At 73.2% G+C, this 43,115-nt stretch carries 31 protein-coding genes; 16 read left to right on the forward strand and 15 right to left on the reverse strand.

From position 1 onward, the window contains the following. Positions 1 to 452 (reverse strand): FAD-dependent oxidoreductase (locus tag VMN58_05495; protein ID HUF32646.1); only part of this gene is annotated, 452 nt, incomplete at its 3' end. After that, on the reverse strand, positions 449 to 1,501 hold the full coding sequence (gene hemE / locus VMN58_05500; protein ID HUF32647.1) for a uroporphyrinogen decarboxylase: 1,053 nt from the start codon (positions 1,499 to 1,501) through the stop codon (positions 449 to 451). The genes hemE and VMN58_05495, both read right to left, overlap by 4 nt. A gap of 36 nt (positions 1,502 to 1,537) precedes the next feature. On the opposite strand from hemE, the gene VMN58_05505 reads away from it, so the two are divergent. Then, on the forward strand, positions 1,538 to 1,795 hold the full coding sequence (locus VMN58_05505) for a hypothetical protein (GenBank protein HUF32648.1): 258 nt from the start codon (positions 1,538 to 1,540) through the stop codon (positions 1,793 to 1,795). A gap of 167 nt (positions 1,796 to 1,962) precedes the next feature. Here VMN58_05505 and VMN58_05510 read toward each other — a convergent pair whose 3' ends face one another. Beyond that, the gene (locus VMN58_05510) at positions 1,963 to 2,937 is read right to left on the reverse strand and encodes a patatin-like phospholipase family protein (protein HUF32649.1); all 975 of its coding nucleotides are present in this window, start codon (positions 2,935 to 2,937) and stop codon (positions 1,963 to 1,965) included. A 1-nt stretch (position 2,938) separates the two neighbouring features. Next, positions 2,939 to 3,436: a MarR family transcriptional regulator gene (locus tag VMN58_05515; protein ID HUF32650.1), complete on the reverse strand. Its 498-nt coding sequence runs from the start codon at positions 3,434 to 3,436 to the stop codon at positions 2,939 to 2,941. Between the two features lie 104 nt (positions 3,437 to 3,540). Here VMN58_05515 and VMN58_05520 point away from each other — a divergent pair, with 104 nt between their 5' ends. The 3 genes from VMN58_05520 (at position 3,541) to VMN58_05530 (ending at position 7,440) form a co-directional block, all read left to right on the forward strand. Continuing rightward, a complete protein-coding gene (locus VMN58_05520) occupies positions 3,541 to 4,125 on the forward strand; it encodes a YceI family protein (protein ID HUF32651.1) in 585 nt (194 codons plus the stop codon). A gap of 107 nt (positions 4,126 to 4,232) precedes the next feature. Continuing rightward, positions 4,233 to 6,296 carry a hypothetical protein gene (locus VMN58_05525; GenBank protein ID HUF32652.1) on the forward strand — a complete coding sequence of 688 codons (2,064 nt, stop codon included), beginning with the start codon at positions 4,233 to 4,235 and terminating at the stop codon, positions 6,294 to 6,296. A 64-nt stretch (positions 6,297 to 6,360) separates the two neighbouring features. Then, the gene (locus VMN58_05530; protein ID HUF32653.1) at positions 6,361 to 7,440 is read left to right on the forward strand and encodes an ABC transporter ATP-binding protein; all 1,080 of its coding nucleotides are present in this window, start codon (positions 6,361 to 6,363) and stop codon (positions 7,438 to 7,440) included. Positions 7,441 to 7,450: 10 nt separating this feature from the next. Here the strand turns inward: VMN58_05530 and VMN58_05535 are convergent, their stop codons facing one another. The 3 genes from VMN58_05535 to VMN58_05545 all read right to left on the reverse strand — a co-directional run bounded on the left by VMN58_05535 (position 7,451) and on the right by VMN58_05545 (position 11,045). Further along, positions 7,451 to 9,178, reverse strand: coding sequence for an iron ABC transporter permease (locus VMN58_05535; GenBank protein HUF32654.1), 1,728 nt, complete (start codon positions 9,176 to 9,178; stop codon positions 7,451 to 7,453). Between the two features lie 16 nt (positions 9,179 to 9,194). Next, positions 9,195 to 10,247 carry an iron ABC transporter substrate-binding protein gene (locus VMN58_05540; protein ID HUF32655.1) on the reverse strand — a complete coding sequence of 351 codons (1,053 nt, stop codon included), beginning with the start codon at positions 10,245 to 10,247 and terminating at the stop codon, positions 9,195 to 9,197. 123 nt (positions 10,248 to 10,370) lie between these two features. Then, complete coding sequence (locus VMN58_05545) at positions 10,371 to 11,045, reverse strand: metal-dependent transcriptional regulator (GenBank protein ID HUF32656.1); 675 nt, start codon at positions 11,043 to 11,045, stop codon at positions 10,371 to 10,373. A 135-nt stretch (positions 11,046 to 11,180) separates the two neighbouring features. Between VMN58_05545 and VMN58_05550 the strand changes: the two genes are divergently transcribed. Next, on the forward strand, positions 11,181 to 15,758 hold the full coding sequence (locus VMN58_05550; protein HUF32657.1) for a DEAD/DEAH box helicase: 4,578 nt from the start codon (positions 11,181 to 11,183) through the stop codon (positions 15,756 to 15,758). A 107-nt stretch (positions 15,759 to 15,865) separates the two neighbouring features. Here the strand turns inward: VMN58_05550 and VMN58_05555 are convergent, their stop codons facing one another. After that, positions 15,866 to 16,858: an LLM class flavin-dependent oxidoreductase gene (locus tag VMN58_05555; protein HUF32658.1), complete on the reverse strand. Its 993-nt coding sequence runs from the start codon at positions 16,856 to 16,858 to the stop codon at positions 15,866 to 15,868. A 109-nt stretch (positions 16,859 to 16,967) separates the two neighbouring features. Here VMN58_05555 and glgX point away from each other — a divergent pair, with 109 nt between their 5' ends. The 3 genes from glgX (at position 16,968) to treZ (ending at position 23,562) form a co-directional block, all read left to right on the forward strand. After that, positions 16,968 to 19,091: a glycogen debranching protein GlgX gene (gene glgX / locus VMN58_05560; protein ID HUF32659.1), complete on the forward strand. Its 2,124-nt coding sequence runs from the start codon at positions 16,968 to 16,970 to the stop codon at positions 19,089 to 19,091. A 62-nt stretch (positions 19,092 to 19,153) separates the two neighbouring features. After that, a complete protein-coding gene (gene treY / locus VMN58_05565) occupies positions 19,154 to 21,832 on the forward strand; it encodes a malto-oligosyltrehalose synthase (GenBank protein HUF32660.1) in 2,679 nt (892 codons plus the stop codon). Beyond that, on the forward strand, positions 21,829 to 23,562 hold the full coding sequence (gene treZ / locus VMN58_05570) for a malto-oligosyltrehalose trehalohydrolase (protein ID HUF32661.1): 1,734 nt from the start codon (positions 21,829 to 21,831) through the stop codon (positions 23,560 to 23,562). Before treY ends, treZ begins: the two co-directional genes overlap by 4 nt. 59 nt (positions 23,563 to 23,621) lie before the next feature. On the opposite strand, the gene VMN58_05575 is transcribed toward treZ, so the two are convergent. Then, positions 23,622 to 24,845: an AAA family ATPase gene (locus VMN58_05575; GenBank protein ID HUF32662.1), complete on the reverse strand. Its 1,224-nt coding sequence runs from the start codon at positions 24,843 to 24,845 to the stop codon at positions 23,622 to 23,624. A 53-nt stretch (positions 24,846 to 24,898) separates the two neighbouring features. On the opposite strand from VMN58_05575, the gene VMN58_05580 reads away from it, so the two are divergent. The 7 genes from VMN58_05580 (at position 24,899) to VMN58_05610 (ending at position 35,241) form a co-directional block, all read left to right on the forward strand. Further along, the gene (locus tag VMN58_05580; GenBank protein ID HUF32663.1) at positions 24,899 to 25,270 is read left to right on the forward strand and encodes a hypothetical protein; all 372 of its coding nucleotides are present in this window, start codon (positions 24,899 to 24,901) and stop codon (positions 25,268 to 25,270) included. Positions 25,271 to 25,425: 155 nt separating this feature from the next. After that, on the forward strand, positions 25,426 to 26,397 hold the full coding sequence (locus VMN58_05585) for an ABC transporter substrate-binding protein (GenBank protein HUF32664.1): 972 nt from the start codon (positions 25,426 to 25,428) through the stop codon (positions 26,395 to 26,397). Positions 26,398 to 26,513: 116 nt separating this feature from the next. Further along, positions 26,514 to 27,509, forward strand: coding sequence for an iron ABC transporter permease (locus VMN58_05590; GenBank protein HUF32665.1), 996 nt, complete (start codon positions 26,514 to 26,516; stop codon positions 27,507 to 27,509). Then, positions 27,506 to 28,303, forward strand: a complete 798-nt coding sequence (locus tag VMN58_05595; GenBank protein HUF32666.1) for an ABC transporter ATP-binding protein — start codon at positions 27,506 to 27,508, stop codon at positions 28,301 to 28,303. The genes VMN58_05590 and VMN58_05595 overlap by 4 nt, the downstream gene beginning before the upstream one ends. A gap of 56 nt (positions 28,304 to 28,359) precedes the next feature. Beyond that, positions 28,360 to 30,015 carry a CopD family protein gene (locus VMN58_05600; protein ID HUF32667.1) on the forward strand — a complete coding sequence of 552 codons (1,656 nt, stop codon included), beginning with the start codon at positions 28,360 to 28,362 and terminating at the stop codon, positions 30,013 to 30,015. Positions 30,016 to 30,023: 8 nt separating this feature from the next. Next, a complete protein-coding gene (locus VMN58_05605; GenBank protein HUF32668.1) occupies positions 30,024 to 31,607 on the forward strand; it encodes a molybdopterin-dependent oxidoreductase in 1,584 nt (527 codons plus the stop codon). Between the two features lie 94 nt (positions 31,608 to 31,701). Continuing rightward, on the forward strand, positions 31,702 to 35,241 hold the full coding sequence (locus VMN58_05610) for an adenylate/guanylate cyclase domain-containing protein (protein ID HUF32669.1): 3,540 nt from the start codon (positions 31,702 to 31,704) through the stop codon (positions 35,239 to 35,241). Here VMN58_05610 and ligD read toward each other — a convergent pair. The 6 genes from ligD to VMN58_05640 all read right to left on the reverse strand — a co-directional run bounded on the left by ligD (position 35,238) and on the right by VMN58_05640 (position 41,858). After that, positions 35,238 to 36,143, reverse strand: a complete 906-nt coding sequence (gene ligD, locus VMN58_05615; GenBank protein HUF32670.1) for a non-homologous end-joining DNA ligase — start codon at positions 36,141 to 36,143, stop codon at positions 35,238 to 35,240. The genes VMN58_05610 and ligD overlap by 4 nt on opposite strands. A 5-nt stretch (positions 36,144 to 36,148) precedes the next feature. Continuing rightward, positions 36,149 to 37,069: a Ku protein gene (locus tag VMN58_05620; GenBank protein ID HUF32671.1), complete on the reverse strand. Its 921-nt coding sequence runs from the start codon at positions 37,067 to 37,069 to the stop codon at positions 36,149 to 36,151. 120 nt (positions 37,070 to 37,189) lie between these two features. After that, entirely contained in the window at positions 37,190 to 39,250 is a 2,061-nt protein-coding gene (locus VMN58_05625) for an FG-GAP-like repeat-containing protein (GenBank protein ID HUF32672.1), read from the reverse strand. Positions 39,251 to 39,303: 53 nt separating this feature from the next. Then, entirely contained in the window at positions 39,304 to 40,284 is a 981-nt protein-coding gene (locus tag VMN58_05630) for a bifunctional oligoribonuclease/PAP phosphatase NrnA (protein HUF32673.1), read from the reverse strand. Positions 40,285 to 40,391: 107 nt separating this feature from the next. After that, positions 40,392 to 41,261 carry a universal stress protein gene (locus VMN58_05635; protein ID HUF32674.1) on the reverse strand — a complete coding sequence of 290 codons (870 nt, stop codon included), beginning with the start codon at positions 41,259 to 41,261 and terminating at the stop codon, positions 40,392 to 40,394. A gap of 81 nt (positions 41,262 to 41,342) precedes the next feature. Continuing rightward, a complete protein-coding gene (locus VMN58_05640) occupies positions 41,343 to 41,858 on the reverse strand; it encodes a DoxX family protein (GenBank protein HUF32675.1) in 516 nt (171 codons plus the stop codon). A 231-nt stretch (positions 41,859 to 42,089) separates the two neighbouring features. On the opposite strand from VMN58_05640, the gene VMN58_05645 reads away from it, so the two are divergent. Further along, entirely contained in the window at positions 42,090 to 42,830 is a 741-nt protein-coding gene (locus VMN58_05645; GenBank protein HUF32676.1) for an STAS domain-containing protein, read from the forward strand. Positions 42,831 to 43,115 lie beyond the last annotated feature (285 nt).

Below are 43,115 nucleotides of genomic sequence, written 5' to 3' on the forward strand. Positions count from 1 at the left end.
CCCAGCCGCCGGCGCATGACCGAGCCGATGGTGGCGTCGGACCCGAGCGGCGAACCGGGGAGGAGCGGCTCGAGGGAGGCCCGCAGGGCGCCGAGGGGGGAGAGCACGCCGGAGCGGAGCAGGGCGCGCACGTCGGTGGGCACGCCGAGGAGGAGCCCGGCGGGCAGCCGCCGAAGGCGCCCGCGGGTCCACACCCATGCCGAGCCGCTGGCCGGCGCCACCATGCGGTCCTCGAGGCCGAGCTCACGACACAGCTGCACCGCTTCGGGCCGGCGGGCAAGGAAGGCGTCGGGAGCGAGGTCGAGGTCGACCCCGGCGAAGGGGGCGGTGGCCACCTTGCCGCCCAGGCGGTCGCCCGCCTCGAGCACCACCACCTCCACGTCGGGTCGGTCGGCCAGCTCGTGGGCCGCCGCCAACCCGGCGATCCCCCCACCGACGACGGCGACCCTCACGTGGTGGTCTCGGCGTGGACGAGGTCGACGACGCGGCGGAGGCGGTCGGGGTCGATCTCGGGCAGGACACCCCAGCCCAGGTTGAACACGTGGCCGGGGCCAGTGCCGGCGGCGAGGACCCGGCGGACCCGGTCGTCGAGCACGTCGTCGGGGGCGAAGAGCGTGGTGGGGTCGAGGTTGCCCTGCACGGCCCGGTCGGGGCCCACGATCCGGCGGGCCTCGTCCAGCGGTGTGCGCCAGTCGACGCCCACCACGTCGGCGCCGGCCTCGGCCATGAGGCCGAGCAGGTGGCCGGTGCCCACCCCGAAGTGGATGCGGGGCACGCCGAGGTCGGCCAGGCCTTCGAAGATGCGGCGGGAGGCGGGGAGGACGTAGGTGCGGTAGTCGTCGGCGGACAGGGCGCCGACCCACGAGTCGAACACCTGCACGGCCTGGGCACCGGCGGCGACCTGGGCGCGGAGGGTGGCGAGGCTGATGTCGGCCAGCCGGTCGGCCAGCTCGGCCCACACGTCGGGCTGGCCGTACATGAGCGCCTTGGTGTGGCGGTACTCGCGCGACTTGCCCCCCTCGACGAGGTAGCTGGCGACCGTGAAGGGTGCCCCGGCGAAGCCGATGAGCGCCACGGACGGGTCCAGCTCGGCTCGCACCAGGCGCACCGTCTCGAGGACGTAGGGGATGTCGACCTCGGGCTCGAGGGGCCGGAGGCGGTCGAGGTCGGACCGGGTGCGGATGGGCTCCTCGAGCACCGGGCCCCGCCCCGGGAGGATGGCGAGGCCGGGGAGCAGGGCCTGCACCGGCGTCACGATGTCGGAGAAGAGGATGGCGGCGTCGACCCCGAGCCGGCGCACGGGCTGGAGGGTGACCTCGGCGGCGGTGGCCGGGTCGCGCACCATGGCGTCGAAGGTGCCCGCTCGCTCGCGCACGGCGCGGTACTCGGGGAGCGAGCGGCCGGCCTGGCGCATGAACCACACCGGCGTGTGGGGCACCGGCTGCCGCCGGCAGGCGGCGAGGAACGGCGAGGCGTCAGCTGCGACGGGGGGCGGCGGCACGGTCGCCACCGTACCGGTGGCTGTCAGGATGGGCCCATGCGACGATCGATCGACGACGCCGTCGACGCCCACCCCGCGGGGGCGGAGGACGACGACAAGCCCCCGGCCTCCTGGATGGTCCAGCTCCTCGACGACTGCGAGGCCTGCGACGACCTGCGGGTGGCGCTCACCGTGGAGGACGCCGGCGGCGCGGGGACCGGGGTCGTCGCCCACCTCGACCCCATCGGGGCCCGGCGCCTGCGGGGCGCCATCGCCGACGCCCTCCGGGAGGTGGGCGAGGACCCCGGTCGCTGAGGGGCTCACGGGTCCTGTCGCCGACGGGTCCTCCCGCCCTCCGCAGGCTCCGGGCAGGTCCCCCCATCGGCGCCACCCGCTCGCTTCCGGTTGGGCGGTCTCGGCCTTCGGCCGAGGCGTCCTCTGTTGGGCTCACGGGTCCTGTCGCCGACGGGTCATCGCCCCGTTCAACCGAGGGCGCTGAGCTCGTCCCTCAGGCGGTCGGAGCGGAGGCGCCGCAGCGTCGTCTGGCGGGCTCGCTCGGCCACCGCCTTGCGCCTGCTCTCGTCCATGGACCTGGAGGTGGGCCCCATGACGGCGAGGTCGTCGGGCCCGGGCTGGAGGGTGATCACCCGGCTCCGGTCGGTCCGCAACACGGTCACCTCGCGCTGGAGGGCGGCGCGGTGGCCCACCCGCACCATGCGGTCGAGGGCGGGTCGTCGCAGGGCGCTGGAGTCGAGCGACATCGACGACGACACGAGGATGAGGTCGAGGTCGAGGCCGGCGAGGACGTCGGCGTTGGTGGGCGAGTGGACGCCCCCGTCCACGTGGTCGCGGCCGTCGATGGGCACGGGTCGGAAGAAGCCCGGGATGGCGCATGACGCCTCGACGGCGTGGCCGAGGTCGACCGTCCCCTCGTCGCGACCGAAGACCACGCGGTGGCCGTCGTCGAGCCGCACGGCGCACAGCCACAGCGACCGGTCGGGCCACCCCGAGGGGTGGAACGCCCGGGCGGCGTCGCCGATGGCGGTGGTGTCGACGCGGCCGCGGGGCAGGATGCCGGCCATGAGCAGGCCTGGTCGCAACCGCCAGGGGGCGAGGACGGTCCGGGTGGCCAACCCCGGCGACGCCGGCGACCAGCGCGGGCCGGTCGCCGCGTCGGCTCGGGAGAACGAGCGCGGCGGTCCCTTGATGCCGGCCTGGGCCAGCGCGCGCCGGCCCTCGTCGGACAGGCGCCCGCCGGTGGAGCGCGCATAGATGTCGGCGGCGGCGAACCCGCCGCGCAGCAGGGCCCCCACCACCGACCCGGCCGAGGTCCCGACGACGATCTCGGCCGACCGGGGGTCCCACCGCGTGGTCTCCTCGAGGGCGGTGAGCACGCCGGCGTGCCAGGCGTGGCCGACCACACCGCCGGCGCCGAGCACGAGAGCGATGCCTGCCACGTCAGGCGTCGGCGGGGTCGGCGGACCGGGTCGCGTCCCGCAGCCGCTCGAGCAGCGCCGTCAGGGTGGCGAGGCCGCGGGCGCCGAGAGGGTCGACCAGGTGCCGGTCGAGGCTCTCGAGGTGGGCCGGGAGCGCTCGCTCAAGCGCGGCGAGCCCGTCGTCGGTGAGCACAGCGAAGGCCCCGCGCCGGTCATCGGGACACGACTCCCGCCGCACGAGCGCGGCGTGCTCCATGCGGTCGATCAGCCGGGTGAGGCCGCTGGTGCTGAACAGGACCTGGGCGGCGAGCTCGCTCATGCGCATCTGCTTGCCCGGGCTGCGGGCGAGCCGCACCAGTACCTCGAACCAGGCAGGGGAGAGGCCCGATGTCGCCTCGAGCTCGTCGGCGACCGCACTGACCAGAGAGGCCCGCGCCTCCAGCAGCATCCCGTAGGCGGTGATGCGCTCCTGGCCCTCGGCCAGCAGGTCGTCGAGCGCGCCGGGAGCCGGGGGAGCCATGGCCCGAGGATAGGAGCCACCTGCAACTGTTGCAACCGCAACTAGTTGCGGGTAGCATGGCTGTTCCTACAACCATTGCAGCAACAACGAGAAGGAGCGATCCGATGACAGACACCGCGACCACCACCGTCACCCGCAGCGTTCAGGGCGCCGAGGTGCCCACTCCCGGCACGTTCGAGATCGACCCCTCCCACTCGGAGGTGGGCTTCACCGTCCGCCACCTCGGCCTGTCGAAGGTCCGGGGACGCTTCGGCGCCTTCTTCGGCACCGTCGTGGTGGCCGACGACCCGACCGACTCGTCGGTGGAGGCCGAGATCGACCTGGCCAGCGTCGACACCCGCGACGAGGGCCGCGACACCCACCTCCGCTCCGCCGACTTCTTCGACGCGGAGGTTCACCCGGCCATGACGTTCCGTTCGCGCCGGGTCAGCGCAGCGGCGGGGGGCTGGAGGGTGGAGGGCGACCTCACCATCAAGGGCGTCAGCCAGCCGGTGATCCTCGACACCACCTTCGAGGGCGCCATCAGCGCCGACCCGTGGGGCAGCGCCCGGATCGCCTTCACGGCTGAGGCCGAGATCGATCGTGAGGCCTTCGGCCTGACGTGGAACCAGGCCCTCGAGACCGGCGGTGTACTCGTCGGGCGCAAGGTCAAGGTCCAGCTGGAGATCCAGGCCGTCCGCACCGCCTAGGCGGGACGAGACGGCGGCGGCACCCGGGAGGTCGCCGCCGTCTCGTAGGATGGTCCACCCCCTTTCGGGGGCGGGGTTCGCCCCGAGGTCGGACCAGAGGGGCGTGCGTGGCCGGACATCCGGAGCTGGAGGCGGAGCAGGCCTACATCGACCACGCGTACGAGTGCCTCGTCTCGGCCCGGCAGCGGGCCATCGAGCTCCGCCGCCTGACCACGGTCGGTCCAGGCGGCACCCACCAGGCCCGGTACGAGTCGGAGATGGTCGAGGACGCCATCCGCAACCGGCTCGCCCAGCTCCACCTCGGTGACGTCGCGCTCGTCTTCGGTCGGATCGACCCCGACGGCGAGGTCGACGAACGCTTCTACATCGGCCGCCTCGCCGTGGCCGACGACGCCCAGGAGCCGGTGGTCGTCGACTGGCGGGCCCCCATCGCCGAGCCCTTCTACCGGGCGACGGGGCGCGACCCCATGGGTCTGGCCCGTCGGCGGCACTTCGCCACGCGCGGGCCTCGCCTGCTCGACATCGAGGACGAGACCTTCGTCGCCGGTGGCGAGGGCACCGCGGGCGGCGGCCTGGTGGGTCAGAGCGTCCTGCTCACCGCCCTCGAAGGCGCCCGCACCGGTCGGCTGGGCGACATCGTGGCCACGATCCAGGCCGAGCAGGACGAGATCATCCGCTCCGATCTCGGTGGCCTGCTCGTCGTCCAGGGCGGGCCGGGGACCGGCAAGACGGTGGTGGCCCTGCACCGCGCCGCCTACCTGCTCTACACCCACCGCTTCCCCCTCGAGGGCCAGGGCGTGCTGGTGGTCGGCCCCAACCGCCTGTACCTCCGCTACATCGAGCGGGTGCTGCCATCCCTCGGCGAGGCGGGTGTCGAGCTCGCCCTCCTCGCCGACCTCGTGCCCGAGCGCGTTGGCCAGGGTCGCGACAACCCCGTGGCCGACCGGGTCAAGGGCGACCTGCGGATGGTCGCCCTCCTCGCCCACGCCGTGCGCGACCGCCAGCGACCCCTCCGCGAGGACCTGGTGGTGGGCATGGGACTGCTCCGCCTCCGCTGCAGCGTGGAGGCCAGCCGGCGCATCGTTCGCGATGCCCGGCGGCGGGCCCGCAACCACAACGCCGGTCGCCGCTTCGTCGAGGCCGGGCTCTGGGAGGAGCTGGCTGCGAGCGCCCACGCCGAGCTCGAGGCCGACGTCGTGCGCGAACGCCTGCTCGGCGATGCCGACGTGCGGGCCGCCCTGGAGCGCATGTGGCCGGTGCTGACCCCAGTCGACCTGCTCCGCGACCTCTTCGGCTCACGGCCCCTCACCCGCCTGGCGGCCGACGGCCACCTCACCGACGAGGAGCTGGAGTCGCTGCACCACGAGCGTGGCGAGCGCGACGACGACCGCCGCTGGACCACGGCCGACGTGCCCCTCCTCGACGAGGCGCGCTCTCTCCTCGGCGCCCGCAAGGCCAAGGAGGACGCCGAGATGCGGACCTTCGGCCACATCGTCGTGGACGAGGTGCAGGACCTCTCGCCCATGCAGCTGCGCATGCTCGCCCGCCGCTCCCTCGGCGGATCGATGACCATCGTGGGCGACATGGCCCAGGCCACCGGGCCGTGGGCGCCCGACAGCTGGGACGACGTGATCTCCCACCTCCCGTCCCGGCGTCCGGCACGCCGCACCGAGCTCAGCATCGGCTACCGCACCCCGGCCTCGATCATGACGCTGGCCAACCGCGTGCTGGCCGAGGCGGCTCCTGACCTCACCCCGCCCACCGCGGTGCGCGCCGGCGGCGACCTCCCGGTGGTGCTCGCCGTCGAGCCCGACGGGCTGGCGGCCGAGGTGGCCCGCCTCGCCGCGCGCGAGCGCGACGCCGTGGGGGAGGGCAACGTGGCCGTCATCGCCCCCGACTCCCTGTTGGCAGACCTCGCCGAGGCGCTCACCGCCGCCGGTGTCGACCACGGCGAGGCGGCCCGTTCGGGCATCGATGCTCAGGTCAACCTCGTCCCCGTCCGGCTGGTGAAGGGGCTCGAGCTCGACGCCATCATCGTCGTTGAGCCGGCAGCCATCGTCGCCGAGGAGCCCCAGGGCTTGCGGTCGCTGTACGTGGCCCTCACCCGTGCCACCCGCCGCCTCTCGGTGGTCCATGCCCAGCCGCTCCCGCCGGCGCTGGCCGCTGGCTGACGGGGACGGGAGGCCCCCGACGCTTGGAGGTGTTCGGCCCACCGGGCGTAGGCTGTGAGGTGCGATGAACATCTCCCCGTCCCGCCTCGCGAGCACCTCCGACGCCATCGTCGTCGACCGGATCTCGAAGCGCTTCGGATCCGTCCCGGTGCTCCGTGACGTGTCGTTGCGGGTAGCGCCGGGCTCCGTGGTGGCCCTGCTCGGCCCCAGCGGGTGCGGGAAGACGACCCTGCTGCGCACCATCGCCGGCCTCGAGGTGCCCGACTCCGGCACCGTCGCCGTCGGCGAGCGGGTGCTGACCTCGTCGCGGACCGTGGTGCCCCCCGAGCGGCGTCAGATCGGGATGGTCTTCCAGGACTGGGCCCTCTTCCCCCACCTGAGCGTGGGCCGCAACGTGGCATACGGGCTCGACCGGGCCGCCCGCCGCTCGCGCCGCGTCGACGAGACGCTGGCCCTGGTGGGCCTCGCCGGCCTCGCCGACCGGGCGCCGGGAACGCTCTCGGGCGGCCAGCAGCAGCGTGTCGCCCTTGCCCGGGCGCTGGCTCCCCAGCCGTTGGTCCTCCTCCTCGACGAGCCGTTCTCGAACCTCGACACCTCGCTGCGCGTCGAGGTGCGCACCGAGGTCCACCGCCTCCTCGCCGAGCTGGGCGTGACCACCGTCTTCGTGACCCACGACCAGGAGGAGGCCTTCGTCCTCGGAGACGAGGTGGCCGTGATGCGCGACGGCGCCATCGAACAGCAAGCCACGCCGGCCGAGATCTACGCCGCCCCGGCCTCACCGTGGGTCGCCGGCTTCGTGGGCGACGCCAACCTGGTCGTGGGCACGGCCGACGGTGAGGGGGCGGCGACGCCGGTGGGCTGGGTCCCGGTCGCGGGCGACCCGACGGGGCCACGCCTCGAGGTGCTGCTGCGGCCCGAGGACCTCCGAGTCGCACCGGGCGACGCCGCCTCGGTGGAGCTGGTGGAGTTCTACGGCCACGACACCGTCTACGACATCCGCCTCGACGACGGGTCGTCGGTGCGGGCCCGGGTGGGCGCTGCGCCCACCTTCCGTCGTGGCGACCGCGTCGACATCAGCTACCTCGGCCCACCCGCCTCGGCGTGGGGCCGGGAGAGGGCCGACCGGCTCACGGTCTGGTCGTAGCGGGCCACCGTCAGCTGGTGGGGCCGGGCGCGCTGCGCCGCACGGGGTCGTCGAGGGGGAGCCGATCGGCGGATGGGTCGGTGCTCGAGGAGGGCTCTCGCTCGGACTCGCGCAGCACCAAGAGCGCCATGGGCAGCGACGAGAGCAGCACCAGCGCCAGGGCGGGCGCCGCCGCCCGCCCGAAGAACGCCTCGCTCGTCGCGTTCCAGACCTGGGTGGCGAGGGTGGCGTGGCCGGTGGGTGCCAGCAGGAGCGTGGCGGGCAGCTCCTTCATGCAGGTGAGGAACACCAGGGCCAGGCCGGCCAGGACCCCGGGCCGGACGAGTGGGAAGACGACCTGGCGGGTCGTCGCCAGCCGCCGCTTGCCGAGCAGGCGTGACGCCTCCTCGAGCGAGGGTGGCACCTGCAGCAGCGAGGCTCGCAGCGCCCCCACCGCCTGGGGGAGGAACAGCACGACGTAGGCGAAGACCAGCAGGGTCCTGGTCTGGTACACCGCCGGAACGACGCGGGCACCGAAGAACACCAGCGACAGGGCCACCACCACGCCGGGCAGGGCGTAGCCGGTGAACGACGCCCGCTCGATGAGCCCGGACACGCGCCCCGGGTGGCGGGCGGCCAGCACAGCGACTGGCCAGGCAGCTGCCAACGCTGCCACCGCCCCCAACGCCGAGGCGACCACGGAGTTGGCTGCCAACGTCGTGGTGAGGCGCAGTGGCTCCCCGGCAGCGATGCCCCTCGCCAGCCAGTAGCCGATCACCCCGAGGGGCAGGGCCAGGGCGATGGTCACCAGCACGCTGCACGCGGCGAACGCGGGCCAACGCCACCGCCCGAGCGGGGTGGTCACCGACGCCCGAGCCCCGCTGCCGTGGAGGCGGTGGTAGCCGCTACGGCCGCGCGTGCGGGTCTCGGCGGTGAGCACCACGAGGGTGAGGGCCATGAGCATCAGGCCGAGGGTGGCGGCGGCGGAGCGGTCGAGCGAGCCGCGGTACTGGGCGAAGATCACCCGGGTGAACGAGTCGAAGCGAAGGAGGGAGACGGCTCCGAAGTCGCTCAGGGTGTAGAGGGCGACGAGCAGGGCACCGGCGGTGATCGAGGGCCGCAGCTGGGGCAGCGTCACGTGCCAGAAGGTGGCGATCCGGCCCCGACCGAGCGTGCGGCTGGCCTCCTCGAGGGCGGGGTCGATCCGGCGCAGGGCGGCGCGGACCGTGAGGAGCACGTAGGGGTAGGTGAAGAGGGTCAGCGCCAGCCAGGCACCCGGGAAGCCGTAGATGGAGGGGAGCCGGTCGACCCCGAGGGGCGCCAACCACCCCTGCACCAGCCCACGGGGGCCCAGGGCGGCGACGAAGGTGAAGCCGCCGACGTAGGTGGGGATGGCCAGGGGGAGCGCGGTGAGCACGACCCACATCCGCCGCAGCGGCAGGTCGCTGCGGACCGTGAGCCAGGCGAGGGGGACGGCGATGAGGATCGACGCACCGGTGACGGAGACGGCGAGCAGTGCGGTGCGCACCAGCAGCTCCATGGTGCGGCCGGCTGTGGCCACCTCCAGCATCCGGTCGACGCCGGGCTCCGAGGCCCGGATGACCAGGTAGACCGCGGGCAGCACGGCAGCGGCGGCGACGGCGAGGCCGGCGAGCAGCAGGCCGGGTGAGGGGCCCCGGGTGCGAGCGGGGTGGCGCCGGGCGCGCCGCGAGCCGGGGTCGACCTCGTGGTCGAGCACCCGGCTCGTCGCGGCGGACACGCCTAGCGGGGGTCCACTAGATGAGGCCAACCTCGGTCAGCAGGCGCAGGGTGCCGTCGAGGTCCTCGAGCTGGTCGAGGTCGATTGCGGGCTGGCGCAGCGCCTCCAGATCGGGCAGCTCGACCGCCGGCTCGACGCCGTCGACCAGGGGCAGCTCGAAGGTCTCGGCGGCGAAGTACTCCTGGCCCTCGTCGCTCAGGAGGAACTCGATGAAGCGGCTGGCGGCATCAGGGTTGGCGGCGGTGTCGACGATGCCGGCACCGGCGATGTTGATCAGGGCCCCGGGGTCGCCATCGGTGTAGAACTTGTTGGCGGCGGGGAAGTCGGGGTCCTCGGCGAGGAACCGGTACAGGTAGTAGTGGTTCACGAAACCGGCCTCGATCTCGCCGCTCGCCACCGCCTCCACGATGGCGGAGTTCTTCTCGTAGACCTGGACGTCGTTGGCCTGGATCCCCTCGAGCCACGATCGGGCGCCGTCCTCGCCCTCGAGCACCCGCAGGGCGGTCACGAAGGCCTGGAAGGAGCCGTTGGTGGGGGCCCAGCCGAGCCGGCCGCTCCACTCGGGGTCGGTGAAGTCGAGGATGGAGTCGGGCAGGTCGTCCTCGCTCAGCGCGTCGGTGTTGTAGACGACGGTGCGGGCCCGGCCCGAGAGGCCGATCCACTCGCCGTCGGGAGAGCGGAACTGCTCGTCGACCTGGTCGAGCAGGTCGTCGTCGAGGGTCTGGAGGCGCCCGGCGGATGACAGGGCGCCGAGGGCGCCGGCGTCCTGGCCGAAGAACACGTCGGCCGGGGAGTTGCTGCCCTCCTCGAGGATGGTGGCGGCCATCTCGGCGGTGTCGCCGTAGCGCACCTCGACGGTGATGCCGGTCTCCTCCTCGAAGCGCTCGATGATCGGCCCCACGAGCTCCTCGCTGCGGCCGGAGTACACCGTGATGGAGCCGCCGTCGGCGGCGGTGGTCGTGGTGCCGTTGCCGGCGTCGGTGCTGGTGCCGGCGTCGTCGCCGCCGCAGGCCGCCGCCAGGAGGGCGAGGAGGACGGTGAGCACGAGGAAGGGGGATCGTCGCTTCATGGGGGAACGCTCCGTGAGAGGGGCCCTGTGGGCCACGTGTTAGGTGCGCCGAACATAGGGAGGCTGGCGGGTCAGGTCAAACCGGGCAGGGGCCCGGAAGGGAGCGCCCGCTGACGGAGCCACTCAGACGGACGGGACGGCCGCGCCCACCGTGGCGACCAGGACGCGGGTCGCCGCGAAGGCGCCGATGCCGACCGTCTGGTCGTCGACGGTGACGGTGACGGTCCCGTCGGGCGAGGCGGCGACCATCGTCCCGTTGCGCCCGGGCTGGAGCTTGCAGGACTCGAGGAACTCCAGCAGGCCGGGGGTGAACTCGAGCTCCTCCGGGATCCGGGTGACGGTGAAGGCCGACCCCACCGGGATCTGGGCGAGCGGCACCAGGTCGGGCTCGTCGTAGTCGGAGCCGGGGATCGGGTTGCCGTGCGGGCAGGTGGTGGGGCTCCCGAGGAGTCGGTCCATGGCCGCCTCGACGGTGTCGTTGAGCACGTGCTCCCACCGGCCCGCCTCCTGGTGGGCCTCGGCCCAGCTCAGCCCCAGGATGTCGGTGAGGAAGCGCTCGGCCAGCCGGTGACGACGGACGGTCCGCTCGGCCAGGGCGAGGCCCGGCTTGGTGAGCCGGATCCCGTCGTCGAGCGTGACCAGGCCCTCGGCCGCCAGCCGCCGCACCATCTCCGACACGGCAGGCCGGGAGACGCCGAGCCGATCGGCGATGCGGGCCTGGATGACGTCGAGGTCGTCCTCCCGCAATTCGAAGATGGCCTCGCAGTACTCCTCGAAGGCGGCGTGGGGCTCGGTCATGGCGCTCAGGCTACCGACCGCTCCCAGTCGCGCCCAGGCTCGAGGTGGGAGAGGGCGCAAGGCTGGGTGGGGGTCCCCGCCGGTCACCTGACCTGGCACACGGCTCGGCCCGTGCCGGAGCCATAGCGTGGGACCGTGAGCCCGGTGCTGGATGCGTTCACCCCCGCTGCCCGGGCGTGGTTCACCACCTCGTTCCGTGAGCCCACCCCGGCGCAGGCGCAGGGCTGGCCGGCCATCGCCGCGGGCGACCACACGCTCATCCTGGCGCCGACCGGCTCCGGGAAGACCCTGGCTGCCTTCCTCTGGGGCCTCGACCGCTGCAGCGCCGAGCCCCCACCCGAGGATCCCACCCGACGTACCCGCGTGCTCTACATCTCGCCGCTGCGGGCGCTGGCGGTCGACGTGGAGCGGAACCTCCGTGCCCCGCTGCAGGGGATGCGCCTGGCCGCCGAGCGCCTCGGCCTCGACATCCACGTCCCCACCACCGGCATCCGCTCGGGCGACACCCCGGCCGACGAGCGCCGGCGCCTCGTTCGACACCCGCCGGACGTGCTCATCACCACGCCGGAGTCGCTCTTCTTGATGCTGACCTCACGGGCGCGGGAGTCGCTGGCCGGGGTGCGCTGGGTCATCGTCGACGAGATCCACGCCATGGCGGCCACCAAGCGCGGTGCCCACCTGTCGCTGTCGCTCGAGCGCCTCGACGACCTCGTGGTGGGAGCGGCGGGTGCGTCGCCGCAGCGCATCGGCCTGTCGGCGACCCAGCGGCCCCTCGACGAGGTCGCTCGCTTCCTCGGCGGGTTCCGGGTGGTGCCGGGGGCGTCGGAGGCGACGCCGCGTCCGGTCACCGTCGTCGATGCCGGGGTGCGCAAGGCCATGGAGGTCGAGGTCGTCGTCCCCGTGGAGGACATGGGTCGCCTCGGCGAGGTGGTCGACGAGCCCACCAGCGGCCCTGCCGCGGCGGCGCCGGCGCGGGCCAGCATCTGGCCGGCCATGCACCCTCGCCTCCTCGAGCTGATCCGCGAGCACCGCTCGACCCTGATCTTCGTCAACGCCCGTCGCCTGGCCGAGCGCCTGGCCGCCCGCCTCAACGAGCTCGACGCCGCCGACCGCGACGGCACCGGACCTCGCTACGTCGGTGACGAGCAGTCCGGTGGTGGGGGCACCGACCTGGTGCGCGCCCACCACGGGTCGTTGAGCCGGGTGCAGCGACTCGACATCGAGGACCAGCTCAAGGCAGGCCAGCTCAAGGCCCTGGTGGCCACATCGTCGCTCGAGCTCGGGATCGACATGGGCGCCATCGACCTGGTGGTGCAGGTCGAGTCGCCCGGCTCGGTGGCGGCCGGCCTGCAGCGCATCGGCCGCTCGGGCCACCGGGTGGGCGAGGCCAGCAAGGGCAAGGTCTTCCCCAAGCACCGGGCCGACCTGGTGGAGGCGGCAGTGGTCGTGCGCCGCATGCACGAGGGCCTGATCGAGGAGACCCGCTATCCCCGCAACCCCATCGACGTGCTGGCCCAGCAGGTGGTGGCCATGTGCGCCATGGACGACTGGCCCGTGGCGGACCTGGCTGCCCTGGTGCGACGGGCCGCCGGGTTCGCCGAGCTCACCGACGAGGTCCTGGCGTCGGTGCTCGACCTGCTCTCGGGCCGCTACCCGAGCGAGGAGTTCGCCGAGCTGCGGCCCCGCGTGGTGTGGGACCGCGGCATCGAGGGGGCGGCGCTCGGGGGGACCCTGCGGGGGCGGCGAGGAGCCCAGCGGGTGGCGGTCACCAACGCCGGCACCATCCCCGATCGGGGGCTCTTCGGCGTGTTCCTGCCCGACGGCACCCGGGTTGGCGAGCTCGACGAGGAGATGGTCTACGAGAGCCGGCCGGGCGAGACGTTCCTCCTCGGGGCCTCCACCTGGCGGATCGAGGACATCACCCACGATCGGGTGGTGGTGGTGCCCGCCCCCGGCGAGCCCGGGAAGATGCCCTTCTGGCACGGCGACCGGCCCGGGCGCCCGCTGGAGCTGGGCCGGGCCATCGGCGCCTTCTTGCGGGAGGTGCGCCGGCCCGGCGCCCAGGAGCGCCTGGAGGTCACCTACGGGCTCGACCCGTGGGCGGCGGCCAACCTGGTCGCCTACGTGGAGGAGCAGGCCGAGGCCACCGGCCACGTGCCCGACGACCGCACCATCGTGGTCGAGCGCTTCCGCGACGAGATCGGGGACTGGCGCATCTGCATCCTCTCGCCCTTCGGCGCCCGGGTCCACGCCCCCCTCGCCATGGCCATCGAGGCCCGCCTCGCCGAGCGCCACGACATGGTGGTGCAGAGCATCTGGAGCGACGACGGCATCGCGTTGCGCCTGCCCGAGAGCGACGAGTCCATCCCCCTCGACGAGCTGGTGATCGACCCCGACGAGGTCGAGGAGCTGGTGCTGCGGGCCCTGCCCGAGACCGCCCTCTTCGCCGCCCGCTTCCGGGAGAACGCCGCCCGCTCGCTGCTGCTGCCCCGCCGCAAGCCGGGTGCTCGCACGCCGCTGTGGCAGCAGCGCCAGCGCTCGGCCGACCTCCTGCGGGTGGCGTCTCGCTACCCGCAGTTCCCGATCCTGCTGGAGACCACCCGGGAGTGCCTGCGCGACGTCTTCGACGTGCCCGGCTTGAAGGCGGTGCTCACCGACCTGCGCGCCCGGCGCATCCGCATGGTGAGCGTCGACACCCCCAAGGCCTCGCCGTTCGCCGGCTCGCTGCTCTTCGGCTGGATCGCCGTCTACATGTACGAGGGCGACGCCCCCCTCGCCGAGCGCCGGGCAGCCGCGCTGGCCCTCGACCGCGACCTCCTGCGTGAGCTCCTCGGCGCCGAGGAGCTCCGCGAGCTGATCGACCCCGAGGTGCTCGCCCAGCTCGAGCTCGAGCTCCAGTCGCTCGTCGGGCCCCGCGTTGCCCGTGACGCCGACGAGGCTTCTGACCTCCTCCGCCGTCTCGGCGACCTCACCGTCGAGGAGCTCGCCGCCCGCAGCGCCCCCGACGGAGGTGCGGGCGCGCCCGAGCAGCCAGGAGGTGGCCCGGCGCGCGAAAGGGCCGACGTGGTTGAGGGCTGGGTCGAGGAGCTGGTGGCGACTCGCCGGGCGGTGCGGGTGCGGGTTGCGGGAGAGGAGCGGGTGGCGGCGGCCGAGGACGTCGGCCGTCTGCGCGACGCCCTCGGCGTGCCCGTGCCCGTCGGCATGCCCGACGCCTTCCTCGAGCCGGTGGAGCGGCCGCTCGACGAGCTGGTCGGGCGCTACGCCCGCTCCCACGGGCCCTTTCTGGCGGTGGAGGTGGCCCGGCGCCTGGGGGTCGGTGAGGATCGGGTGACGGATGCCCTGCGGCGGCTGGAGGCGGGCGGCAGGGTGGTGCGCGGCGAGTTCCGCCCCGGGGGCGCCGAGCGGGAGTGGTGCGACGAGGAGGTGCTGCGGGTGCTACGGCGTCGCTCGCTGGCGGCGCTGCGACGCGAGGTCGAGCCTGTCGACGCCGCCACCCTCGGGCGGTTCCTCCCGTCGTGGCATGCGATCGGCGACGGGCGCGGCGGCCTCGACGCCGTGGTCGATGCCGTGGGACGGCTCCAGGGTGCGGTGGTCCCGGCGTCGGTGCTGGAGCACGATGTGCTGGCTGCCCGGGTCGAGGGCTACCGACCGGCCGACCTCGACATGCTCTGCTCGGCCGGCGAGGTCGTGTGGCTCGGGGCCGGCCGCCTCGGCACCACCGACGGCCGGGTGGCGCTGTACCTCCGCGACCGGGTGCCGTTGCTGGCGCCGGTGCCGGGCGTCGACGGCGACGACGCCCGGCCCGACGACGTCGCCCACCACGCCATCCGGGAGCTACTGGCCGCTCGGGGCGCCTCCTTCTGGCCCGACCTGGTGCAGGCCGTGGGCACCGCCGACGAGCGGGTGGTTCTCGCCGCCCTCTGGGACCTGGTGTGGGCCGGCGAGGTCACCAACGACACCCTCGCGCCCCTGCGGGCCGCCATCGGCGGCGCCGCCCGCCGCAGGCCGAGCGGTGGTCGCCCCCGGCCCGGCCGCCTCACCCGCCTGGGCCCACCCGCGGGCGCCGGGCGGTGGTCGCTGGTGGCTCCCCTGCTCGACCCTCTGCCGTCGCCCACCATGCGAGCCCACGCACGGGCCGTGGCCATGCTGGAGCGCCACGGGGTGCTGGCCCGCGAGGCGGTGCTGGCCGAGGGGGCCGAGGGTGGCTTCGCCGGCGTCTACGGCGTGCTCAAGGCCCTGGAGGAGACCGGCTCGGTCCGCCGGGGGTACTTCGTGGCCGGCCTGGGGGCGGCCCAGTTCGCCGTTCCCGGGGCCGTCGACCGCCTCCGCGGTGAGCGGGAGCCTGCCGACGCCCCCCGGGCGCCGATCGCCCTGGCCGCCACCGACCCGGCCAACCCCTACGGCGCCGCCCTGGCGTGGCCGACCTCCGAGGGCGGCCGGCCCGCCCGTGCCGCGGGCGCCTACGTCGTCCTCGCCGGCGGCGAGCTGGCGGCGTTCCTCGAGCGGGGCGGCAAGCGGCTCGTGACCTTCCCGGCCGCGGCCGCCGACCCCCGGTGGGTCGACGCCATCGTCGACCTGGTCCGTGGGCGGCGCCTCCGGCGCCTGGCCGTGGCGCACATCGACGGGGAGCCGGCCGCCACCTCACCACTGGCCGACGAGCTGCGCCGGGCCGGGTTCGCCGACGGCTACCGGGGCCTCACCCTGCAGTCCTGAGCCAAGAGGCGTCTGGGCGGTGGAGGTGGTCGCTCCAGCGACCACTTCCACCGCCCAAACGGGGCTGGCTTGGGTGGGCAGCGGCCTGCTCAGGGGCGGAAGCGCGGTCAACCCGCCACGAGCTTGCCGACGTCGGCCAGCAGGTCGACCGAGCGGAGACGCGCCTCGACGCTGGGCGACGCGTGGACGACGATGAGCTCGTCGGCCTGGGCGAGCTCGACGAAGTCGTTGAGCTGGTCGGCCACCGTCGCGGGGCCGCCGACGGCGGTGTGGTGCATCATCTGGAGGACCTGCCGTCCCTGTGGTGAGCGCAGCAGGGCGTCGGCTTCCTCGTCGGACAGGGAGCGGCCGCCGGCCACCATCCGGGCGACGCGGCGGCGCCTGACCACCTCGAGCTGGTGCTGGGCGTCGGCGTCGGTGTCGGCGGCGATGACGTTGACGCCAGCGATGACGTAGGGGGTCTCTTGCTGCGGCGAGGGGTGGAACCGCTCCCGGTAGGCGGTGATCGCCTCGCGGAGGGCCGCCGGGGCGAAGTGAGAGGCGAAGGCGTAGGGGAGGCCGAGCACGGCGGCGAGCTGGGCGCCGAAGAGGGAGGAGCCGAGGATGTACAGCGGCACGTCGGTGCCCCTCCCGGGGATGGCATGGACCCCGGGGATGCGGGTCTCGCCGGAGAGGAACCCCCGGAGCTCGACCACGTCCTGGGGGAACGACTCCGCCGCCCGCGGGTCGCGGCGCAGGGCCCGGAGCAGCGTGGCCTGGTCGGTGCCGGGCGCCCGCCCCAGCCCGAGGTCGATCCGGCCAGGGTGCAGCGTGGCCAGGGTGCCGAACTGCTCGGCGATGACGAGCGGCGAGTGGTTGGGCAGCATGACGCCACCGGCGCCGAGGCGGATGGAGGAGGTGTGGGCCGCCACGTGGGCGATCAGCACCGCCGTGGCCGACGAGGCGATGGTGGGGAAGTTGTGGTGCTCGGCGTACCAGACCCGGCGGTAGCCGCGGGCCTCGGCCCGCTGGGCGATCGCCACGCTCGCCTCGAAGGCGTCGGCTGCCGTCCGCCCCCGGCCGATGGTGGCCAGATCCAGGATCGACAGCGGGACGGGCACGGTGGGGGGCACGATCCGACGAACGCCGCGCGGGCGTCCCGTGTTCCCGGCCCACCATCTTCCGCACCCTCCGGTTGGGGCCCCGAGGGCGGCGGGTAGCGTCGCCCGGGTGAAGATCTGGCCCGGCAGCCCGTACCCGCTCGGCGCCACCTACGACGGGATGGGTACCAACTTCGCCCTGTTCTCGGAGGTGGCGGAGACGGTCGAGCTCTGCCTCTTCGACGAGCGTGGCGACGAGCAGCGGGTCACCCTGCCGGAGGTGACCGCCTTTGTCTGGCACGGCTACCTGCCCAACCTTGGACCCGGGCAGCGCTACGGCTTCCGGGTCCACGGCCCCTACGACCGCGACGTCGGGCTGCGATGCAACCCCGCCAAGCTGCTGCTCGACCCCTACGCCAAGGCCGTCGACGGCTCCATCGACTGGGACGAGGCGTGCTTCGGCTACCACTTCGATGATCCCAATGGCCCGCCGAACCGCGACGACAGCGCACCGCACGTGTTCAAGGCGGTCGTCACCAGCCCGTTCTTCGACTGGGCCAACGACCGTCCGCCCCACACCCCCCTCAACGAGTCGGTCATCTACGAGGTCCACGTCAAGGGGTTCACCGCCACCCACCTCGGCATCGCCCCCGAGCTGCGCGGCACCTACGCCGGCCTGGCCACCCCCGAGGCGATCGAGCACCTCACCCGCCTCGGGGTCACCGCCGTGGAGCTGCTGCCCGTCCACCAGTTCGTGCAGGACGAGCACCTGGTCAAGCGAGGGCTGCGGAACTACTGGGGCTACAACTCGATCGGCTACCTCGCCCCCCACAACGAGTACTCCTCGTCGGGCACGGCCGGCCAGCAGGTCCAGGAGTTCAAGTCGATGGTGCGCACCCTCCACGACGCCGGCATCGAGGTGATCCTCGACGTGGTCTACAACCACACCGCCGAGGGCAACCACCTGGGCCCGATGCTGTCGTTCAAGGGGATCGACAACGCTGCCTACTACCGCCTGGTGGCCGACGAGCCGAAGTACTACATGGACTACACCGGCACCGGCAACACCATGAACATGCGGCACCCGCACGTGCTGCAGCTGCTCATGGACAGCCTGCGGTACTGGGTCAACGAGATGCACGTCGACGGCTTCCGCTTCGACCTCGCCTCCACCCTCGCCCGAGAGCTCCACGACGTCGACAAGCTCTCGGCGTTCTTCGACCTCATCCAGCAGGACCCGGTGGTGAGCCAGGTGAAGCTCATCGCCGAACCCTGGGACGTGGGTGAGGGCGGGTACCAGGTCGGCAACTTCCCGCCGCTGTGGTCGGAGTGGAACGGCAAGTACCGCGACACCGTCCGCGACTACTGGCGGGGCGAGCACGCCACGATGGCCGAGTTCGCTTACCGCTTCACCGGCAGCTCCGACCTCTATGAGTCCACCGGCCGCCGCCCCAACGCCTCCATCAACTTCATCACCGCCCACGATGGCTTCACCCTCGACGACCTCGTCTCCCACAACGACAAGCACAACGAGGGCAACGGCGAGGGCAACAACGACGGCGAGAGCCACAACCGCTCCTGGAACTGCGGCGTGGAGGGCCCCACCGACGACGAAGAGGTCTGCGCGCTGCGCGCCCGCCAGCGGCGCAACCTGCTTGCCACCCTGTTCCTCTCGCAGGGCGTCCCGATGCTGCTCGGTGGCGACGAGCTGGGCCGCACGCAGGGGGGGAACAACAACGCCTACTGCCAGGACAACGAGATCTCGTGGTTCGACTGGGCGAGCACCGACGAGGCCCTGCTCGAGTACACCCGGTGGCTCGTGGGCTTCCGCCGGGACCATCCCGTGTTCCACCGCCGCCGTTGGTTCGAGGGCCGGGCCATCAAGGGCCGCGGCCACTCCGACATCGGGTGGTTCACCCCCGAGGGCGAGGAGATGGACGACGACGACTGGGACGTCGGATTCGCCAAGTCGCTCGGCGTGTTCCTCAACGGCCAGGCCATCGCCACCCCCGACCAGCGCGGGGAGCCGGTGGTCGACAACAGCTTCCTCGTCCTGTTCAACGGCCACTTCGAGGCGCTCGACTTCACCCTCCCCGGCCTCTGGGGGAAGGCCTGGCAGGTGGTGCTCGACACCACCGAGGACCTCCCCGAGGAGCTCCGCACCGACGAGCCGCCACGGGTGGTGAAGGCGGGACAGGAGGTCGCAGCCGCTGCCCGCTCGGTGGTGGTGCTGCAGTGGGTGGACGAGGCGTAGGTCCCGCGACGCAAGGCCGGTGCCGGGTGGGCGTGTCCGTGGCTGGGTAGCGTCCGGGCCAGATGACGCTCCCTCGCGCCACCTACCGCCTCCAGCTCCGGCCGGGGTTCGGCTTCGACGAGGCCGCCGCCGTGGCGACCTACCTCGCCGACCTCGGGGTGAGCCACGCCTACGTCTCCCCGTACCTGCAGGCGGCGCCGGGCAGCACCCATGGCTACGACGTGGTCGACCACTCGAGCGTCAACGAGGAGCTCGGGGGCGAGGAGGCGCACGCCCGCTTCTGCAGCGCCCTGGGCGATGTAGGCCTCGGCCAGGTGCTCGACATCGTGCCCAACCACATGGCCATCACGTCCGGCAACGCGTGGTGGACCGACGTGCTCGAGAACGGGCCGGCGAGCCGCTATGCCGGTCACTTCGACGTCGACTGGGACCCGCCCGAGGCCAAGCTCCGGAACACGGTGCTCATGCCCGTGCTCGGCGACCACTACGGCCGGGTGCTGGAGGCCGGCGAGCTGGGCCTCGAGCGGCGAGGCGGGGGGTTCTGGATCACCTACCTCGACCACGCCTTCCCGCTGGCACCGCGCTCCTACGACACGATCCTGGCGATGGCTGCCATCCGCTCGGGGTCCGACGAGATGGCGTTCCTGGCCGATGCCTTCGCCCGCCTCCCCCTGGCCACCGCCACCGCCCCCGAGCTCGTGGCCTCGCGCCACCGGGACAAGGAGGTCCTCAAGGGCTGGCTGGCCCGGCTGTGCGAGGAGCAGCCGCAGATGGCGGCGGCGGTCGACGAGGTGGTGTCGGCCGTCAAGGGGGACCCCGACCTCCTCGACGCCCTCCTCGACCGTCAGAACCACCGGCTGGCGCACTGGCGCACCGCCGGCGAGGAGCTCGACTACCGGCGGTTCTTCGACATCACCACGCTGGCGGGCCTGCGTGTGGAAGACGAGCACGTCTTCGCCGACACCCATGCCCGGGTGCTGCGCTGGCTCGCCGATGGGGTCATCGACGGCCTGCGCATCGACCACCCCGACGGCATGCGCGATCCCGAGGGCTACGTGCGCCGCCTGCGGGAGGCCGCGCCCGAGGGCTGGATCGTGGTGGAGAAGATCCTCGAGCCCGGCGAGGCGCTACCGACGACCTGGCCGGTCGACGGGACGACCGGGTACGACTTCCTGAACCGCCTCGGTGGGGTGCTGGTCGACGCCGGGGGGATCGGTCCGCTGACCGACGCCTACGCGGGCTTCACCGGCGAGGCGACGGACTACGCCGAGATCGTCCACGCCAACAAGCACCTCGTGCTTCGCGAGGTGCTGGCCGCCGACGTCAACCGCCTCACCCACCTCTTCGTGCAGGTGTGCGAGGCGCAGCGCCGCTACCGCGACTTCACCCGCAGCGAGCTGAGTGACGTCCTGGTGGAGACCATCGCCTGCGTCGGGGTGTACCGCACCTACGTGCGCCCCGATGGCAGTCGCAGTGACGCCGACGAGGTGGTCATCGCCGACGCCCTGGCGGCGGCCGCCGAGCGCAGGCCCGACCTCGACGAGGCGCTCTTCGAGCTGCTGGGCCGCCTGCTCCGGGGGCGCGCCGGTGATGCCCCCGCGGCCCTCGAGCTCATGGCCCGGTTCCAGCAGACCACCGGTCCGGTGATGGCCAAGGGCGTGGAGGACACGACCTTCTACACCTACAACCGCCTGATCGCGCTCAACGAGGTGGGCGGCGACCCGGGCCACGTTCCGGGTGACGTCAGTGGCTTCCACCGTCAGATGGCGGAGGCCCAGGAGCGCTGGCCGGCGGCCATGCTCACGTCGTCGACCCACGACACCAAGCGGAGCGAGGACGTGCGTGCCCGCATCGCTCTGCTGTCGGAGATCCCCGAGGACTTCGCCGCGGCCGTCCGGCGGTGGTCGGACGTGAACGAGCGCCACCGCAGCGGCGACCTGCCGGATCGCAACGTCGAGTGGCTGCTCTACCAGACCCTGGTGGGCGCCCACCCGCTGCCGGCCGACCGGGCGCTGGCCTACGTGGAGAAGGCCACTCGCGAGGCCAAGGTCCACACCAGCTGGACCGACCCCGACCCTTCCTACGACGAGGCCGTGCGCGCCTTCACCGAGGGCATCCTCGGCGACGAGGCCTTCACCGCCGACCTGGCCGCCTTCGTGGCGCCGCTGGTGGAGCCGGGGTGGGTCACCGCCCTCACCGCCCAGCTGGTGAAGCTCACCGCCCCGGGCGTGCCCGACGTGTACCAGGGCACCGAGCTGTGGGACCTCAGCCTCGTCGACCCCGACAACCGCCGGCCCGTGGACTACGACGTGCGCCGCCGGCTCCTACGTGAGATCGACGGGCTCGAGGCCGAGGGGATGTGGGACCGGCTCGACGAAGGTCTGCCCAAGCTGGCCCTGACCCGGGCCGCTCTCGGCGTGCGGTCCCGGCTGCGCGAGGCCTTCGGTGCCGGAGCTGCCGGGCGCTACGAGGCGCTGGTGGCCGTCGGCCCTGCCGCCGGCCACCTGCTCGGCTTCGTGCGCGGTGGTCGGGTGGCGACGCTCGCCCCCCGCCTGGTGCTCGGCCTGCGCGACCGCGGCGGTTGGGACGACACGACCACCGTCCTGCCCGAGGGCACCTGGACCGACGCGGTGACCGGCGCCGAGATGAAGGGGGGCACCGTGTCCGTCGCCGAGGCGCTGGGCAGGTTCCCCGTCGCCCTGCTGGTGCAGGGAGACGACGACGCGAACGGAGCACGATGACGACCTTCCGGGTGTGGGCGCCCTCCGCCGACCGGGTCGACCTCGACCTCGGCGGCCACCGGGTGGCGATGGAGGCGGGGGAGCGGGGCTGGTGGACGGTGGAGGTGGCCGACGCCGAGGCCGGCGCCGACTACGGCTTCTGCCTTGACGGCTCCGACCCCCTGCCGGACCCTCGGTCGTCGTGGCAGCCCGAGGGCGTGCACGGGCCGTCGCGCCTGGTCGACCATGCCTTCGCCTGGACCGACCAGTCGTGGACAGGCCTCCACCTGCCGGCGGCTGTCCTCTACGAGCTGCACGTCGGCACCTTCAGCCCCGAGGGCACCTTCGACGGCGCCATCCAGCTCCTCGACCACCTCGTCGACCTCGGTGTCAACGCGGTGGAGCTGCTCCCGGTGGCGGAGTTCTCCGGGATGCGCGGGTGGGGCTACGACGGCGTCGACCTCTACGCCCCCCACCACGCCTACGGCGGCCCCGCCGGGCTGAAGCGCTTCGTCGACGCCTGCCACAACCGGGGCCTCGGCGTGGTCCTCGACGTCGTCTACAACCACCTCGGCCCCGAGGGGAACCACCTGGGCCGGTTCGGTCCCTACTTCACCGATTTCTACGCCACGCCCTGGGGTCAGGCCGTCAACTACGACCAGGCGGGCAGCGACGAGGTCCGTCGCTTCGCCATCGACAACGCCGTGATGTGGCTGCGCGACTACCACCTCGACGGGCTGCGCCTCGACGCCGTGCAGGCCATCATCGACACCTCGGCCGTCCACGTGCTCGAGCAGATGGCGGCCGAGGTCGAGGAGCTGGCGGCCTGCGTCGGCCGGCCGCTGTTCCTCATCGGTGAGAGCGACCTGCACGACCCTCGGCTCATCGACCCCCGCGGTGCCGGCGGCCTCGGGCTCGACGCCCAGTGGAGCGACGACCTCCACCACTGCCTGCGGACCGCCATCACCGACGAACGTCGTGGCTACTACGTCGACTACCACGGCCTGGTCGACCTCGCCGCCTGCCTCGAGCGGGGCTGGCCCCATGCGGGTGATTGGTCGCCGTACCGACAGCGCACCCACGGGCGTCCCTTCGGCGACCGCCAGGGCTGGAAGCTGCTCGCCTACAGCCAGAACCACGACCAGATCGGCAATCGGGCCCAGGGTGACCGCCTCTCCCAGGTCCTGGCCCCGGACCGGCTCGCGGTGGCCGCTGCTCTGGTGCTCACCAGCCCCTTCTTGCCCATGGTCTTCCAGGGTGAGGAGTGGGGCGCCACCACGCCGTTCCAGTACTTCACCAGCCACGAGGACCCAGAGCTGGGCCGGGCCGTGAGCCAGGGTCGTCGCTCGGAGTTCTCGTCCTTCGGCTGGAAGCGGGACGAGGTCCCCGACCCGCAGGAGCCGTCCACCTTCGAGCGCTCGAAGCTCGACTGGGACGAGGTCACCCGGGCGCCTCATGCCGAGCTGCTCGAGTGGTACACCAAGCTCATCGGCTTGCGGCGCTCGTGCCCCGCCCTGTGCGACGGTCGCCTCGACCGTGTGCGTGCCACCGCGGATGTCGAGGCCGGCACGCTGGTGGTCGAGCGGGGGCCGGTCACGGTGGTCGCCAACCTGGGCTCGGCGGTGGCGGCGATCGACCTGGCCGAGGGCCGGTCGGCCGAGGTGTCGCTCGCCTCGTCCCCGGGCGTGGCCGTCACCGGCGCGAGGGTGACGCTGCCGCCGGACTCGGTCGTGGTGATGGGTGCCGGGTGAGCCAGGTCTGGTCGACTGTTTCGACCCGGGGTGTTCGACCCTTCTGCGCGGCGACCGCCTTACGTGCACCAGAGACTGGTGATGGGGACGGCCCAGATGTCGTCGCCGAGGGGAAGGACGTTGCGGCTGGCGTAGAGGACGATCCCCCGGCGGAACCGCGCCGCGTACCGCTCACGGAAGGCATCGATGCCCGACCGGGCGGCTCGGGGCACCTCGCGGGCCCGCTTGACCTCGATGGCGACGAAGCCGTTGTCGCGCTCGACAACGAGGTCCACCTCGTGGCGGCGTCGATCACGCCAGTGGAACAGGCCGTCGGCGCCCCCGATCCACTCCAGCTGGGTCGCGATCTCGTTCACGACGAAGGACTCGAGGAGCGCGCCTCGCCGGTCGTCGCCGACGCCTCCTGGATCGGGCGTGACCAGGATCGGGTCGACCATGTGGAGCTTGGGGACGGCGCGTTCGGTGTCGGTCGCCTTCATGCGCAGCCCGGGAAGACGTCGGAGCAGACGCATCTCCTCGAGCAGGTCGAGGTAACGGGCCGCTGTCCGGCGGTCGATGCCGAGGTCGGCGCCGAGGCGGCTGAGCACGAGCTCGTGCCCCGACAGGCCGGCGATGCCGTCGAGGAAGCGGACCAAACGCTGATGATCGACGGTGTGGTCCGAAGCCGACAGCGTCTCGGGAACGACGCCGCGCAGGTAGTCGCGGCGCCAGCGGCGGTGATCGGGGCTCGCGGTGACCAGGAGCGGAAACCCGGGGGTGGTCGCCTCGGCGTCGTGGCCGGATCCGTCGAGGTCGACAGACGGCAGGGCGGCGGGGTTCCCGTCGAGGAGCTCGATGAGGTTGGTCGTCGGGCGGCCGTGCCGTTCGGCTGCGTTCAGCGGTCCGAGCTCGAAGCGCGCGTAGCGGCCAGCGATCGGGTTCGTTCCAGCCATCGTGGGAAGGTCGACTCGCGTCGAGCCGGTGAGCAGGAAGTGGCCGGGTCGTCCGGCCGCGTCGACGGCGTCCTTGATCGGGGCGAGCAGCTCGGGGACCAGCTGGGCTTCGTCGATCACGGTCCCGAACGGGAGGGTTTCGACGAACAGCCGCGGCGAGGCAGCAGCGGCCGAGCGTGTGTCGGGATCGACGAGGCTGATGTAGCGCGCGTACACGCCATCGTCCACGAGGCGGCGGACCAACGTGGTCTTCCCGCATGCCCGCGGACCGACGACGACGGTGATGGGCAGCCCATGATCCGCAGCGATGCGCAGGGTCGGCGAGAGCCCGCGCTCGATCCATCTCGCCATCCCATCAGTGTACGTTTCCGCCAACTGTCGATGTCAGATTTCGCCACGACTGGATGCACAAGACCGCCGGCAGGGACGACTTCGACGAGGGCGACCGGATGAGGTTCGTCGAGGGCGCCTTCGATCGGGTCGCCGCCGCAGCTCGGGTGATCGACTCGGACGAGCTGATCGAGCGGGTCATGGCCGACGTCGGGGGAGACCCCGGTGATGCGCTGCTCCGCCACCTGGTCGAGCGAGTCGACGACGACATGCGGCAACGTCAAGTTTTGCCGGGTTCTCGCCGTGGTCGTCAGTGCGGCAGTGCTGGCGCTGCGCAACACGGCGACCCCGCAGCCATGCCGTCGGACTCATCGGAGCCGGTGGTGCTACCGTCTCGGCGCCCGGGTGCTTCCCGGGTGGTGTCACCGCAGCGAAGTCCGGTTTGAGTCCGGCGCTGTCCCGCAACTGTCGATCCCCGCCCGCGGGGACGAGCCAGGTCGCCTGCGGTGGTGCCGACGGATGACGAACCCTCGGAGGAAGGGTGGTCCGTGCGGCTCACCCCGCGCCGATCCCGCTCCCTCCGGATGAACCGGAGGATGCAGTGCACAAGTGGAATCGAACGACGTCGTTGGTGCTGGTGGCGGTCCTCGCCCTGATCGCGGCCTGCGGAGGTGATGACGCTGGTCCGGCGGCGACGGGCGACGCCGACGCCACCACCACCGCCGCCGACGGGAGCGACGTTGGCTTCCCCGTGACCGTCACCGACGACCGCGGTGAGGAGGTCACCGTGGCCGCCCGTCCCGAGCGGATCGTGTCGCTGTCGGCCACGGCCACCGAGGTGCTCTTCGCCATCGGTGCCGGTGACCAGGTTGAGGCGGTGGACGACACCTCGAACTTCCCCGAGGAGGCCCCCACAACTGGCATCTCCGGCTTCGACCCCAACGTCGAGGCCATCGCGGACCTCGACCCCGACCTGGTCGTCATCTTCTTCGATCCCGGTGACATGGCAGAGAGCCTCGAGCTGCTCGGCATCCCCGTCCTCCTGCACGACGCCGTCGACGACCTGGACGGCGCGTACGCCCAGATCGCCCAGCTCGGCGAGGTGACCGGCAACATCGACGGTGCCGCCGCCGTGGTGGCCGACATGCGGGAGCGCATCGAGGACATCGTCGCCGACCTGCCCGAGGGTGCCGAGGGCCTCACCTACTTCCACGAGCTCGACGACACGCTCTACACCGCCACCTCGGACACCTTCGTCGGGCACGTCTACGGCCTGCTCGGCCTCGAGAACGTGGCCGACGCCGCCGACGACGGCTCGAGCTACCCGCAGCTGTCGGCTGAGTACCTGGTGGAGGCCGACCCCGACCTCATCTTCCTGGCCGACGCCGCCTTTGGCGTGACGGCCGAGTCGGTGGCCGAGCGCCCCGGGTTCTCCGAGATCACGGCGGTGCGGGAGGGCAACGTCATCGAGCTGGACGAGGACATCTCGTCGCGCTGGGGTCCCCGCATCGTCGAGTTCCTTGAGGCTGTCGCTGCTGCGGTCGAGCGGGTGCCGACGGGCGCCGGGGCCTGACCATCGCCACCACCGACGTCCCGCGCGCGCCCGCCGGCGCCGAGCCGGTCCCGACCGGCGCCGGCGTCAGCGCGCCGCCGGTGGGGCGCGGTGGTGAGCGGCCTGCCCTCCCCTGGGTGCTCGCCGGCATGGCGGTGCTGGTGGCCGCCGGCGCGGCCGGCCTCGTGCTCGGCCCCGCCTCCATCGGTGCCGGGGACGTCCTGGGCGCCCTCGTGAGCCGCCTGCCACTCGTCGATCTCGACACGGGTCTCACTACCCGTCAGTCGGCGATCCTGTGGGAGCTGCGGGCGCCACGAGTGGTCCTCGGAGGTCTGGTGGGAGGGACCCTTGCCATCGCCGGCGCCACGTACCAGGGGGCCTTCCGCAACCCGCTCGCCGACCCCTACCTGCTGGGCGCCGCCGCCGGCGCCGGCCTCGGCGCCACCCTGGCCATCGCCTACGGCGGCGTCGGCAGCGCAACCCTGCTCCCCGTCGCCGCCTTCGTCGGGGCCGTGGGCGGCGTGGCCGCCGCCTACACCCTGGCCCGCACCGTCGGCGGTGCCCGGTCGTCGGCCACCTTGCTCCTCGCGGGTGTGGCGGTGGCATCGTTCCTCACCGCCGCCCAGACCTTCGTGCAGCAGCGCCACGCCGAGTCGCTGCGCCAGGTCTACGGGTGGATCCTCGGCCGCCTCGCCACGGCCGGCTGGTCCGACGTCGTCACCACGCTGCCCTACGTGGTCGGTGCCGTCGTCGTGATCCTCCTGCACCGGCGCCTGCTCGACCTGCTCCAGGTCGGTGACGACGAGGTGCGGGCCCTCGGTGCCCATCCCGAGCGCATCCGGCTGGTGGTGCTGGCCGCCGCCACCCTCGGCACCGCAGCGGTGGTGGCGGTCAGCGGGCTCATCGGATTCGTCGGGATCATCGTCCCCCACGCCGTCCGCCTGGTGGTGGGCACGGGCCACCGGCTGGTGCTCCCCCTGTCGTTCCTGGTGGGGGCGGCGTTCTTGATCCTCTGCGACGTGGGTGCCCGGACCGTGCTGGCGCCGGCGGAGCTGCCCATCGGCGTGGTCACCGCCGCGGTGGGCGCCCCCTGCTTCGCCCTCGTGCTGGCATCGGTCAAGGGAGCTCGATGAGCCTCGCTGCGCCCGTCATCGCCACGGCGGTGGCGGCGCGCGGCCTCGGCGTCTCCTACGGCGCGACCCTGGCGGTCGACGACCTCGACCTCGACGTGGCGCCGGGCGGGTGGCTGGCGATCATCGGGCCCAACGGGGCGGGCAAGACGAGCGTGCTGCGCGCCCTCGCCGGCCTGGTCGAGCACCGGGGAGAGCTGTGGGTCGGGGGCCGGCCACGTTCGGAGCTGGCCCGTCGCCAGCTTGCCCGGGTGGTGGCCTACGTTCCGCAGCGCCCGGTGGTGCCGCCGGACATGTCGGTCTTCACCTACGTGATGCTGGGTCGCACGCCGTACCACGGCTGGCTGGGGGCCGAGGGCGGCGACGACCGGCGCATCGTGGCCGACGCCCTCCACCGCCTCGACCTCGACGACCTCGCCGGCCGACCTCTGGCGGCGGTGAGCGGCGGCGAGCTGCAGCGAGCGGTGCTGGCTCGCGCCGTGGCCCAGCGGGCCGACGTGCTCCTGCTCGACGAGCCGACCAGCGCGCTCGACCTCGGCCACCAGCAGTCGGCCCTCGAGCAGGTCGACCGACTGCGCTGCGACCACGGCCTCACCATCGTCTCCACCCTCCACGACCTGACGCTCGCCGGGCAGTTCGCCGACCAGGTGGTCCTGCTCGCCAACGGGCGGGCGGTGGCGAGGGGTGCACCCGGTGACGTGCTCACCGAGGAGATCATCGCCACCCACTACGGCGCTGACGTGCGGGTCGTCACTGGGTCAGACGGCGAGGTCTGGGTGCTGCCCGTCCGTCGCTGAGCCCTGCGGCGCCCGGGTGGCCCGTCTGTCGGGTCCCCTAGCTCCGTAGGACAGACATGCACCTCCTCAGCGACCGGGTCGCCGCCGGCACCGGACCTGCCCCCACCGAACCCGGCGTGGCACGGGTCCGCCCCTACCGGGCTCTGGCCGTGGCCCTGGTGCTCGGCGCCCTTGCTGCCGTGGCCGCCGTCGCCGGGGTGGTTGCTGCGCCCCCCGCTGGCGCCCACACCTACCTGCTTGAGAGCGAGCCAGTCGACCGTGCCGAGGTCGACGAGGTGCCCGAGCGCGTGACCTTCCGCTTCGACCAGCAGGTGCGGCCGGCGTCCGACACGTCAGTGAGGGTGGTGGCCGCCGACGGCGAGGCGGTCGACACCGGCCTGGTGGTCGGCCTCCCCACCGAGGTCTCGGTCGGGTTGCTCGATGACCTCCCCGCAGGCACCTACGTGGCGACCTACCTCGTGATCATGGAGGACAGCCACCTGATGCGCGGTGGCGTGACCTTCACGGTGACGGCGGGCGCCGCGCCGCCGCCGAGGGCCGAGCGCGCAGGGAGCGCCACGGGGCCCGACCTCGTGCCGGCGGCCGGGCAGGAGACCGGGGCTCTCCTCGCCGCCTACCGGGCCGACCCCCTGGTGGAGCGAGCCGCCACCGCCGCCCGTGCCCTCGTCTACCTCGGCACCCTTCTGGCCGCCGGTGGGGCACTCTTCCTGGTGGTGGTCCTCGGTTCTGGCCGTGCGCCGTCCGTGCGCCGTCCCTCGACTCTTTCCGCCGCAGCCGCCCCCGCTCTGCTGGAGCGGGCACCGGGGACCCACGACGGTCCCCGCCGCCTGTCGGTGTCGGTGCCCGCGCCGGTCGACGTCGTGCCGTCTGGGTCGCTGCCCACGGTGGTCGTGGTCGCGGCCGTCGCCGGAGCCGTGGCCACCGTGGCCGGTCTGGTCCTGCATGCAGCCCAGGTGTCCGACCTTGGTCTCGGCGTCGTCGCCAGCCCCGTCCTCGTTGCCGACCTGGCCGGTGCCGACCTCCTCCGCAGCACGGTGGTCCGGGTGGCGGCGCTGCTCGTGACCGCCGTCGCAGTGGTGGCATGGCGCCGGGCCTCGACGTGGGCGGGTCCGGTGGCGCTGGTGGCGGCGGCCGGCGCCGTGGCCAGCTTCGCCCTCACCGGTCACACCGCGTCGTCCCAGCCATGGTGGCTGGTCGTACCGGCCTCCCTTGCGCACACGGTCGCCGCCGCGGTCTGGTTCGGCGGCCTGGTGCTCCTCGCCCTGGTGCTGCGCCGTCCCGCCACCGGTGAGGATCCCGTCGCCGCCGGTGCGGCCGTCGCCCGCTTCTCCGCGGTGACGACCGTCGCCGTGGTGATCGTCGCCGTGGCCGGCCTGGCGCTGTCCTGGGTCGAGCTGGGAGGGCTGCGTGGCCTCGCCACCACGCCCTACGGCCAGGTTCTGCTGGCCAAGGTGGCGGTGGTGGCCGCCGTCGGCGCCGTCGGCCTGGTCAACCACCGCCGTCTCGTGCCGGCGCTGCGCGACCGCCCCACGGCCGCCGCCGCCGCTCGTCTGCGCCACACGGTGCGCCTCGAGGCGCTCGGGCTGGTGGTGGCGATCGTCCTCACCGGGGTCCTGGTCAACCTGCTGCCCCCTCGGAGCAGCCCGCCGGATGTCCCGGTCGAGGCACCGGTCGTCGTGCGCCCCGGTCTGTCGGCAGCGATCCCGTCGTAGGGTCCACCATGGACCCCGATCACTCCGCCGCCCCTCAGGGTGCCGGACGCGGCGGCCGCCCGCCGGCGGTCCGCGCCGCCGCGGCGGGCCTCGTCGTGGCCGCCGTTGCCGTGGGCGTCGCCGAGCTCGCCGCCGGCGTCTTGGGCCTCCGGTCGCCCGTCGTGGCGGTCGGTGACCAGGTGGTCCTCGGCGTCCCTGAAGCGGTGAAGGCGCTAGCCATCGGGTGGTTCGGGACGGCCAACAAGGTCGCTCTCGTCGTTGGCATCCTCGTGGTCCTGGGGGCTGCGGGCGCCCTCATCGGGGTGGTGGCCGTCCGCAGCGTCGTCGTTGCCGCCGCCGGGATCGTCCTGTTCGGGGTGGTCGGTGCTGTGGCCGCCGCCGGTGGCGTGGACAGCGCCGCCGTCGACGCCGTTCCCAGCGTGGTGGGGGTCGCCGCGGGGCTGTGGGCGCTCTGGTGGCTGGTGCGTCGCCTCGTCGTCGAGCAGCGGTCGACCGACGCGGCACCGGACGCAACGGACCCCGACGGGCGTCGGCGCTTCCTCCTCGGGGCCGTTGCCCTCACCGCCGTCGCCGCCGGCGCCGGTGCGACCGGGCGCTGGCTGTCCGGGCGTGCCGACGCCGTTGCTTCCCGACTGGCCGTGGTGCTGCCCGCTGCCCGCCGTCGCCTCGCGCCCGTGCCCGTCGCCGCCTCTGTCGGGGTCGACGGCGTGTCGCCGTTGCTCACTCCCAACGACCGCTTCTACCGGATCGACACCGCTCTGGTCATCCCCCAGGTGCCGGCCGAGACGTGGGACCTCCGCATCCACGGCCTCGTCGAGCACGAGGTGACGGTCACCTACGCCGAGCTGTTGGCGCGCGACCTGGTGGAAGCCGACGTGACCCTGGCGTGCGTGTCCAACGAGGTCGGCGGCGATCTGGTGGGCACCGCCCGCTGGTTGGGCGCCCCCCTCGCCGGACTGCTCGAGGAGGCCGGTGTGGACCCGCGCGCCGACCAGCTCGTCGGGCGGTCGGAGGACGGCTGGGAGTGCGGCTTTCCGGTCAGCGCCGTGGGCGACGGGCGGACGGCGCTGGTGGCCGTCGGCATGAACGGTGAGCCGCTCCCGGTCCGTCACGGTTTCCCCGCCCGCCTCGTGGTTGCCGGTCTGTACGGGTACGTGTCGGCCACCAAGTGGCTGCGGGAGATCGAGCTGACCACCTTCGAGGACTTCACCCACTACTGGGCGCGTGGGGGGCGGGGATGGGCCGTCGAGGCACCGGTGAAGACCCAGTGCCGCATCGACACCCCTCGGCGGGGGGCCGAGGCCGGCCCCGTCGCCATCGCGGGGGTGGCCTGGGCGCCCACCACGGGTGTCCGGCGGGTGGAGGTCCAGGTCGACGACGGACCCTGGCAGGAGGCGGTGCTGGCCGATGAGCTCAGCGGTGAGACCTGGCGCCAGTGGGTCCAGCGGTGGGACGCCACCCCGGGTCGCCACACCGTCCGGGCCCGGGCCACCGACCGGACCGGCGCCACCCAGCCCGAGGAGCGGTCCGCGCCGTTTCCCGACGGTGCCACCGGTTGGCACACGATCACCGTGGAGGTGGCCGAGGGGTGAGCGGGTCGTCGGCTCGCGCTGCCACCTAACCCTGCGGCGGGAGAGCGGACGAACCGGTACGTGCCCTGCGGGGGTGCCGCCGTATCCTCGGGGCGTGACCTGTCCGTCCTGCTCGGTGTCGGTGCCCGAGGGGGCCCGGTTCTGCCCCTCCTGCGGGCACGCCCTGCTCAGCCCCTCTGACGAGCGCCGGATCGTCACGGTCCTCTTCGGCGACCTCGTGGGGTTCACCGCCCTCTCGGAGAACCGAGACCCCGAGCAGGTCAAGAACCTCGTCGACCACTGCTTCGAGCGCCTGGCCGCCGACATCACCAGCTACGGCGGCCGGGTCGACAAGATCGTGGGCGACGCCGTCGTCGCCCTCTTCGGCGCGCCCGTGGCTCACGAGGACGACGCCGAGCGAGCGGTCCGGGCCGGCCTGGCCATGCAGAAGACGCTCGCCGAGCAGGCGTCGTTCCTGCGGGCCCCGGTGGAGATGCGGGTCGGGATCAACACCGGTGAGGTGTTGGTGGGCGCCCTCCGGACCGGGGGCGACTACACGGCGATGGGCGACGTGGTGAACACCGCGAGCCGCCTGCAGACGATGGCCGAGCCCGGGCAGGTGATCGTCGGAGCGGAGACCCACGGCGCCACCCGTGACGTCTTTCGCTACATGCCGCTGGGCTCGCTCGAGGCTCGCGGACGCGACCAGCACGTCGAGGCGTGGGTCGCCGAGGAAGCCCTGACGGCGCCTGGCCGACGTCCCCGCCGCTCGACGACCCCCCTCGTGGGACGCGCGGCGGAGGTCGACTTGTTGCGCGCAGCGTTCTCCAACGCGTTCTCGACGCGCCGCCCCCACCTCGCCCTGGTGCTGGGTGAGGCCGGCATCGGCAAGAGCCGCCTGTCCGAGGCCGTCGTCTTCGACGTGGCACGGGACCACGGCGCGGGCATCCTCCTCGGCCGCAGCCTCCCGTATGGCGAGGCCAACGTCTGGTGGCCGGTCGCCGAGGCGATGCGCGCCGCCTGTGCCATCGAGCCGTCCGACGACGCGACCGTGGCCCGGGACAAGGCGCTCTCGGCGGTGTCGTCGGCGCTGCGCTGCGCGCCGGAGGAGCCCGAGGCGGTCCGCACCGTCGAGGCCCTGCTGTGGCTCATGGGCGAGGAAGGCGGCCTCGGCGACGTCGACCCCGGGCGGGCGCGCGACGAGGTGTCCCGTGCCGTCCGCACCTTCCTCGAGGGACTGGCCGCGCAGCACCCGCTGGTGTTCATCCTCTCCGACGTCCAGTGGGCCGACCAGCTCGTCCTCGACCTCATCGACCACCTGCTGGAGCGCCTGCACCGGCTGCCCCTGGTCATCCTCCTCACGGCCCGACCCGAGCTGGAGGAGCGCTGGCGACCCACCCCCGGGCGGCACAACCTCGTGGTGCTCAACCTCGACCCGCTCGGTGCCGCCGCCGCCGCCCAGCTGCTCGAGGCGCTGCTCGGCAGCGCGCCGACCGACGAGCTCGCCGCCAACCTGGTGGAGCGCAGCGGGGGCAACCCCTTCTTCCTCGAGGAGCTGGCCGCCCTGCTAACCGAGTCGGGCGCCCTGGCCGACGACGCCGACCTGCCCCAGCTGCCGGCGACGCTCCGCGGCCTCGTCGCCGCCCGCCTCGATGCGCTCAGCGGGGTGGAGCGCTCCGTCCTCGAGGACGCTGCGGTCCTGGGCCGGCGGGGACCGGTGGCCGCCCTCGAGGCCCTGAGCGCGGGTCGGGGCCAGGGGCCGGTGGGAGGTGCGCTGGTCGACCTCGTGGCGCGCGAGCTCCTCGTCGTCGAGGAGGGGCAGTGCGAGTTCGGCTCCGACATCGTCCGTGAGGTCGCCTACGGGACCCTCACCAAGGCCGAGCGTGCCCGCCGCCACGCCGCCCTGGCCGGCTGGCTCGACGGCCAGGCCGCCGAGAAGGAGCGCGCCGACGAGTTCCTCGAGGAGCTGGCCCGGCACTACGCCGCGGCCGCCGAGCTGGCGGAGGAGGTGGGCACCGTCGACGGCGTGCCGCCTGACATCATCCGGCGCGCCCTCGACGCCCTGCAGCGGGCGGCCGAGCGGGCCGAGGACCGCGAGCTGCACCTGATGTCCGAGCGCCTCTTCGACCAGCAGCTTCGCATCATCGGGAGCACGCCGGCCCCCGAGCGGCGCCACGCCCTCATCGGCCGTGCCCGCGCCCGCACCGCCCTCCGCCAGGACGAGCTCTCCCTGGCCGACCTCGTCGACGCCCTCGAGGAGGCCGCCGAGGCCGGCGACGACGTCGCCGTGGCCCGGGCCCTCACCGTGCGGGGCGACATCGAGCGCAACGCCGGCCTCTTCGACGAGTCACTCGCCACACTCGACCGCGCCGCGCACCTTTGGCGCGAGGTCGGCGACCGTCGCGGCGAGGCGGCTGCCCTTCGCCGGCTCGGCATGACGAACCTCTTCGCCGGCGAGACCGACCTGGCCGAGGAGTCGCTGCGCGAGGCCCTCAGCGCCTTCCAGGAGATCGGCGCCCGCAAGGGCATCGCCTGGGTCAACCAGAACCTGGCGTGGATCGCCTTCACCCGCGGCGACACCACCGAGGCCGATGTCCGGCTCGACGACGCGGTGGCCATGTTCACCGACATCGGCGACTTCGGCGGACGGGGCTGGGCACTCGGGCTCCGGGGCTGGGTCCGCTACGGGCAGGGACGGGCCACCGAAGCGGAGGCGCTGGCATTGCAGGTCCGCGAGGAGGCCCGCGAGCAGGGCGACCCCTGGGCGCTCGGGATGATGATGGTGCTGCTGGCGTCGGTCCGCCTCTGGCAGGGCCGGGCCGCCGAGGCCGTCGAGCAGTCGAGCGCGGCCCGCGAGCTCTTCGAGGGCATCTCCGACCGTTGGGGGCTGGCGCGCGCGGTCGGACCGCTCAGCCGGGGTCTGCTCGTCACCGGTCGCGTCGAGGAGGCCTACCGGGTCATCGAGGAGCTGGCGGCGCCGGTCCCCGGCCTCCGGCCCACCCTGGAGGAGCAGCGCTTCCCCGCGGTGCTGACCGCCGAGCTGGCGGTCCACCTCGGCGACGGCGAGCGCGCCCTGAAGGTCCTGGCCGACGTCGGGCTGCCGGGCCGGGTCGAGGGCTTCGGCGCTGCCGACATCGGGATCGGCCAGGGCGTGGCCATGGCCCAGACCGGCCGGACGGCCGACGCCGTCGCCACCCTCGCTCGGGTGGTGCCCCTGCACGAAGACGTGGGCCCCCTGGCGAACGCCCTCTGCTCGCTTGCCCTCGCTCGCGCCGCCGACGGCGACGCCGACGGGGCACGCCGTGACGCCGAGGCCACCCTGGCCCTCGAAGGGGGCACCTACCTCGACCGGGTCCTGGCCCTGCTGGCCCTCGCCCTCGCAGCGGCACGCCAGGGCGACGGGGCCGCGGCGTCGGAGGCGCTGCGACAGGCCGACGAGATCCTCGAGGGCACCGACGACGTGCTCACCCGGGCCATCGCCGCCCTCGCCCGGGCACGGGTCCTCGTCGCCCTCGGTGACGGCACCGCCAAGTCGGTCCTCGACGACGCGCGGGAACGCTTCGACTGCATCGGCGTCGACGGCCGCGGGTGGGACGAGCTGTTCCGGGCGGCCACCGGGGCCGCGGAGCCCGTCACCGGCGGCCGGGGCTCCTAACTTTCGGGGAGCTCCTGCTCGAGGGTGGCGACGTCGGCGAACAGGTCGCCGTGGTGCTCGACCCGCTCGAGCACGTCGGCGGTCTCGAACGTGAGCATCCTCGGGTCCCCGGCGGCCACGGCATCGTCCACCTCGTCCCACGTGACCGGTGTCGAGACGGTGGGGCGCTCGCGGGCCCGGAGGCTGTAGACGCACGCGGTCGTCTTGTGCCAGGAGTTCTGGCTCCAGTCGACCAGGACCTTGCCGCCGCGCCGGTCCTTGCGCTGCACGCTCACGACCTGGTCGGGCGCCTCGCGCTCGAGCAGCTGGGCGACGGTGCGGGCGAACCCCGACGTGGCCTCGTAGGTGGTGGGGGAGTTGAGCGGGAGGTAGAGCTGCATGCCCTTGGAGCCCGAGGTCTTGATCAGCGACGTCAGGCCGAAGCCCTCGAGGACCCGCTGGATCCAGAGCCCGACCTCGGCGCAGTCGAGGAGGGCAGCCGGCGCTCCGGGGTCGAGGTCGAAGACGACCATCGTCGGCGCGCGCGAGTCGACGGCGCGGGCCATGGAGGTGTGGAGCTCGAGGGCGGCGAGGTTGGCCACCCAGGTCAGCGCGGCCACGGAGTCGAGTCGGCAGAAGTCGATCGTGGCGTCCTCATCGCTGGTGACCGGATGCGTGCCGACCCAGTCGGGGCGGTGGCCGGGGCAGTTCTTCTCGTAGAACGAGCCGCCCTCCACCCCATCGGGAAAGCGTCGCAGGGTGACGGCCCGGTCGGCGAGGTGGGGGAGCAGCACCGGTGCGACGCGGGCGTAGTAGTCGATGACCTCGGCTTTGGTGGTGCCCGCCGTCGGATAGAGGACCTTGTCGAGGTTGGAGAGCGCGAGCGAGTGCCCCCCGACGTCGACCTGCACGGTGCTCGACACCGGGGCTACGCGCTCTTCTTCGCCTGCTTCTTGGCGGCCGAGCGCTTCTTGGCTGCCTTCTTCTTGGGCTCGGCCTCGTCTGCTGCGTCGTCGGCTGCCTCGTCGGCTTCCTTCTCCGGGGTCGCCGGATGACGACCCCGCGCCTCTCGGGCCTCCTTCACGCTCGCCTCGAGCGCGGCCATGAGGTCGACGACCTTGCTCGTGTCGGCGGCGGCGGGAGCTTCGACGAGGACGTCCTCACCCTCGGCCTTTCGCTCGATGAGGGCGAGCACGCGGTCGCGGTACTCGTCGCGATAGCGCTCGGGCTCGAACTCGGCCGTGAGCGACTCGATGAGCTGCTTGGCCATGGTCAGCTCGCGGTCGGAGACCTCGACGCTCCCGAGCGACTCGAGCTCGTCGATCTCGGCGGGGTCGACCAGCTCGTCGGCGTAGACCATCGTCGACAGCACCAGGGCACCGTCCTTGGCCCGCACCGCCGCCAGGTACTGCTTGGTGCGCATCACGAAACGAGCGATGCCGACCTTCTCCTGCTCCTCCATGGCCCGCACCAGGAGCGCATAGGGCTTCTCGGCCGCCTTCACCGGCGCCACGTAGTACGGGCTGTCGAAGAAGACGGGGTCGATGTCTGCGAGGTCGATGAACTCCTCGATCTCGATGGCCCTGGTGGCCTCGGGGTCGAGGCTCTCGAGCTCGGCCGGCTCCACCAGCACGTACTGGTCGGGGCCGAGCTCGTATCCCTTGACGATCTCGCCGTAGGGGACCTCGGTGCCGTCGGCCGCCGAGACCCGCTGCATCTTGACCCGGGACCCGGTGCGGGCGTCGATCTGGTGGAACGACACGCCCTTCTTCGAGACCGCGTTGTAGAGCTTGATCGGGATGTTGACCAGCCCAAAGCTGATCGAGCCGCTCCAGATCGCTCTCGCCATCGTCAGGTGCTCCTCTTCCTACGGGGTGCCGGTTCCTACGGGGTGCCGGGCCGCCCTACCCAGGGACCAGTGTCCACATCGGCCGGCGATTTGTCGATGCGGCGTCCCACAGGGCGACGGTCAGGCGGGCGGGCTGGCGCCCGCCTCGACCACCAGCAGATCGAGCAGTCGGGCGAGGAACGACGCCATCTGGTCGCGCGGTGCGGATGCCGCGGGTCGGAAGCGGCCGTCACCCGTGCCGCCGGTGAGCCCCGCCGCCGCAGCCTTGTTGATGCTGGCCTCGTGGGTGTCGCCGTCGTCGTCGGCGAAGTAGTCGATCGACGAGGTGGGCAGGGCACGGCCCGCCCGGTGGTCGTGGGCCCGGACGAGGAAGGTCGCCATCTGGGCGCGGCTCACCCGGTCGTCGGGGCGGTACCGCCCGTCGTTGCCGCCGGTGACGATCCCGACCTCGGCCAGCCGGTTGATGTTGTGCTCGTGGGGGTGCCCGTCGTCGTCGGTGAAGTGGTCCTCCGGGTTCTCCGGGAGGGTGCCGCCCGACTCGAGGATGGTGCGGGCGATGAAGGTGGCCATCTGGCCGCGCGGCACCAGGTTCGCCGGCCCGTAGATGCCGGGGCCCTGGCCTTCGGTGACCCCCCACCACTTGATGCAGTCGATGGCGTGACGGTGCACGTTGCCGGGGTCGACGTCGGTGAACCCGCCCGGCGGCACCTCCCCCGGCGGGCAGGCGGCGGTCGTGGTCCGAGCCTCGGCCAGGGTGAGGATGGTGCCGGTGCGGGCGGCGTTGCGTCGGAACTGGGGCCAGGCGAGGCGGCCGACCTCGCCCGCCGCCGGCAGCTCGTAGCGCTGGACGACGCCGTCCCCGCTACGGAACCCAGCCACCACGATGTCGAGGTGACCGTTGCCGTCGAGGTCGGCGACGAGGGGGGTGTTCTGGAAGCCGATGCCGTGCCCTTCAGCCAGGGCGAAGAGCCGGTGGCCGCCCCGGCCGGTGTAGGCGAAGACGGCGCCTCCCGTCGGCACCAGGAGGTCCTGGGCCCCGTCGCCGTTGAGGTCGGCGGTGGCGATCTGGCCGAGCACCACCCCGCCGCCCGAGGCGCGGGGATAGCCGGGGAGCGCCTGGCCGGCGCCGTTCCAGGCGTAGACCGAACCGCCGGCGCCTCGGCCATGACTGCTGCCAAAGGTGCCGATGGCCACGTCGAGACGACCGTCGCCGGTGAGGTCTGCCAGGGTGGGCGAGGCGTTGGTCACCCCGTCGGTCACCTTGGGCCAGCCGGGCTTCAGCTGGCCGTCCAGCTCGAGGGCCCAGACCTTCACCGAGTCGGCACCGCCCCAGTAGTCACCACCGCCGAAGACGATGTCGGGCCGGCCGTCACCGTCGATGTCGCCGATGGAGGGCGCTCCCCGGATGATGTCGTCGACGCGGAAGCGCCAGATCTCGCCCCCCGCGCCGGTCAGCGCCCAGAGGTGGCCACCCTGGTGGTCGATGTGAGCCCCGGGGCCCGGGCTGGAATCGGCGCCGATGACGATGTCGTTGCGGCCGTTGCCGGTGATGTCGATGAGGGCGGGGGAGGAGAACACGGTGTCGTCGGTGTAGAAGGGGAAGCCCGGCAGCCGGACACCGTGCAGGTCGACAGCGTGGACGCTCTCCAAGCCGAGCGATCCCACCACGGCGTCGAGCTGCCCATCGCCGGTCACGTCGCCGAGCGCGGGGGTGGAGTGGATGGAAGGGCTCGGGAACACGCGGTCGGATGCCGAGTAGCGCCAGCGGACGTGGCCGTCGGCGCGGAAGGAGAAGAGCCCTCCGCCGGACGTGCCGTCGGTGCCGCTGCCGATGTGGACCTCGGGGCGTCCGTTGCGGGTGGTGTCGACGAGCGCAGCTGACGAGTTGATCGGGTGGCCGGTGGGCTGCGGCCACCCCGGGGTGAGGCCGCCGTCGCTCGCGCGCAGGGCGTTGACCCGGCCGTCGTGGCTGCCGACGACGATGTCGGGACGACCGTCGCCGTCGAGGTCGGCGACGCCCGGTGACGACTCCCGGACCAGGCCGATGGTGCGCTCCCACCGCAGCGTGGGTCCGCCGTGCTGCGTGGCGGCGATGGGTGCCAGGGGGGCGAGGCCGGCGAGGGTGATGCCGGCGACGAGCGCCACGAGAGCCCGACGAGTGTGGGGGGACGGTTGCTGCATCGCTCGATCATCGCCGATCCCGGACCGGATCCGGGCGCGGGAGCCGACGAGGCTCAGTCCGTGCCGGGCTGGACCAGGGCGCGCACGCGCTCGAGGGTCTCCGAGATGGACGACTGCGTGGTGAACCCGGCCATGAACGGGTGGCCACCGCCGCCGAGCGCAGTGGCGACCTCGCCGACGTCGACTCCGCCGAGGGAGCGGAGCGAGACCCGCAACCCTTCCGACGGCGCCTCCTTCAGTGCCACCACGACCTCGGCCTCGGCTGTGCGGCGCAGCAGGTCGATGAAGCCCTCCGTTTCGTCGAAGCCGACGCCGTGCTCGCGCAGCTCCTCGGCGGTGAGCCACGCGGCCACGAGGTGGTTCCCTTCGTCGAGCTGGGCACGGGCAAGGGCGAGGCCCGCCAGGCGGACGTAGGCGAAGCGGTGCTTCTCGAACAGCTCGCGGGTGAGATCGGCGAGCGGGAGGTCGAACTCGGCGAGCTCCTCGGCCAGCACGAAGACGTCGGGCGTGGTGTTGGGGTACTGGAACCGGCCCGTGTCGGTGAGCAGGCCGACGTAGAGGTTGAGGGCGGCGTCGCGGGTGAGGGGCCAGCCGAGGGCGGAGGCCAGGCGCCGGACGACCACGGCGGTGGCGGCGGCGTCGGTCTGGACCACGTTGACGGAGCCGAAGCGCGTGTTGTCGTCGTGGTGGTCGAGCACCAGCACCTCGCTCGCCGCGGCGATCGACGGCGCCAGGTCGCCCATGCGCCCGACGTTGCCGACGTCGAAGGTGACCAGCAGGTCAGGGTCGGCCGGGAAGCGCCCGGGCGGGGTGAGGCGGTCGAGGCCCGGGAGGAAGCGGTAGTGCGGCGCCACGGAGAACGGGCTCGGGAACGACGACACGGGACGGCGTCCCTGCGACTCGCAGAGCAGGTGCATCGCCAGCAGCGAGCCGAGGGCGTCGCCGTCGGGGTGGACGTGGCAGGCGAGAGCAGGCACCTCGGCAGCCTCGAGGAGGGCCACCGCGCGCTCGAACTCGGCGTCATGGCCGCTCATGTCTGGTGCACCGGCCGCTCCCCTCCTGGCGGTGAGCCCTTGCTAGCACGGACCGCGCCACGAGGGGCGAGGATCGCCACCGATCCCCGCCCCTCCCTGTCCGGGTGTCAGTCCCGGGGTGTCGGGACGACCACCACCGGGCAGGTGGCATGGCGGGCGACCTGCTGGCTGACCGACCCGAGGAGGAGGCCGGTGAAACCGCCCAGTCCCCGGGAGCCGACCACGACGAGGTCCGCCTCCTCGGCGGCGTCGAGCAGCGCCGACGCGGCCGATCCGTGTACGACCCGCTGGTGGACCGGTGCCGGGAGCCCGGAGGTGTCCTGGTCGGCCAGCGCGGTGTCGATGACCCCGAAGGCGGTCTTCTCGAAGAGCTCGGAGTCGAGGGAGCCCACCACCCATGGCGAACCCCCGATGTAGGGCATGTGCCAGGCGTGGAGGACGGTGACCGTGGCGTTGCGTCGGCGGCCCTCCTCGAGCGCCCACCGCAGCGCTGGCGCGGCGTCCTCCGACCCATCGGTGCCCACCACGATCCGATTTCGTGGGGCGTGGTCGCCGGCCTGCGGACGGATGATCGCCAGGGGGCCGGTGGCGTGGTGCAGGCAGTGCTGGCTCACCGAGCCGAGGAGCATGCCCTTGAAGCCGCCGAGCCCTCGGGCGCCCACCACCAGGAGGTCGGCGCCCTCGGCTGCGTCCAGGAGGCCCCGGGCGGTGACGTCGCTCACCTCGTGGCGCTCTACGCCGGCGGCGTCCTCGGCCCCGAGTACCCGCTCGAGGAACGTGTCCAGCGTGGCGCGAGCATTCTCTTCGTCGTAGTCCACGTCGAAGTCGGCGTCGGGGTCGGCGTGCAGCTGGCCCAGGTACGACCACGCCATCACGGCGGTGAGGGTGGCGTCGTGCAGCGCCGCCTCCCGGTGCGCCCAACGGAGGGCGTCAGCTGCGCCAGGGGATCCTTCGAAGCCGATCACGATGGTTCTCATGGGGCCAGTGTGGCCCCCCTCACCCCTCGTCGTCAGGGTCGCCGGTCATGAGGGGCCGGGGTCGAAGGTCCCTGCCGCCGGTCAGCTCCCGTCGTCCGCCGGGCGCCAGCAGGTGGCGAGGAGCAGGGCGGCGCCGCCGGCGCCGGCGCCGGCACCGATCGCCAGGTTGGCCCAGCTCGGCCGGTCGAACAGGCCGAGGAGGTGGTCGAGCGACCAGCTCCCGGCGCCGAGCGTTGCCACCACCAGGCCGCAGACCGTGAGGACCATCACGTACTCCCAGCCCTCGCCCGGTCGGAAGATGAAGAACCCGTTGCCCCGGTGGTTGGTGACCCAGGCCACCAGCATCACGCCGACGACGGCGGCGCCGGCGAGGGGAGTGAGGAGGCCGGCGACGAGCAGCGCCCCCCCGACCACCTCGGTGATGCTGGCCAGCCAGGCGTGGATGATGCCCGGGCGCATGCCGAGGCTCTCGAACCAGCGGGCCGTCCCGGCGATCCGTCCCCCGCCGATGATGTGGTTGACGCCGTGGGCGAGGAGGACGACGCCGAGGACGACCCGCAGCAGCAGGAGGGCGAGATCGGCGGCGGCGGCATCCATGGGCCCCACTCTCCCACGGGCGCGGGTGGTCCGTTCGGACGGGGTCCGCGTGGGGCCGCGAGAGGGACGAATCGCCGCAGGAAGGGCCATTTTGCCAGTTGTGCCGGGTCCTCAGGTGTGGTTCAACTGGACCATGGGTCTCCTGGTCCGGGCGGGTGTTCGCTGGTGGTTGTGCGCCGGGGCCCCCGTGCGAGCGCCGGCGGTCGCTGCGCTGCAGGCGGGAGGCGGGGGATGAGCGAGTACGTCACGGTGCGCCTGTTCGGCGAGGCGGTGATCGTCATCGTGCGCGGTCCCGTCGATGCGAACGGTGTGGTGGCGGCCGTCGGTCAGCTGGCCCCCCTCGCACCCGACGGGACCTTGATCCTCGACCTCACCGAGGCGACCCTGGTGTCGCCGGCTCCCGTGCGCGAGCTGCTCGGGGGCCTCCTCTCGTCTCGTCCCAGCGATCGCCTCCTCGTCGTCTGCCGTCGCCGGACGTCTCTCCAGATCCTGAGGCGCTGGTGCCGTGCCCACCCGCTGCAGATCTGCCCGACCATCGAGGATGCCCTCCGCCGGATGCGCGCCGTCGACGTCCCCGCCGGGCCGAGCGATCTCGCCTGGTTGCACGACGGCTTCAGGATCGAGGTCGACGTCGATGCCGACGGGGGCGGGGTGGTGCTCCGGCTGGCAGGGGAGCTCGACATCGCCACCGCGCCGCAGCTCTCCGCCGCCCTCGCCGAGCTGCGCCGGGTGGGAGTCGACCACGTCGTGGTCGACCTCTCCGGGCTGGCGTTCCTCGACGTCCGCGGCGTCGGCGTCCTGGTCGACCACCACTGGCAGACCGTCGACCGCGGGGGGTCCCTGCGGCTGGAGGGCGCGCAGGGGCCCGTGCGCCGGGTGTTGATCACGGTGCCTCTCGCCGCAGGCATCGACCTCGTCGGCGAGGTCGGCATCCGGGACAAGTTGGCGGCATCGCTCCGGGAGGAACGATGACCTACAGCGAGGCCCAGGTGACCGCGGCGAACACCGCGATCGACAAGGGCACCGCCGGCCCGTCGGCGGGACATCGCTGAGGTGGGGGAGACGGAGTGCCCCAGCCGGGGCGCCCTGTAATCCCAACTCGGTGCGCTTCGCGTCCTTGACGGGGCTCGACTTGATGCAAGAAGAACCGGCAGCAAGCGGGGCGGCTGCGACGGTGCCACGCTGTTGCCGATGGGAGCGTTCACGAGCCAGACGGCCCTCGTCACTGGTGCAGCTTCGGGAATCGGTGCCGCCCTG

Source organism: Acidimicrobiales bacterium (assembly GCA_035512495.1).
Lineage (GTDB): Bacteria > Actinomycetota > Acidimicrobiia > Acidimicrobiales > CADCSY01 > DATKDW01.

Bases quoted from the DNA above. Each gene is read 5' to 3' on its own strand.
- VMN58_05505 (HUF32648.1), top strand. From the start codon at position 1,538: ATGCGACGATCGATCGACGACGCCGTCGACGCCCACCCCGCGGGGGCG.
- VMN58_05515 (HUF32650.1), bottom strand. From the start codon at position 3,436: ATGGCTCCCCCGGCTCCCGGCGCGCTCGACGACCTGCTGGCCGAGGGC.
- VMN58_05520 (HUF32651.1), top strand. From the start codon at position 3,541: ATGACAGACACCGCGACCACCACCGTCACCCGCAGCGTTCAGGGCGCC.
- VMN58_05530 (HUF32653.1), top strand. From the start codon at position 6,361: ATGAACATCTCCCCGTCCCGCCTCGCGAGCACCTCCGACGCCATCGTC.
- VMN58_05540 (HUF32655.1), bottom strand. From the start codon at position 10,247: ATGAAGCGACGATCCCCCTTCCTCGTGCTCACCGTCCTCCTCGCCCTC.
- VMN58_05545 (HUF32656.1), bottom strand. From the start codon at position 11,045: ATGACCGAGCCCCACGCCGCCTTCGAGGAGTACTGCGAGGCCATCTTC.
- treY (HUF32660.1), top strand. From the start codon at position 19,154: ATGACGCTCCCTCGCGCCACCTACCGCCTCCAGCTCCGGCCGGGGTTC.
- treZ (HUF32661.1), top strand. From the start codon at position 21,829: ATGACGACCTTCCGGGTGTGGGCGCCCTCCGCCGACCGGGTCGACCTC.
- VMN58_05575 (HUF32662.1), bottom strand. From the start codon at position 24,845: ATGGCGAGATGGATCGAGCGCGGGCTCTCGCCGACCCTGCGCATCGCT.
- VMN58_05580 (HUF32663.1), top strand. From the start codon at position 24,899: ATGCACAAGACCGCCGGCAGGGACGACTTCGACGAGGGCGACCGGATG.
- VMN58_05595 (HUF32666.1), top strand. From the start codon at position 27,506: ATGAGCCTCGCTGCGCCCGTCATCGCCACGGCGGTGGCGGCGCGCGGC.
- VMN58_05600 (HUF32667.1), top strand. From the start codon at position 28,360: ATGCACCTCCTCAGCGACCGGGTCGCCGCCGGCACCGGACCTGCCCCC.
- VMN58_05605 (HUF32668.1), top strand. From the start codon at position 30,024: ATGGACCCCGATCACTCCGCCGCCCCTCAGGGTGCCGGACGCGGCGGC.
- VMN58_05620 (HUF32671.1), bottom strand. From the start codon at position 37,069: ATGGCGAGAGCGATCTGGAGCGGCTCGATCAGCTTTGGGCTGGTCAAC.
- VMN58_05625 (HUF32672.1), bottom strand. From the start codon at position 39,250: ATGCAGCAACCGTCCCCCCACACTCGTCGGGCTCTCGTGGCGCTCGTC.
- VMN58_05630 (HUF32673.1), bottom strand. From the start codon at position 40,284: ATGAGCGGCCATGACGCCGAGTTCGAGCGCGCGGTGGCCCTCCTCGAG.
- VMN58_05635 (HUF32674.1), bottom strand. From the start codon at position 41,261: ATGAGAACCATCGTGATCGGCTTCGAAGGATCCCCTGGCGCAGCTGAC.
- VMN58_05640 (HUF32675.1), bottom strand. From the start codon at position 41,858: ATGGATGCCGCCGCCGCCGATCTCGCCCTCCTGCTGCTGCGGGTCGTC.
- VMN58_05645 (HUF32676.1), top strand. From the start codon at position 42,090: ATGAGCGAGTACGTCACGGTGCGCCTGTTCGGCGAGGCGGTGATCGTC.